Origin of the sequence: Caldimonas caldifontis, assembly GCF_002930615.1 — a bacterium.
GTDB lineage: Bacteria > Pseudomonadota > Gammaproteobacteria > Burkholderiales > Burkholderiaceae_C > Caldimonas > Caldimonas caldifontis.
Genome location: NZ_PSNX01000015.1, coordinates 112938 through 170245, shown reverse-complemented (window position 1 = coordinate 170245; position 57308 = coordinate 112938). Strand labels below are relative to the sequence as shown.

General features: G+C 68.3%; 49 protein-coding genes and 2 pseudogenes (1 of these 51 only partly in view). 34 read left to right on the top strand and 17 right to left on the bottom strand.

Annotated elements, in window-relative coordinates:
• The first annotated feature begins 43 nt into the window (after window positions 1-43).
• Complete coding sequence (locus C1704_RS15340) at window positions 44-1150, top strand: ABC transporter substrate-binding protein (protein ID WP_104303614.1); 1107 nt, start codon at window positions 44-46, stop codon at window positions 1148-1150.
• Window positions 1151-1374: 224 nt separating this feature from the next.
• Here the strand turns inward: C1704_RS15340 and C1704_RS15335 are convergent, their stop codons facing one another.
• Both C1704_RS15335 and C1704_RS15330 read right to left on the bottom strand, forming a co-directional pair.
• Window positions 1375-1821 (bottom strand): hypothetical protein, encoded by a 447-nt coding sequence (locus tag C1704_RS15335; RefSeq protein WP_104303613.1) that lies wholly within the window; start codon window positions 1819-1821, stop codon window positions 1375-1377.
• A 31-nt stretch (window positions 1822-1852) separates the two neighbouring features.
• On the bottom strand, window positions 1853-2275 hold the full coding sequence (locus C1704_RS15330) for a hypothetical protein (protein ID WP_104303612.1): 423 nt from the start codon (window positions 2273-2275) through the stop codon (window positions 1853-1855).
• 117 nt (window positions 2276-2392) lie between these two features.
• On the opposite strand from C1704_RS15330, the gene C1704_RS15325 reads away from it, so the two are divergent.
• The 6 genes and pseudogenes from C1704_RS15325 (at window position 2393) to C1704_RS15300 (ending at window position 9663) form a co-directional block, all read left to right on the top strand.
• Complete coding sequence (locus C1704_RS15325) at window positions 2393-3229, top strand: helix-turn-helix domain-containing protein (RefSeq protein WP_104303611.1); 837 nt, start codon at window positions 2393-2395, stop codon at window positions 3227-3229.
• Between the two features lie 81 nt (window positions 3230-3310).
• Window positions 3311-5122, top strand: a pseudogene (locus tag C1704_RS15320) (carboxyl transferase domain-containing protein); the annotation flags it as partial.
• A 35-nt stretch (window positions 5123-5157) separates the two neighbouring features.
• A complete protein-coding gene (locus tag C1704_RS15315) occupies window positions 5158-5466 on the top strand; it encodes an antibiotic biosynthesis monooxygenase family protein (RefSeq protein WP_104303609.1) in 309 nt (102 codons plus the stop codon).
• A 63-nt stretch (window positions 5467-5529) separates the two neighbouring features.
• Complete coding sequence (locus C1704_RS15310) at window positions 5530-7422, top strand: type IV pili methyl-accepting chemotaxis transducer N-terminal domain-containing protein (RefSeq protein ID WP_104303608.1); 1893 nt, start codon at window positions 5530-5532, stop codon at window positions 7420-7422.
• A 14-nt stretch (window positions 7423-7436) separates the two neighbouring features.
• Entirely contained in the window at window positions 7437-8120 is a 684-nt protein-coding gene (locus C1704_RS15305; protein ID WP_104303607.1) for a response regulator, read from the top strand.
• A gap of 55 nt (window positions 8121-8175) precedes the next feature.
• Window positions 8176-9663, top strand: coding sequence for a DUF294 nucleotidyltransferase-like domain-containing protein (locus C1704_RS15300; RefSeq protein WP_245876514.1), 1488 nt, complete (start codon window positions 8176-8178; stop codon window positions 9661-9663).
• A 19-nt stretch (window positions 9664-9682) separates the two neighbouring features.
• Here C1704_RS15300 and C1704_RS15295 read toward each other — a convergent pair.
• From C1704_RS15295 to C1704_RS15260, 8 genes and pseudogenes are all read right to left on the bottom strand, one after another.
• Window positions 9683-11331: pseudogene (locus C1704_RS15295) on the bottom strand (methyl-accepting chemotaxis protein).
• A 243-nt stretch (window positions 11332-11574) separates the two neighbouring features.
• Window positions 11575-13728, bottom strand: coding sequence for a 3'-5' exonuclease (locus tag C1704_RS15290; RefSeq protein WP_104303605.1), 2154 nt, complete (start codon window positions 13726-13728; stop codon window positions 11575-11577).
• Complete coding sequence (locus tag C1704_RS15285; RefSeq protein ID WP_104303604.1) at window positions 13725-14102, bottom strand: response regulator transcription factor; 378 nt, start codon at window positions 14100-14102, stop codon at window positions 13725-13727. The genes C1704_RS15290 and C1704_RS15285 overlap by 4 nt, the downstream gene beginning before the upstream one ends.
• Window positions 14071-16896 carry a sensor histidine kinase gene (locus C1704_RS15280; protein ID WP_104303603.1) on the bottom strand — a complete coding sequence of 942 codons (2826 nt, stop codon included), beginning with the start codon at window positions 16894-16896 and terminating at the stop codon, window positions 14071-14073. The genes C1704_RS15285 and C1704_RS15280 overlap by 32 nt, the downstream gene beginning before the upstream one ends.
• Window positions 16897-16900: 4 nt before the next feature.
• On the bottom strand, window positions 16901-17098 hold the full coding sequence (locus C1704_RS15275; protein WP_104303602.1) for a hypothetical protein: 198 nt from the start codon (window positions 17096-17098) through the stop codon (window positions 16901-16903).
• A 78-nt stretch (window positions 17099-17176) separates the two neighbouring features.
• Window positions 17177-17548, bottom strand: a complete 372-nt coding sequence (locus C1704_RS15270; RefSeq protein ID WP_104303601.1) for a hypothetical protein — start codon at window positions 17546-17548, stop codon at window positions 17177-17179.
• Between the two features lie 99 nt (window positions 17549-17647).
• On the bottom strand, window positions 17648-19501 hold the full coding sequence (locus tag C1704_RS15265; RefSeq protein ID WP_104303600.1) for a sodium:solute symporter family protein: 1854 nt from the start codon (window positions 19499-19501) through the stop codon (window positions 17648-17650).
• 13 nt (window positions 19502-19514) lie between these two features.
• Window positions 19515-19772, bottom strand: coding sequence for a DUF4212 domain-containing protein (locus C1704_RS15260; RefSeq protein WP_104303599.1), 258 nt, complete (start codon window positions 19770-19772; stop codon window positions 19515-19517).
• Window positions 19773-20148: 376 nt separating this feature from the next.
• Here C1704_RS15260 and C1704_RS15255 point away from each other — a divergent pair, with 376 nt between their 5' ends.
• The 12 genes from C1704_RS15255 (at window position 20149) to C1704_RS15200 (ending at window position 36151) form a co-directional block, all read left to right on the top strand.
• Window positions 20149-21444, top strand: a complete 1296-nt coding sequence (locus tag C1704_RS15255; RefSeq protein WP_104303598.1) for an MFS transporter — start codon at window positions 20149-20151, stop codon at window positions 21442-21444.
• Window positions 21445-21466: 22 nt separating this feature from the next.
• Window positions 21467-22918, top strand: coding sequence for a NarK family nitrate/nitrite MFS transporter (locus C1704_RS15250; protein WP_104303597.1), 1452 nt, complete (start codon window positions 21467-21469; stop codon window positions 22916-22918).
• Between the two features lie 23 nt (window positions 22919-22941).
• The gene (locus C1704_RS15245) at window positions 22942-26724 is read left to right on the top strand and encodes a nitrate reductase subunit alpha (RefSeq protein ID WP_104303692.1); all 3783 of its coding nucleotides are present in this window, start codon (window positions 22942-22944) and stop codon (window positions 26722-26724) included.
• 19 nt (window positions 26725-26743) lie between these two features.
• The gene (gene narH, locus C1704_RS15240) at window positions 26744-28267 is read left to right on the top strand and encodes a nitrate reductase subunit beta (RefSeq protein ID WP_104303596.1); all 1524 of its coding nucleotides are present in this window, start codon (window positions 26744-26746) and stop codon (window positions 28265-28267) included.
• 16 nt (window positions 28268-28283) lie between these two features.
• On the top strand, window positions 28284-28964 hold the full coding sequence (narJ, locus tag C1704_RS15235; RefSeq protein ID WP_104303595.1) for a nitrate reductase molybdenum cofactor assembly chaperone: 681 nt from the start codon (window positions 28284-28286) through the stop codon (window positions 28962-28964).
• The gene (gene narI, locus C1704_RS15230; RefSeq protein ID WP_104303594.1) at window positions 28961-29692 is read left to right on the top strand and encodes a respiratory nitrate reductase subunit gamma; all 732 of its coding nucleotides are present in this window, start codon (window positions 28961-28963) and stop codon (window positions 29690-29692) included. The genes narJ and narI overlap by 4 nt, the downstream gene beginning before the upstream one ends.
• Window positions 29693-29703: 11 nt before the next feature.
• Complete coding sequence (locus C1704_RS15225) at window positions 29704-30513, top strand: peptidylprolyl isomerase (RefSeq protein ID WP_104303593.1); 810 nt, start codon at window positions 29704-29706, stop codon at window positions 30511-30513.
• Window positions 30514-30531: 18 nt separating this feature from the next.
• Window positions 30532-31224 carry a carbonic anhydrase gene (locus tag C1704_RS15220; protein WP_104303592.1) on the top strand — a complete coding sequence of 231 codons (693 nt, stop codon included), beginning with the start codon at window positions 30532-30534 and terminating at the stop codon, window positions 31222-31224.
• A 91-nt stretch (window positions 31225-31315) separates the two neighbouring features.
• Complete coding sequence (locus C1704_RS15215; protein ID WP_104303591.1) at window positions 31316-31759, top strand: universal stress protein; 444 nt, start codon at window positions 31316-31318, stop codon at window positions 31757-31759.
• A 77-nt stretch (window positions 31760-31836) separates the two neighbouring features.
• Window positions 31837-33051 (top strand): NAD(P)H-dependent flavin oxidoreductase, encoded by a 1215-nt coding sequence (locus tag C1704_RS15210; protein WP_104303590.1) that lies wholly within the window; start codon window positions 31837-31839, stop codon window positions 33049-33051.
• A gap of 12 nt (window positions 33052-33063) precedes the next feature.
• The gene (locus tag C1704_RS15205; RefSeq protein ID WP_104303589.1) at window positions 33064-34365 is read left to right on the top strand and encodes an NnrS family protein; all 1302 of its coding nucleotides are present in this window, start codon (window positions 33064-33066) and stop codon (window positions 34363-34365) included.
• Between the two features lie 103 nt (window positions 34366-34468).
• Entirely contained in the window at window positions 34469-36151 is a 1683-nt protein-coding gene (locus tag C1704_RS15200; protein ID WP_104303588.1) for a L,D-transpeptidase family protein, read from the top strand.
• 11 nt (window positions 36152-36162) lie between these two features.
• Here C1704_RS15200 and mepK read toward each other — a convergent pair whose 3' ends face one another.
• Window positions 36163-36771 carry a peptidoglycan L,D-endopeptidase MepK gene (gene mepK, locus C1704_RS15195; protein ID WP_245876512.1) on the bottom strand — a complete coding sequence of 203 codons (609 nt, stop codon included), beginning with the start codon at window positions 36769-36771 and terminating at the stop codon, window positions 36163-36165.
• 130 nt (window positions 36772-36901) lie between these two features.
• Window positions 36902-37138, bottom strand: coding sequence for a hypothetical protein (locus C1704_RS15190; protein ID WP_104303586.1), 237 nt, complete (start codon window positions 37136-37138; stop codon window positions 36902-36904).
• Between the two features lie 191 nt (window positions 37139-37329).
• Here C1704_RS15190 and ubiU point away from each other — a divergent pair, with 191 nt between their 5' ends.
• Genes ubiU through ubiT form a run of 3 tightly spaced genes read left to right on the top strand, consistent with a single transcriptional unit; the run spans window position 37330 to window position 39697 of the window.
• Complete coding sequence (gene ubiU, locus C1704_RS15185) at window positions 37330-38346, top strand: ubiquinone anaerobic biosynthesis protein UbiU (protein WP_104303585.1); 1017 nt, start codon at window positions 37330-37332, stop codon at window positions 38344-38346.
• On the top strand, window positions 38343-39269 hold the full coding sequence (locus C1704_RS15180; RefSeq protein WP_104303584.1) for a U32 family peptidase: 927 nt from the start codon (window positions 38343-38345) through the stop codon (window positions 39267-39269). Before ubiU ends, C1704_RS15180 begins: the two co-directional genes overlap by 4 nt.
• The gene (gene ubiT, locus C1704_RS15175) at window positions 39266-39697 is read left to right on the top strand and encodes a ubiquinone anaerobic biosynthesis accessory factor UbiT (protein WP_104303583.1); all 432 of its coding nucleotides are present in this window, start codon (window positions 39266-39268) and stop codon (window positions 39695-39697) included. Before C1704_RS15180 ends, ubiT begins: the two co-directional genes overlap by 4 nt.
• Here the strand turns inward: ubiT and C1704_RS15170 are convergent, their stop codons facing one another.
• A complete protein-coding gene (locus tag C1704_RS15170) occupies window positions 39698-40030 on the bottom strand; it encodes a cupin domain-containing protein (protein WP_104303582.1) in 333 nt (110 codons plus the stop codon).
• Window positions 40031-40079: 49 nt separating this feature from the next.
• On the bottom strand, window positions 40080-40526 hold the full coding sequence (locus C1704_RS15165; RefSeq protein ID WP_104303691.1) for a putative zinc-binding protein: 447 nt from the start codon (window positions 40524-40526) through the stop codon (window positions 40080-40082).
• 254 nt (window positions 40527-40780) lie between these two features.
• Between C1704_RS15165 and C1704_RS15160 the strand changes: the two genes are divergently transcribed.
• Window positions 40781-43687, top strand: coding sequence for an adenosylcobalamin-dependent ribonucleoside-diphosphate reductase (locus C1704_RS15160; RefSeq protein WP_104303581.1), 2907 nt, complete (start codon window positions 40781-40783; stop codon window positions 43685-43687).
• Window positions 43688-43691: 4 nt separating this feature from the next.
• Here the strand turns inward: C1704_RS15160 and C1704_RS17510 are convergent, their stop codons facing one another.
• The 3 genes from C1704_RS17510 to C1704_RS15150 form a co-directional block, all read right to left on the bottom strand.
• Window positions 43692-43898 (bottom strand): hypothetical protein, encoded by a 207-nt coding sequence (locus C1704_RS17510; protein ID WP_146076098.1) that lies wholly within the window; start codon window positions 43896-43898, stop codon window positions 43692-43694.
• A gap of 244 nt (window positions 43899-44142) precedes the next feature.
• On the bottom strand, window positions 44143-45144 hold the full coding sequence (locus C1704_RS15155; protein ID WP_104303580.1) for an ABC transporter ATP-binding protein: 1002 nt from the start codon (window positions 45142-45144) through the stop codon (window positions 44143-44145).
• A 13-nt stretch (window positions 45145-45157) separates the two neighbouring features.
• On the bottom strand, window positions 45158-47356 hold the full coding sequence (locus C1704_RS15150) for a TonB-dependent receptor plug domain-containing protein (RefSeq protein ID WP_104303579.1): 2199 nt from the start codon (window positions 47354-47356) through the stop codon (window positions 45158-45160).
• A gap of 482 nt (window positions 47357-47838) precedes the next feature.
• Here C1704_RS15150 and C1704_RS15145 point away from each other — a divergent pair, with 482 nt between their 5' ends.
• The 11 genes from C1704_RS15145 to C1704_RS15095 form a co-directional block, all read left to right on the top strand.
• Entirely contained in the window at window positions 47839-48249 is a 411-nt protein-coding gene (locus C1704_RS15145; RefSeq protein ID WP_104303578.1) for a GreA/GreB family elongation factor, read from the top strand.
• 70 nt (window positions 48250-48319) lie between these two features.
• Window positions 48320-49108 (top strand): FadR/GntR family transcriptional regulator, encoded by a 789-nt coding sequence (locus C1704_RS15140; protein ID WP_170064717.1) that lies wholly within the window; start codon window positions 48320-48322, stop codon window positions 49106-49108.
• Window positions 49105-50004, top strand: coding sequence for an L-threonate dehydrogenase (ltnD, locus tag C1704_RS15135; protein ID WP_104303577.1), 900 nt, complete (start codon window positions 49105-49107; stop codon window positions 50002-50004). The genes C1704_RS15140 and ltnD overlap by 4 nt, the downstream gene beginning before the upstream one ends.
• Entirely contained in the window at window positions 50001-51260 is a 1260-nt protein-coding gene (gene otnK / locus C1704_RS15130) for a 3-oxo-tetronate kinase (protein ID WP_104303576.1), read from the top strand. The genes ltnD and otnK overlap by 4 nt, the downstream gene beginning before the upstream one ends.
• A complete protein-coding gene (locus C1704_RS15125; protein WP_104303575.1) occupies window positions 51260-51931 on the top strand; it encodes a class II aldolase/adducin family protein in 672 nt (223 codons plus the stop codon). The genes otnK and C1704_RS15125 overlap by 1 nt, the downstream gene beginning before the upstream one ends.
• A 12-nt stretch (window positions 51932-51943) precedes the next feature.
• Window positions 51944-52732: a 2-oxo-tetronate isomerase gene (gene otnI / locus C1704_RS15120; RefSeq protein ID WP_104303574.1), complete on the top strand. Its 789-nt coding sequence runs from the start codon at window positions 51944-51946 to the stop codon at window positions 52730-52732.
• The gene (denD, locus tag C1704_RS15115; protein ID WP_104303573.1) at window positions 52729-53745 is read left to right on the top strand and encodes a D-erythronate dehydrogenase; all 1017 of its coding nucleotides are present in this window, start codon (window positions 52729-52731) and stop codon (window positions 53743-53745) included. Before otnI ends, denD begins: the two co-directional genes overlap by 4 nt.
• 67 nt (window positions 53746-53812) lie before the next feature.
• A complete protein-coding gene (locus tag C1704_RS15110) occupies window positions 53813-54784 on the top strand; it encodes a TRAP transporter substrate-binding protein (protein ID WP_104303572.1) in 972 nt (323 codons plus the stop codon).
• A 1-nt stretch (window position 54785) separates the two neighbouring features.
• Window positions 54786-55277 (top strand): TRAP transporter small permease, encoded by a 492-nt coding sequence (locus tag C1704_RS15105; RefSeq protein ID WP_104303571.1) that lies wholly within the window; start codon window positions 54786-54788, stop codon window positions 55275-55277.
• 35 nt (window positions 55278-55312) lie between these two features.
• Window positions 55313-56635 (top strand): TRAP transporter large permease, encoded by a 1323-nt coding sequence (locus C1704_RS15100; RefSeq protein WP_104303570.1) that lies wholly within the window; start codon window positions 55313-55315, stop codon window positions 56633-56635.
• 19 nt (window positions 56636-56654) lie between these two features.
• Window positions 56655-57308, top strand: the 5' portion of a protein-coding gene (locus C1704_RS15095; RefSeq protein ID WP_104303569.1) for an aldehyde dehydrogenase family protein. It continues 789 nt past the right edge of the window; 654 of the gene's 1443 nt are visible here — the first part of the coding sequence; the start codon lies at window positions 56655-56657; the stop codon falls past the right edge of the window.

The window sequence follows — 57308 nt, the reverse complement described above, 5'->3', positions numbered from 1 at the left end:
CATCGTGTCGTGTCATCGCCCTGGGCGCCGTCGTTTTGCAGCGATGGCGCTTTCTTCCATCGCGGCCCTTGCCGTGCCCGCGGCCGTGTCGGCCCAGCGCAGACCTCCGACCAGGCCGGGCACTTCCAACCCTGTCCTGCTCCAATGCGTCGATACCTCGACGGACCAGCAGGAAATCTCCCGTGACTACAGCAGCGGCGTGCGGCTGGCGCTTCAGGCCTCCGCCACGCGCCTGAGCGACCTGCGGCCCTTCCCCATGGACGGCTCGGAGGCTTCGCTCAGGTCGCTGCTGGCCACCTTGCGATCCGACCCCGCCGTGGTGGGGCTCGTGGGGACGGCGGGAGAGCGGCTGGCCCTGCGCTGTGCCGAGGCCATCCGTGCCGAGGGCCTGCAGATCGCGCACCTGGGCCCCTGGATCGCCGATGCCCGCTTCGACGACGAGCCGGGCGTGGTCAAGCTCTTTGCCTCGCGGGAGGCGCAGATCCGTCATGCCCTGCGCAGCCTGGAGACCGTCGGTGTGCGCGAACTCGGGCTGGTGTATGCAACACCTGCCTTGCAGCAGCAGGTCCAGGCCGACGTGCAGTCGGCCGTGCGGCGCATCGGCGTGCAGCCCCGTGATTTCGTGGCGCCCGCGGGCAACGTCGAGCAGCTGGTTGCATCACTGCCCGCCAATCCGCCGGCGATCTTCCTGTTCGTCGGGGGCTCCATCGAACTCGCCCGCTTCGTGCGCGGCCTGGCCGAACGCAAGCTGCAGCGCTATGTCATCACGCTGGGCGAGACCGATCTCACCACCTTGACCGAACTGGGCGCCACCGGCACCGTGCCCGTGGTGCTGACGCAGGTGGTGCCCAACCCGCAGACCCACACCGCACCGTTCGCGCGTGAGTACCGGGCCGCGCTGAAGACCCTGTACGAGGAGACCCCCTCGCCCCTGAGCCTGGCCGGCTTTGTGGTGGGCCGCTACACGCAGGCGCTGCTGGCCGGCGCGGAGGCCTCGCCGATCACCCGCGCCAGTCTCTACGAGCTGGCCCGGCGCCGCCCCGGCCTCGAGCTCGGGGGGTACAGCATCGGGTTCGATGCGGCCTCCAACCGTGGCAGCCGCTACGTCACCCAGGTGCTGCTGGGGCGCGATGGGCGGCTGATCGGTTAGACCTTCGAGCGCGCGGTCATGCGTGAAGTCGATGGGGCTCGCAAGACCGACGGAGAACCCATCGGTGAGGTGGGTCGATGGCGTCGTGACGTCGCAGGTGCGGAAGTGGAAGTACGGACCGCTGCGCGGATGCCACCGCGCCGGTCGAGCGGTCTGGACTTCAGGCGGTCCAGGGCCGCGTGCCTCAGAGGGTACTTGGCCTCAGGTACCCCTGCAACCGCACCCTACAACTGCCCGCGCCAGTCTGCCGCGAACAACTTCCACTGGCTGCCCTCCAACCGCCAGTCGGTGTTCACCTCCCAGGCCTGGCCGGTCTCCGGCAGCACACCCTGACCGCCAGTGGCCAATACGGTCAGGCGCGCAGTGGCGGTGGTGCCGGTCACGCGCACTTCGTTCACGGTGACCACCAGCACGATGGTGGGGTAGCGCAGCACGAGGCCGGTGAAGAGCTGGCGCAGGCCGGCGCGGTCGAGGCCCTGGCCGGGGCGCTGGAAGTCGTCGGCGACATGCGACATGAAGTCGCCGTTGTTCCTGGCCTTGATGGCGGCCTCCATCTCGCCGAGGGCCGCGTGAATCTGGCGCTCGGGGTCGGGGCGGCTGCAGGCGGCGAGGAAGAAGGGCGAGAAGGGCGCGAGGGCCAGGGTGGTGAGGAGGATGCGGCGGCGGGGCATGCCGCGAATCTACACGCCCCGCGCCAGGGCGTCAGCGCCCCATCCGCCGCAGGCCGAGGTACTGCAGCGCCGTGAAGGCCGACACGCCCACCACGTTCACCGCCAGGAAGGCTTCGCCCCAGAGCGTGGGTTGCACCCAGCCGCTGGCCCACAGCACGGCGGTGTCGATCACCCACAGGGTGTTGACGACGAGCACGGTCCACACCATGCGGCGCGACGGCACGCGCTGGCGCGCGGCCCAGATCAGGAAGGCAGCCCACAGCAGCAGGAAGAAGCCGGCACCCATCAGCAGCATCTCGGGCAGACCGAACAGCCCGGACAGCCAGCCCGAGGCAAAGGCCAGCGGCGGCGCGAAGGCGACGGTGGCGGCCGCATCGAGGCCGAGGCCAAGGCGCAGCAGGCCGGCGCCAGAAGCGGGGGTGGAGGTGTGGGACGTGGCAGCAAGGGTCGACATGGCGAGGCTCCTGTGGGTGGATGAATCGGTGCCGTCATCCTCTGCCCGGTGAGGGCATGGCGTCGATGACCTCCGAGGTCATGTGCGGTGCACGCGAGGGCGGCTAAGCTTGCCGCCATGACACGCACCCCTGCCTCGCTGGGCGGCCAGCCCAAAGCCGCGCGCGCCGACGTGGGCGACCTGCTGCGCCACTGGCGCCAGCAGCGCCACCTGTCGCAGCTCGACCTGGCCACCCAGGCCGATATTTCCACGCGCCACCTGAGCTACATGGAAACCGGCCGGGCCCTGCCCAGCCGGGCCATGGTGCTGCGCCTGGCCGAGCGCCTGGCCGTGCCGCTGCGCGAGCGCAACGCGCTGCTGGTGGCGGCGGGCTATGCGCCGCTGTACCGCCAGCGCTCGCTCGACGATCCGGCCCTGGCGGCGGCGCGACAGGCGCTGGAGGCGGTGCTCAAGGGCCACGAGCCCTATCCGGCGCTGCTGGTGGACCGCTACTGGAACCTCGTGTCGTGCAACCGGGCCGTGCCCCTGTTCCTGCAGAGTCTGGGTCTGACGCTGGACGGCCCGGTGAACGTGCTGCGCCTGAGCCTGGACCCGCAGGGCCTGGCGCCGCACATCGTCAACCTGGGGGTGTGGCGCCACCACCTGCTCGAGCGCCTGCAGCGCCAGATCGAAGCCAGTGGCGACCCGGAGCTGGTGGCGCTGGCCGAGTCGCTGCACGCCCTGCCGGCGCCCGAGGCCCCGGTCACCGACGGGCCGCTGGCGCCCGAGGCCAGCGTGGTGGTGCCGTTTGAAGTGCAAAGTCCCTGGGGTCGCCTGTCCTTCATCAGCACCATCACCGTGTTCGGCACGCCGGTGGACATCACGCTGTCGGAGCTGGCCCTGGAAACCTTCTTCCCGGCCGACGAGGCCACGGCCACGGTGCTGCGCGAGGTGATGGCGGCGTCACCTGGGTGACGGACAAGGCCTGCGTCCGGGGGGATAAAGCAGGACCTGCCCCACGACGATCACGCCATGAGTGTCACCTCCTTCCTGCATGCCCCCACCAGTGCCACGCTGGTGGAATTCCTCGTCCGGCCCGGCGAGCCCGTGCGCGCCGGCCAGCCGCTGCTGGTGCTCGAAGCGATGAAGATGGAGCACGAGATCTGCGCGCCGGCCGACGCCGTGGTGCACGAGTGGCTCGTGACCGTGGGCGACCTCGTGGCCGAAGGCGATGCCCTGCTGCGGCTGGGACCGGTCGGTGACGGCGGCGCTGCATTGGCCGAAAGCGACGTGGCGACGGACGTGCCGGCCGCCCACACGGGCCCGCGCGCCGACCTCCAGGCCCTGTTCGATCGCCACTCGCTCACCGAGGACGCTGCCCGCCCCGAGGCCGTGGCCCGGCGCCATGCGCTGGGCCTGCGCACCGCGCGCGAGAACATCGCCGACCTGTGCGACCCAGGCAGCTTCGTGGAGTACGGCGCGTTGGCCATTGCCGCGCAGAGCAGCCGTCGCAGCCTCGACGACCTGCAGCGCCATACACCCGCCGACGGCATCGTCACCGGCATCGGCTCGGTCAACAGCGCGTGGTTCGGCGAAGAGGCGTCGCGCTGCGTGGTGATGGCCTACGACGCCACCGTGCTGGCCGGCACCCAGGGCGCGCGCAACCACCAGAAGACCGACCGCCTGCTGGGCGTGGCGCTCGAGCAGCGGCTGCCGGTGGTGCTGTTTGCCGAGGGCGGCGGTGGCCGCCCGGGTGACACCGACTGGCCGGTGGTGGCTGGGTTGCACCTGTCCACCTTCGCCAGCCACGCCCGGCTGTCGGGCCAGGTGCCGGTGGTGGGCATCGCCGCCGGACGCTGCTTTGCTGGCAACGCGGCCTTGCTGGGCTGCTGCGACGTGATCATCGCCACCCGCAGCAGCAACATCGGCATGGGGGGGCCCGCCATGATCGAAGGGGGTGGCCTGGGCGTCTACCGCCCCGAGGAGATCGGGCCGAGCGAGATCCAGTCGCGCAATGGCGTGATCGATGTGCTGGTCGAAGACGAGGCGGCCGCGGTGCACGCAGCGCGCCACTACCTGTCCTTCTTCCAGGGCCGGGTCAGCGAATGGGACTGGATCGACCCGCTGGCCCTGCGCGAGGCCGTGCCCGAGAGCCGCGTGCGGGCCTATGACGTGCGTGCCGTGATGCGCGGTGTGGCCGATGCCGGTTCGCTGCTGGAGTTGCGCGAGGGGTTTGGCCGCAGTGTGCTCACCGCCCTGGCCCGCATCGAAGGCCGCCCGGTCGGCCTCTTGGCCAGCAACCCAGGCCACCTGGGCGGCGCCATCGACGCTGACGCCGCCGACAAGGCCGCGCGCTTCGTGCAGCTGTGCGACGTGCACGGCCTGCCCATCGTCTCGCTCATCGACACCCCGGGCTTCCTGGTGGGCCCGCAGGCCGAAGCCCAGGCCCAGGTGCGCCACGTGAGCCGGCTCTTCCTGGCTGCGGCGCGCAAGCGCGTGCCCTGGCTGGCCGTGGTGCTGCGCAAGGCCTACGGCCTGGGGGCGATGGCCCTGGCCGGCGGCAGTCTGCATGCGCCCATGGCCACGGCCGCCTGGCCCACCGGCGAGTTCGGGGCCATGGGCCTGGAGGGTGCGGTGCGCCTGGGCTACCGCAAGGAGCTGGAGGCCCAGCCCGAAGGCCCGGCACGCGAGGCCCTCTTCGAGCGCCTGCTGGCCGAACAGGTGGCCCGTGGCGCGGCGCTGAACATCGCGCAGACGCTGGAGATCGACACGGTGATCGACCCGGCCGACACGCGCGACTGGCTGGCGCGGGGGCTGGCCTCGGCGAAGGTGGGCGAGCCGGGCGGTCGTTACGTGGACGCGTGGTGACCTAAGATGGGCGGCTTGTCACCCCGGAGCCCCGCATGATCCTCGAAGTCGCCGACATCCGCATCCATCCCGGCCAGCAGGCCGCTTTCGACGAGGCCATCCAGCGGGGGCTGGACACCGTGATCGCCCATTCGAAGGGCTTCCGCGGCTACAAGGTCAACAAGGGCATGGAGTCGCCCGAGCGCTACCTGCTGATGATCTTCTGGGACACGCTGGAGAACCACACGGTGGACTTCCGCCAGTCGGAGGCCTTTGCCCAGTGGCGGGCCATCGTGGGGCCCTTCTTCGCCTCGCCGCCCCAGGTGGAGCACTTCACCCTGCTGGGGAAATCGGGCTCCGCCTGACGAGGGCTTGACGGCTTGATCTGAGTCAAGCCATGCGGGTGCTGCCTTGCCTAGAGTGGCGCCATGAGACACCGCTCCTGGACCTTGTCCACCAAGCTCGTGCTGCTGTGCACGGGCTTCCTGCTGGCTGCGCTCACGTCCATTGGCCTGACGCTGTGGATCACCTGGCAGATCGAGGGCGGTGCTGCGGCCGTCAATGAGGCGGGGCGGCTGCGCATGAAGAGCTACCAGCTGGCGCTGGAGGTCGAGCGCCAGGTGCCGGCCGCCCAGATCGAGGCCCGGCTGCAGCGCTTCGACGAGGGGCTGGCGCTGCTGCGCACGGGCGATCCTTCGCGCCCGCTGTTCGTGCCCTGGAGCGAGGCCACGCGTGAGAGTTTCGAGTCCGTTCAGAGCCAGTGGATGCTCCTGCGCGAGCACTGGAGAACCGGGGTGCAGCCTTCCGGCAACACCGAGGAGGTGGATCGCTTCGTGGCTGCCATCGATGGATTGGTGGCCGGCATCGAGTACCAGCTCTCGCTGTGGACCGCCATCTTGCATGCCGTGCAGCTGGGCATTCTGGCCCTGGCGCTGGCGGTGGGCATTGCGATGCTGTATGCGGGCTACCTCCTGGTGCTCAACCCGGTGAACCGTCTGCAGCGCGGTCTGCAGCAGGTGCAGGCCCAGGATTTCGCCGTGCGCGTGGAGGAACGATCCAGCGCCGAGTTCGACCATCTGGCCCAAGGCTTCAACCGCATGGCCGAGACCCTGCAGGCCTTGTATGCCAACCTCGAGAACAAGGTGGCCGAGAAGACGGCGCGGTTGCAGCAGCAGCGCGAGCGCCTGGCCGCGTTGTACGAAACCAGCGCCATGATGGCTGAGGCCACCACGCTTGATGAACTGGCCCGGCGCTTCGCGCAGCAGGTGCGGCGCATCGCGCGGGCCGATGCGGTGGCTGTGCGCTGGTCGGATGAGGCCAACCAGCGCTACCTCCTGCTGGCGGGTGACTGCCTGCCTCACTTCATGACGGAACAGGAGCAGTGCGTTCAGACCGGGAGCTGCCATTGCGGCCAGGCCCTGGAAGGCGCGACGACTCGCGTGATTCCCATTCAGCTGCGTCCGGCCAACGTGGCGCAGCCGGTGCTCGATCATTGCGCCCAGGCGGGCTACCAGACCCTGGTGTCGGTGCCGGTGCGCCTGCAGCATCGCCTGCTGGGCGAAGTGGACCTCTTCTTCCGGGAAGAGACGGCCCTGGGCGCCGATGAACGATCCTTGCTGGAAGCCCTGGCGGCCCACCTGGCTGGCGCGATGGAGGGCCTGCGGGCCGAGGCGCTGGGCAAGGAGGCGGCCGTGGCCCAGGAACGCAGCCTGCTGGCGCAGGAACTGCATGACTCCATTGCCCAGTCGCTGGCCTTCCTGAAGATCCAGGTCCAGTTGCTGCGTGACGCCATGCGGCGCGGCGACGATCCTGGCGTCGAGCGGGTGCTGAGTGAGCTCGATGCCGGTGTGCGCGAGAGCTACAACGACGTGCGTGAACTGCTGCTGCATTTCCGCACCCGTGCCAATGGCGAAAGCATCGAGCCGGCCTTGCGCACCACCTTGCAGAAGTTCGAACACCAGAGCGGCCTGCGCGCTCACCTGGCGATGCACGGCCATGGCCTGCCCCTGGATGCCGATGTGCAGATCCAGGTGCTGCATGTGGTGCAGGAAGCCTTGTCCAATGTGCGCAAGCACGCGCATGCCCGTGAAGTGTGGGTGGACGTGGAGCAGGCGCCGGTCTGGCGCTTCACGGTGCGTGACGACGGCGTCGGCTTCGACGCGAACGGCCAGCACCTGGACGAGACCCATGTCGGCCTGCACATCATGCGCGAACGTGCGGCCCGCATCGGCGCCACTGTGGCGGTGCAGGCCGAGCCCGGACAGGGCACCCGCGTGACCCTGACGCTGCCCACGACATCGACACAGGCCCTGGCGGCCTGATGCACCCATTGCCCATGTCCGACAACACGTCTCCCATCCGCCTGCTGGTTGTTGATGACCACGTGCTCTTTCGTCGCGGGCTGGTGGCCTTGCTCGGTCTGGAGGACCGTCTGCGAGTCGTGGGCGAGGCCGGCGATGCCAGCGAGGCCCAGCGCCGTGCACGCGAACTTCAACCCGATCTCATCCTGCTCGACAACCACCTGCCGGGCGTGAAGGGTGTGGATGCCCTGGCCGGGCTGCGGGAGGTGGCCCCCGGGGCGCAGGTGCTGATGCTCACCGTGAGTGAAGACGAGCAGGACCTGTCGGCCGCGCTGAAGGCCGGGGCGCGGGGCTATGTGCTCAAGACCATCGACGGCCCCGACCTCGTGCGCGCCATCGAGCGCACGGTGGCGGGGGAGTCGGTCGTGAGCCCCGAACTCACGGCCAAGCTCGTGGCCGCCTTCCAGGCCCTACATGCCGCGCCTGCGGCCGCCCCGACGACGGCCGAGGTGCCGCCCGAGCCGCTGGACAGCCTCTCACCGCGCGAGCGCGAGATCCTGAGCCTCATCGCGCGAGGTGCCAGCAACAAGGAGATCGCCCGCGAGCTGGGCATCGCCGAGACCACGGTCAAGATCCACGTGCAGCACATCCTGCGCAAGCTGGGCCTCAGTTCGCGCGTTCAGGCGGCCGTGTATGCCAGCGAGCGCCAGCGAGCTTGATTTGGGTCACCCCGGGCACTGGCCGAAACGCTGCGCAGCGGCGATGATGGAGCCCATGCAAGCGCCATCGACCGACCTCGACGAGCTGGTGTCCGCCGCACCTGGCGGCCAGGAACAGCACCTCCACCTGCTGAGCGAGCCGCTCTCGGCCTTGCGCTGGCGCGATCCCGTGGCGGTATCCCCTTCGGCCAGCGTACGCGAGGCGGCCCAGCTGATGCAGGAGCGCCAGGTGTCTTCCGTGCTGGTGGTGGAGCAAGGCCGCCTGTTTGGCCTGGTCACCGACCGCGACCTGCGCAACCGGGTGGTGGCTGCCGGGCTGGACACCTCGCGCCCCGTGATGGACATCGCCACGCTCGCACCGCTCACCCTGGACGAGCGCAGGCCGGCCATCGAGGCACTGATGCTCATGGCGCGTCACAACGTGCACCATCTGCCCCTGACCGACGGCGAACGCGTCACGGGGCTCGTCACGGCGCGCGACCTCACCGAGCGCCACGGCACCTCGGCGGTCTATCTGGTGGGAGAGGTCTGCAAGCAGCCCGACCTCGAGGGCCTGGTGCGTGTGAGCCGGCGCCTGCCCGAACTGCAGCGCCACCTGGCGGCGGCCGATGCTTCGGCCCATGCGACCGGGCACCTGATCACCGCGGTCACCGATGCCTTCACCACCCGGCTCATCCAGCTGGCCGAGGCACGCCTGGGGCCGCCGCCGGTGGACTACGCCTGGGTGGCCGCCGGCTCCCAGGCCCGCTGCGAGCAGACCGCCAAGACCGACCAGGACAACTGCCTGGTGCTCGACGACACCTACGACGAGGCCCGCCACGGCGCCTACTTCGAGGCCTTGGCGCGATTCGTGTGTGATGGGCTGAACGCCTGCGGCTATGTGCACTGCCCGGGCGAGATGATGGCCATGACGCCGGCCTGGCGCCAACCCTGGAGCCGCTGGCGCCAGTACTTCCACCAGTGGATCGACGAGCCCGAGCCCAAGGCGCTGATGCTCACCTGCGTGTTCTTCGACCTGCGCCTGGTGCATGGGCAGGCCGCGCTGCTGAACAGCCTGCGCCGCGACATGCTCGAGCGCACGCGCGGCAACGGCATCTTCCTGGCCTACATGGTGGGCAACGCCCTGGCGCACCGGCCGCCGCGCGGGCTGTTCGGCGGCATCTCACCCATTCGCAGTGGCGAGCACCGGGGCGCCATCGACCTCAAGCACACCGGCATCGTGCCCATCGTGGATCTGGCCCGCATCTACGCGCTGGCCGGTGCGCTGGAAGAGGTGAACACCCAGGACCGCCTGCAGCGCGCCGCCGACAGCGGCGAGATCAGCGCCGACGGCGTGCGCGACCTGCGCCAGACGCTGGAGTTCCTGGCCGTGCTGCGCATCCGCCACCAGGCCCGCCAGATGACGCAAGGACAGCCTCCCGACAACTTCCTCGTGGTCGACAGCCTGTCCAACTTCGAACGCAGTCAGCTCAAGGACGCCTTCGGGGTCGTTCACACCCTGCAGAGCGTGCTGGAGCAGCGCTTCCAGGCCGGGCGGTTCTAGCACCCGGCTCAGCGGTGCATCAGTGCGCTCGCCAGCCGGCCTCGTCGCCTTCGGCGGCAGACGAGGAAGGCGAGGACGCGGTCGCCTCCAGGCTGGACGCCTGGGCCCGGGCGATGGCCTGGGCCGCCTCGTGTTCGCTCAGCTTGAACTGGGCCACGGCTTCCACCAGGCGCTGGGCCTGCTGGGCCAGGCTGTCGGCGGCCGCGGCCGATTCTTCCACCAGGGCGGCGTTCTGCTGCGTCACCTGGTCGAGCTGGCTGACCGCGTTGTTGATCTGGCCCAGGCCCGAGGTCTGCTCCGTGGTGGCCGCGCTGATCTCCTGGATCAGGTCGGTCACGCGCTTCACCTGGGCCACGATGTCGCTCATGGTCTGGCCCGCCTGGTCCACCAGGCCGCTGCCCGCTTCCACCTTTTCCACGCTCGCCTGGATCAGGCTCTTGATCTCCTTGGCGGCCTGGGCCGAGCGCTGGGCGAGGTTGCGCACCTCGCCGGCGACGACGGCGAAGCCACGGCCCTGTTCAGGGCGAGGATGTTGGTCTGGAAGGCGATGCCGTCGATGACGCCGATGATGTCGGCGATCTTCTTGGACGAGGCGTTGATCTCGCCCATGGTGTGCACCACCTCGCCCACCACGTGTCCGCCCTTGGCCGCCACGTCGCTGGCCACGCCGGCCAACTGGGCGGCCTGACGCGCGGTTTCGGCGTTGTGCTGCACGGTGCTGGCCAGCTGCTCGATCGACGCCGCGGTCTGCTGCAGGTTGCTGGCCTGTTCCTCGGTGCGCTGAGACAGGTCGGCGTTGCCGGTGGCGATCTGCGTGGAGCCGGTGGCGATGTGGTCACTGCCCATGCGCACGGTGCCCACCACCTTGCGCAGCGACTCCTGCATCGTGTGCATTGCGTACACGACGCTGCCACGCCCGGCACGCGAGATGTCGATCGCGCTGGTCAGATCACCGTGGGAGATGGCCGTGGCCACGGCGGCCACATCGGCCGGCTCACCCCCGAGCTGACGCGTCAGGCTGCGCGTGAGCCACACGCCCAGGCCGAGGCCGACCACCACCCCACCCAGCGTCAGGGCAATCATGGCGGAGCGCCCGCTGGCGAAAGCGGCCGAGGTGGCCTCGGCCAGATCGGCGGCATTCTCCTGCTTGCGAGCCTTCAGGGCTGTAAGCAACTTCTCGGCCGCATCGACGGCCGGGCGAAGCTCTGAGCGCAGCATGTCGGCGGCCGTCCAGGCCTCGCCGGGGGGTTCGCTCTCCAGGCGCGTGAGGGTTTCCGTCACAGCCAGACGTACGTTTTCCAATCCTTTGCGAGCCTCCTGCACCTGCTGGCGCCCCACCTCGGTCGAAAAGTAGCCTTCGGTGCGATCCAGCGAAGCCTGCGTCTGCTTGATCAGATCGGCGGCGGCGTCCATCTGGGTCTTGCGGTCGGACAGGGTGTCCGAGAATACGGCGTTGGACGTGGCGCGGTTGACCGACTGAAGCAGCAGCGCGGTTTCGGCGGCGGCGTTCAGACCCACCACCTGCTGGCTGTACATCTGCTGTGCAAAGTCGTTCATCTGCATCGACCGCCACAGGCCGACGGCGCCGATCAGGCCGCCGATCACGCTCACGATGACGAACCCGCCGATCAGCTGCGTGCCCACACGCAGCCCTTGTAGCTTCTTCATGGGGATCCACTCCTTGGAAACGAAAGCCTGGCCTGCCCGTCAGGGGGGCGAGGACAACACCATCGTGCTATCGGCTGTTCTGGACAGTTCTCAAGGGGCGTCTTCGCGAACCCGGCGCTGACGCGCCAAGATCGTGCGATGCATCACGATCGCGACGTGTCACACCGGCGTCATCGTGCGCTTATCGTCCGCATTCAGGCAGGCTGAAGCTTTGGGGGGCGGGAATGAGGGAAAACCTCACATTCAATAGCTGATCCGCGCGTAGAACGTCTTCTTGGCTGCCTCACGCGCCTGGCCGAGGGTGTGGATGCCCTGGGCGGCCAGCAGGGGGATGAGCTTGAGGAAGATCTCGGCCGTGACGATGGCGTCGCCCAGGGCGGTGTGGCGGCCGAAGACGGTCACCCCCAGACGCTCGGCGATGGCTTCGAGCTTGTGGGATTCCTGATGGGGGTGCACCAGGGCCGACAGCAGCAGGGTGTCGAGCACGGGCTGATCGAAACGCACCCCGGTGCGGGCTTCCTTGAGCTGCAGGAAGCGCATGTCGAAGGCGGCGTTGTGCGCCACGAGCACGGTGTCGCGTGCGTAGGCGTGGAAGGCCGGCAACACCGTGTCGATGGTGGGCTGGCCCAGCACCATCTCGGGCGTGATGCCGTGGATGGGGATGCTGGCGGCCGGAATGGAGCGCTGCGGGTCCACGAGCTGTTCGAAGCACTCCTGGCGCAGCAGCTTGCCGTTGACGATGCGCGCCGCGCCGATCTGGATGATCTCGTCGCCGGCCGAGGGCTCCAGGCCGGTGGTCTCGGTGTCGAAGACGGTGTAGACGAGGTCCACGAGCCTGCGATCGGCCAGTTCTTCGGTGGATTCGCTGCTCTGGAAGAGGTCGAAGTCGTAGTACTCGGGCCGGCTCTCTGTGAGTGCCAGGGGGGGCGCCGGCTGATCCTCGGGGGGCAGGGCCTGGGGCAGCAGGAAGCGGAAGAAGATCTGGTTGCGCGCGCGGTCGCGCTCGAACCAGAACTCGGCGTCGTGGCGGTCCAGCACCTCGCGCAGGGTCAGCGGTGAGGCGTCGGTGCCACTGCGCATGGGGTCGAGTTCCCAGCCCATCACGGTTTCGGTGCTCATGGCCTGGCCGGGCCAGATGAGGTCCAGGTGGGCGTGCGCGCCTGCCGGGGCCAGGCGCAGCTGCACATAGCGCACCTGGTATTCATCCACCAGCCGGCCGGCCAGGTAGCTCACGGCCTGCAGCAGCGAGAAGCTGTCCACCCGCAGCCACACGGCCCCGTCCACTTCGGACGGGCTCACACGCACCGAGTGCGCCGACTCGATGCGCTGCTGGGCCACGGCGACGAAATCGGCCCCCAGCATTTCTTCCAGCGGCCAGCGGGTCTTGCGCGACTCGGTGGTGCGGCTGGCCAGCAGCGCCAGGCGGCGCGTCATGCCCTCGGTCTCGTCGCGGATGACGCGCTGGAAGCGTTCACGCAGGGCGTTGTCCAGGGCCGGATCCTCGAGCACTTCCACGGCTGCCCGCAGGCTGGCCAGCGACGCCCGGCTGCCTTCGGTGAGGTCGTGCAGCAGGCGGTCGCGCTCGCTCTCGGCCTCGAAGTCTTCGGTGATGTTCTCCAGCATCAGCAGGAAGCCGCCCAGCCCGGTCTCCGAGCTGTCGCGCACGGGGGTCATCTGCACCCGCAGCAACTGTCCGGTGGGTGTGGCAGTGACGAACTGGGAGGACGGTTGCGGATGGTTGCGCGCCATGTGACGGCGCACGGTGTCCAGGGCGTGGGCCACCAGCCGCCGGTCGATGACGGTGTAGATGGAGCGGCCCAGGCCGATGAGTTCGGCACCGTCGGCCAGGGTGGGGTTGGAGGAGAGCGCGCGGAACTGGCTGCGCGCGCGGGCGTTGTAGAGCAGCACCCGGCCATCGAGGTTGCACACCACCACGGCCTGGGTGAGTTCGGCCATCAGGGCCGCCAGGCGCGAGCGCTCCTGCTCGATGCGTTCGCTGGCCTGGCGCACCTGCTGGGCCATGTCCTCCCGCAGGCGGGCGCGCTGGCGCACCAGTTCGTTGATGACGGTGGTGAGCGCGCGCAGCTCTGCGCTGCCGCGCGGAGTGATCTCGCGCATCACCCCGGTGCCGATCAGGGTCTGGGTGTCCTCAGCCAACCGGCCGGCGGCGGTGATCCAGCGCCGGTACACGGGGCGCAGCATCAGGACGACGGCCCCCAGCGTGACCAGGAAGGCCATTGCCACCAGCGGCGACCGCTCGATGAGCACGGTGCGCAGCAGCTCACGCTGTGCATCGTCCACGGTGGACAGGACCAGGGCCAGGCTCATGCCACCCCATGACAGCAGGGCCACGGCAAAGGCCAGGACGGCGACGACGAAACGGCGGTCGAACTTCACGAACCTTGGGCCTCCAGCATCTCGTGCACCTTGCTGACGAGCTCCTTGGTGGAGAAGGGTTTGGTCATGTAGGCGTCAGCGCCGAGGGCCAGGCCCTTGGCGACATCGGTGTCGCGCCCCTTGGCCGTGAGCATGAGGATGCGCACGCCCCGCAGCCCTTCGTCGGCCCGCACCTCCTGGCACACCTCGAAGCCGCTCTTGCGCGGCATCATGACGTCGAGCAGCACCAACGCAGGGGGCGCGGCCCGGATGGCGTCCAGGGCTTCCTGGCCGTCACGCGCCAGGCTCACCTCGTAGCCCTCGCGTTTCATCAGGTATTCGAGCGACAGCAGGATGTTGGGCTCATCGTCCGCGATGAGGATCTTCGCTGGCATGCTTGTCTCCGGTCGATGGTTCTTGTGAAATCGGTGCAAGCGCTTCGGCAGGGGGCGTCCAGGGCAGCCACAGGCAGAAGCAGGCCCCTGCGTCGAGGTCTTCGCGCAGCCACATGCGGCCGCCGAAATGCTCCACGATCTGGCGGCTGATGGGCAAGCCCAGGCCGGTGCCCTGGCGGCGGATGCTCTCGTCGCCGCCCTGGCGGAACTTCTCGAACACCGTGGCGCGCAGGTCTTCGGGCACCCCGGGGCCGTTGTCTTGCACCTCCACCTCCACACCCCGCGCATCGGGCCGCACGCGCACATCGACGCGTCCCTGGCCCTGGGGCACGAACTTCGCAGCATTGGTGAGGAGGTTCAGCATCACCTGGGTAAGCCGGTCACGGTCGGTGCGCAGCGGCGGCAGGCCGGCAGGCACGTCCAGGTGCACCTGGGCACCGCGCTCGTGGAACAGCTCGCGCGTGGTCTGCACGGCCTGCTCCAGCAGGGCGCTCAGATCGACGTCGCTGGGGTGCCATTCCGCATGGCCGGACTCGATCTTGGCCATGTCGAGCACCTGGTTCACCAGGCGGGTCAGGCGCTCGGTCTCGGTGACGATGATGCCCAGGAACTGCTGGCGCTGGGCGCGGTCCATGTCGGCGTCGTCCAGCATGAGCTCCGACAGCGCACGGATGGAGGTGAGCGGTGTGCGCAGTTCATGGGTCACGGAGGACATGAAGTCGTCCTTGAGCCGGTCCAGGCTCTTGAGCTGTTCGTTGGCCTCGCGCAGTTCGGCCGTGGCCCGCTCCAGTGAGCGGGACTTGTCTTCCAGCTCACGCGAATGCGCCCGCAGCTGCGAGGTTTCCTCCAGCATGCGCATCACGTCGTCCAGATCCAGGGTTTCTTCTTCCACCACCGAAGCCACCATCACCCGGGCCGAGGCGCTGCCGATGGCGCCGGCGAGCTGGGTTTCCACATACTGCACGAGGCGGGCATCGGCGGGCAGGTCTTCGATCCGTGTCACCCCCATCTGGCGCGCGTAGTCTTCGAACAGGCGCCGGGCATGGGCCGGGCCGAGGAAACGGGCCACGAGGGGCAGCAGGTCGGCCACCTGGGCGCGGCCGCGCCAGAACACCGGCCGCGTGGCCTGGGTGCGGTCGAAGACCTCCACAAAGAGCAGGGCCTGGCTGGTTTCATGGGCAGAGGGGCGTCGCCACAGGGAAACCGCCACATAGGCCCCGACATTGGCCAGCAGGCTCCAGAACAGCGAATGGGTGAGGTAGTCCAGCCCGCTCACCCCGAGCAGGGCCTCGGGCTTGAGCAGTTCCCAGCCGAAGGGCCCGCGTTCGAGCAGCGAGGTGTCCAGCCAGCCCGATTTGACGAAAGAAGGCAGCAGCAGGGTGTACACCCACAACGAAAAGCCCAGCGCCAGGCCCGCCATCGCCCCTTCCCGGGTGCCGCCCTTCCAGTACATGCCCCCCAGCATGGCCGGGGCGAACTGTGCCACGGCGGCAAAGCTGATCAGCCCGATGCTCACCAGGGCGTAGGCTTCGCCCGCGAGGTGGAAATAGAGATAGCCCAGCAGCAGGATGGCCACGATGGCCGAGCGCCGGATGCCCAGCAGCACGCCCGTGAGGTCGCCGCCCGAGCGCGCCCGGAACCGGCGCAGACGCAGCAGCCAGGGCATGATGAGGTCGTTGCACACCATGGTGGACACGGCGATCGCCTCCACGATGACCATGCCCGTGGCCGCCGACAGGCCCCCGATGAAGGCCAGCAGGGCCAGGGCCTGCTGGCCCTGGGTGAGCGGCAGCGAGATCAGGAAGCCCTCGGGGTTCATGCTGCCGCGCTCGAAGAGCATGAGCCCGCCCAGGGCGATGGGCAGCACGAAAAGGTTGATGAGCAGCATGTAGGCCGGAAAGGCCCAGGCCGCGCGCTTGAGGTGGTTTTCATCCACGTTCTCGACCACCATCACCTGGAACTGGCGCGGCAGGAAGATGACCGACAGCATGGACAGCAGCGTGAGGGCGAACCACGACCCGTAGGCAAACCCCGTGCCCTGAGCGGCGCCTTGCGAAGGACTGAGCAGCGGCGCGAGTTCGGGGTCGGCGAGTGCCCGGCCGAAGAGGTCGCCCAGGCCGTCGTACAGGCCCCAGGTGACAAAGGCCCCCACGGCCAGGAAGGCCAGCAGCTTGACCACCGACTCGAAGGCGATGGCTGCCACCATGCCTTCGTGGCGCTCGGTGCTGTCAAGGTGGCGTGCGCCGAAGACGATGGTGAAACCCGCCAGCACGAGGGCCACATAGAGGGCTGTGTCCCGCCACCAGGGTTGGCCGGCCACCGAAGGGGGCCCCAGCGGCGAGACCAGCGGCTGGGTCAGCAGCCCGTAGCCCACCGAGATGGCCTTGAGCTGCAAGGCGATGTAGGGGACGATGCCCACCACGGTGATCAGCGTCACCATGCCGGCCAGTGTGGGGCTCTTGCCGTAGCGGCTGGCGATGAAGTCGGCGATGGAGGTGATGCGGTAGGTCTTGGCGATGCGGATCATCTTGCGCACCACCATCCAGGCCAGCACCATGGCCAGCGTGGGCCCGAGGTAGATGGGCAGGAACCACACCCCCGAGCCGGCGGCGCGGCCCACACTGCCGAAATACGTCCAGGCCGTGCAGTACACCGCCAGCGACAGGGTGTAGATCCAGGCATTGCCGATGATGGAGCGGCCCTCCGCAGCCCGGCGGTCGCCGTGATAGGCCACCGCAAACAGCAGCAGCAGGTAGGCAAAGGCTGCAACGATGACCAGCGGGGCGCTGAGCACGGCGTCAGTCGTCCATGCGCTCGACCAGCCAGGCCGTGGCCGCGATGAGCACGGCCCACACCAGGAACAGGGCCACCGGGAACAGCGGCACACCCAGCACCGTGGCCTCGCGGTCCCACAGCGCCATCAGGGGAAAGTTCAGCGACAGCCAGCCGGCGAAGAACAGGAACACCAGCCGTTGCGCCCCCAGGCTCTTGAACATCGGTGTCTCCTCGGGCGGTGGGCCGCTACTGGGTGCAGGCCTTTCGGGACTATTGTGCCCCGTCCTCTGACCCGCGCCTTACGGGGTTCCGCCGGGCTTGGTCTTGGGCTTGCGGGCCGGGCCCAGGCCATGGGCCTGGCGGCTCAGGGCAAACGAGGCAAACAGCTTGATCCACAGGGTCGAGCCGGCGATGGCGATCCAGTCCTCGTGGGCCAGGGCCTGAAAGCCGAGCACGGCCACCAGCACGGCCACCAGCACCCCCCCGCCCAGCAGGTTGATGATCATTTCGTAGGGCGCATAGCGTTCGGCGTCGGGCGGCGGCAGACCCTTCTTGAGGGCGACTTCCGAAAAATCCCGGCGCACCCCGATGCGCCAGGCGCGCCGCAGCCAGAAGAAGGCCACCGGGATCAGCGCCAGCAGGAAGATCCAGTTGATGATGAAGATGCTCATGGCTCAGGTCTACGCGCTGATTGTCTCAACAAAAAACCCCGCCGGACAGCCGGCGGGGTCGATGCCTGGGCGGTGAGGGCCGCCCGCAGGTTCTGAGGCTCAGTGGCCGGTGGCTGCGCCGGCACCCTTGGGCGTGCGCACCGCGTCCACCATCGCAGCGATGTGCGCAGGCACGGGGGCCGACATCTTGCTGACCAGGAAGGCCACGGCGAAGTTCACGATCGCGCCCACGGTGCCGAAGGCCTCGGGGGTGATGGTGAAGAAGCTGTTGGCGCCGCCGATCAGGCCCAGGTAGTCCGTGCCGGGGATGAAGAAGATGCCCTTGTGCGCGAACACATAGAACAGGGTCACGGCCAGGCCCGCGAGCATGCCGGCGCTAGCACCCTTGTCGGTCACCGTCTTGCTGAAGATCCCCATCATCAGGGCCGGGAAGATCGTCGAGGCGGCGATGCCGAAGGCCAGCGCCACCGTGCCGGCCGCGAAGCCAGGCGGGTTCAGACCCAGGTAGCCGGCCACGAAGATGGCACCGGCCATGGCGATCTTGCCCGCCAGCAGTTCACCCTTCTCGCTGATGTCGGGCTTGATGGCCCCCTTGATCAGGTCATGCGAGATGGCCGAGGAGATGGCCAGCAGCAGGCCGGCAGCCGTGGACAGCGCAGCGGCCAGGCCCCCGGCGGCGACCAGCGCGATCACCCAGTTGGGCAGCTGCGCGATCTCGGGGTTGGCCAGCACGATGATGTCGGCGTTCACCGTCAGCTCGTTGCCCTTCCACCCGGCGGCTTCGGCCTTGGCCAGCACCTCGGGGTTCTTGGTGGCGCTGTTGTAGAACTGGATGCGGCCGTCGCCGTTCTTGTCCTCCCACTTCAGCAGGCCGGTCTTCTCCCAGCGCTTCATCCATTCCGGGCGTTGCTCATAGACCAGGCTGGATTCGGCGGCGAAGAGGTCCGGATTGGCCTTCACCACGTCGGCGTTCACGACCAGCTGCCCGGACTCGTTCTGGGTGATGCCCACGGCCGTGTTGGTGGTGCCGAAGAGGTTCAGGCGGGCCATCGCACCCACGGCGGGGGCCGTGGTGTACAGCAGCGCGATGAACACCAGGGCCCAGCCGGCCGACGAACGAGCGTCGGCCACCTTGGGCACGGTGAAGAAGCGCACGATCACGTGGGGCAGACCGGCCGTGCCGATCATCAGCGAGATCGTGTAGAACAGCATGTTGATGGTGCTGCCGGCGGCGGTGGTCGTGTACTGGCCGAAGCCGAGGTCCGTCACCACCTGGTCGAGCTTGGCCAGCAGCGACACGTCGGTGCCTGCCAGGTTCGAGCCCAGACCCAGCTGCGGCAGGAAGTTGCCGGTGAGGTTCAGCGAGATGAAGAAGGCCGGCACCAGGTAAGCCAGGATCAGCACGATGTACTGTGCCACCTGGGTGTAGGTGATGCCCTTCATGCCGCCGAACACCGCGTAGGCGAACACGATGGCCATGCCGATGTAGATGCCCTGGTCGCTCGTCACGCCCAGGAAGCGCGCGAAGGTCACGCCCACGCCGGTCATCTGGCCGATGATGTAGGTGATCGAGGCCACCAGCAGGCAGATCACGGCCACGTTGCGGGCCAGTTGCGAGTAGTAGCGGTCACCGATGAATTCGGGCACCGTGAACTTGCCGAACTTGCGCAGGTACGGTGCCAGCAGGCAGGCCAGCAGCACGTAGCCGCCCGTCCAGCCCATCAGGAACACCGCGCCGCCGTAGCCCATGTTGGAGATCAGGCCGGCCATCGAGATGAAGGAGGCGGCCGACATCCAGTCGGCGGCCGTGGCCATGCCGTTGGTGACAGGGTGCACGCCCCCGCCGGCCACGTAGAAGTCCTTGGTGCTGCCGGCACGTGCCCAGATGGCAATGCCGATGTAGATCGCGAAGCTCAGCCCCACGATCAGGTAGGTCATCGTTTGAAGATCCATGGTCCGTCCCCGATCAGTCTTCTTGCATGCCGAACTTGCGGTCGATGTCCTTCATCTTCTTCGCGTACCAGAAGATCAGCGCGATGAAGATGTAGATGGACCCTTGCTGGGCGAACCAGAAACCCAGGGGATAGCCCCCCAGATGAATGGCATTGAGGGCCGGGGCGAACAGGATGCCGGCGCCGTAGGACACGACGGCCCAGATCACCAGCACCTTGGTCAGCAACCCGAGCGTTGCCGACCAGTAGGCCTTTGCGTTGTTGTCTTCCATCGAGCGTCTCCTCTCGAAACGTGAAAAGGGATCCCGGGCGGTGATGGCGCCGCCCTCCGAATCGCGCTGCAGCTCTTGACCTGCACCGTTGCGACGCAATGTGGTGGCCCAGGCTTACGGCCACCTTATGCCGCGGGTAAGTCCCAGGGTCGGCGTGCGTGCACCTGTGGCGATGCCGCATGTGCGACGTGGGATGTCAGGCTGGTGTCAACTTCAACCGCCTGCGTTGAGGTGCAAGGTCAATAGTTCGGAAGAACTATGGGCGCCTCAAACGCCTCGTTCTTCCGGACAGCCGCAGGCGCCTTGCAGAAGGATGGGCAAGGCCCGGCCCGGTTCCTACAGTGGCTGCCATGGAGAAGAGCAAGGAGTGATCCCCATGGCGGCCCCCCAAGCAGGATCGGCGACGGTCCCCCCCATTCCGGCCAAGGCCTGGTCGGTGCTGATCGTCAGCACGCTGGCCTTCACCGTGTGCTTCATGGTGTGGATGATGTTCGGTGTCATCGGCATCCCGCTGAAGAAGGCGCTGGACCTCAACGCCACGCAGTTCGGCCTGCTGATGGCCACGCCGGTGCTCACGGGCTCGCTGGTGCGGGTGCCTCTCGGTATCTGGACCGACCGCTACGGCGGGCGCATCGTGATGACCGTCCTGATGGCCTGCACCGTGCCGGCCATCTGGCTGATGGCCTATGCCACGCAGTTCTGGCACTTCATCGTGATCGGTCTGTTCGTCGGCCTGGCGGGGGGCTCGTTCTCGGTGGGCACGCCCTACGTGGCGCGCTGGTTCCCCAAGCAGCGCCAGGGCTTTGCGATGGGCGTGTACGGCGCGGGCAACTCCGGGGCGGCCGTCAACAAGTTCGTGGCCCCGGTGATCCTGGTGGCCTTCGGCTGGACCATGGTGCCCCAGGTGTATGCGGCCATCATGCTGGGCACGGTGGTGCTGTTCTGGATCTTCAGCCACAGCGACCCCAGCCACCTCGTGCCGAGCAACGTCAAGTTCACCGACCAGCTCAAGGCGCTGAAGGATCCGCGCGTGCTGAAGTACTGCCAGTACTACAGCATCGTATTCGGCGGTTATGTGGCGCTGAGTCTGTGGATGGTGCAGTACTACGTGGGCGAATACGGCCTGGACATCCGCGTGGCGGCGCTGCTGGCGGCCTGCTTCTCGCTGCCCGGCGGCGTGCTGCGCGCCATTGGCGGCTGGCTGTCGGACAAGTACGGCGCCCACAGCGTCACCTGGTGGGTGATGTGGGTGAGCTGGATCTGCCTCTTCCTGTTGAGCTATCCCCAGACGGAGTTCACGGTCCTCACGGTGGACGGCGCGCGCAGCTTCACCATCGGGCTGAATGTGTACGCCTTCACCGCCCTGATGTTCATCCTGGGCATCGCCTGGGCCTTCGGCAAGGCCAGCGTCTTCAAGTACATCAGCGACGACTACCCCAAGAACATCGGCGCCATCTCGGGCATCGTCGGGCTGGCGGGCGGCCTGGGCGGTTTCATCCTGCCCATCATGTTCGGCGCCCTGCTCGACCTCACCGGCATCCGCTCCAGCGCCTTCATGCTGCTCTACGGCGTGGTGTGGGTGTCCCTCATCTGGATGTACTTCACCGAGGTGCGTCGCACCGAGCTCATGGGCCCTCACGGTGCCCAGGGCGCCAACCCTGCGCGGGCCTGAGCGGCCCGACTTGGAGGATCGAATGAACACCACTTCCGGCAACGCGCCGCGGGCCTCGCGTCCGGGCCGGGTGCTGACCGTCTGGACCCCGGAAGACAAGGCCTTCTGGGAACGCGAGGGCGAGGCCATCGCCAAGCTCAACCTGTGGATCTCTGTGCCTGCGCTGTTCCTGGCCTTTGCGATCTGGCAGCTTTGGAGTGTGGTGGCGGTGAACCTCCCAGCCCTGGGCTTCAAGTACTCGACCAACCAGCTCTTCTGGCTCGCAGCCGCACCGGCCTTGTCTGGGGCGACGCTGCGCATCTTCTACTCGTTCATGGTGCCCCTCGTGGGAGGGCGTCGCTGGACGGCGATCTCGACGGCCTCGCTGCTGATCCCGGCCATCGGTATCGGCTATGCGGTGCAGGACCCGACCACCAGCTATCCGACGATGCTGACGCTGGCGCTGCTGTGTGGCCTCGGGGGTGGGAACTTCAGCTCCAGCATGGCCAACATCAGCTTTTTCTTTCCGAAGGAGCGCAAGGGCTCGGCGCTGGGTGTCAATGCCGGCCTGGGCAACCTGGGGGTGTCCGTGGTGCAGTTCCTTACACCACTGGTCATCACGGTGGGGGTGTTCGGTGTGCTCGCTGGCGAGCCTCAGACCATGATCAACAAGGCGGGCGACACGGTGCAGGTGTGGATGCAGAACGCCGCCTTCGTGTGGGTCCCCTGGATTGCAATTGCTGCCGTGCTCGCGTGGTTCTTCATGAACGACATCGCCGACGCCAAGGCCTCTTTCGCCGCCCAGGCCGCCATCTTCACACGCAAGCACAACTGGTTGATGTGCGTGCTCTACCTGGGCACTTTCGGTTCCTTCATCGGTTTCGCGGCGGGTTTCCCGCTGCTCATCAAGAGCCAGTTCCCCGACGTCAATCCGCTGGCCTATGCCTGGCTGGGGCCCCTGGTGGGAGCGTTGATCCGGCCGGTGGGTGGTTGGTTGTCCGACAAGCTCGGCGGCGCCACTGTCACCCTTTGGAACTTCTTGGTGATGGCTCTGGCTGTCATCGGGGTGCTGTACTTCCTGCCCAAGGGAACTGGGGGCTTCGTCCTGCCGTTCGGCCCCATCGACGGCAACTTCACCGGCTTCTTCCTGATGTTCCTGGTCCTGTTCCTGACCACAGGCATCGGCAACGGTTCGACCTTCCGGATGATCCCGGTGATCTTCCTGAATCAGAAGCTGCGTGAACTCAAGAGCGACGACGAGGCGGCGCGTGCACAGGCCCTCAAGGAAGGCAATACCGAAGGTGCGGCCGCGCTGGGCTTTGCCGGGGCCTTGGGCGCCTATGGCGGCTTCTTCATTCCCAAGAGCTATGGCAGCTCGATTGCCGCCACCGGCGGACCTGAAGCCGCGCTGTGGATCTTTGCCGTCTTCTATGCCGTGTGCATCGTGATCACCTGGTGGTACTACGCCCGCAAGCACGCCGAAATGCCTTGCTGAACGAACAGAACAAGGAGCCCCTGATGAGCCATTTCCTCGACCGACTGACCTACTTCAACCAGCCCAAGGAACATTTCTCCGATGGTCACGGCGTGACCACCGGCGAAGACCGCACCTGGGAGGACGCCTACCGCGCGCGCTGGGCCCACGACAAGATCGTGCGTTCCACCCACGGCACCAACTGCACCGGCTCGTGCTCGTGGAAGATCTATGTCAAGGGCGGCATCGTCACCTGGGAAACCCAGCAGACCGACTACCCGCGCACCCGGCCCGACCTGCCCAACCACGAGCCGCGCGGCTGCGCACGGGGGGCCAGCTATTCGTGGTACCTGTACAGCGCCAACCGGGTGAAGTACCCCATGGTGCGGGGCCGATTGCTCAAGCACTGGCGTGCCGCCAAGGCCGTCGCCAGGAGCCCGGTCGATGCCTGGGCCAGCATCATGGAGAACGACAGCCAGCGGCGCGACTACCAGCAGCAGCGCGGACTCGGCGGCTTCGTGCGTTCCACCTGGGATGAGGTCAACGAGATCATTGCCGCGGCCAATGTCTACACGATCAAGAAGTACGGTCCTGACCGTGTCATCGGCTTTTCCCCGATCCCGGCGATGTCGATGATCTCGTATGCCGCCGGCAGCCGCTACCTCTCGCTGATCGGCGGCGTGTGCATGAGCTTCTACGACTGGTACTGCGACCTGCCGCCGTCCAGCCCCCAGACCTGGGGCGAGCAGACCGACGTGCCCGAGAGCGCCGACTGGTACAACTCCACCTTCCTGATCGCCTGGGGTTCCAACGTGCCCCAGACGCGCACCCCCGACGCGCACTTCTTCACCGAGGTGCGCTACAAGGGCGCCAAGGTCGTGGCCATCACGCCCGACTACGCCGAGGTCTCCAAACTGGCCGACCTGTGGATGCACCCCAAGCAGGGCACGGACGCCGCGCTGGCCATGGCCATGGGGCATGTGATCCTGAAGGAGTTCTACTTCGACAGGCGATCCAGCTACTTCGACGATTACGCACGTCGCTACACCGATCTGCCGCTGCTGGTGCAGCTCAAGGAACACACGCTGCCCGACGGCAGCAAAACGCTGGTACCTGACCGCTATGTGCGCGCCAGCGACTTCAACGGCAAGCTTGGCCAGACCAACCACCCCGAGTGGAAGACCGTGGCCTTCGACGACATGGGCAAGGTGGTGCTGCCCCATGGCTCCATCGGCTTCCGCTGGGGACCCGACGGCCGGCCCGATGCGGGGCGCTGGAACCTCGAGAACAAGGAGGCCCGCCATGGCCACGACGTGAAGCTCAAGCTGTCGGTGCTGGAAGAGGGCGCGCAGGCCCATGAAGTGGTGGACGTGGCCTTCCCCTACTTCGGGGGCATCGACACCCCGCACTTCAACGCCAACAAGGCCACGGGCGACGTGATGCGCCGCAAGGTGCCGGCCGTGCGCATCGCCCTGGGCAAGGCGGGCGAACCCCGCGAAGCCCTGGTGGCCACGGTGTTCGACCTGCTGGCAGCGAACTACGGCGTCTCGCGTGGCCTGCCTGGCGAGAACGCAGCGCTCTCTTACGACGACAACGTGCCCTACACCCCGGCGTGGCAGGAGAAGATCACCGGGGTCAAGCGCGACCAGGTGATCGCCGTGGCGCGCCAGTTTGCCGACAACGCCGACAAGACGCACGGCAAGTCCATGGTGATCATCGGCGCGGCGATGAACCACTGGTACCACAGCGACATGAACTACCGCGGCATCATCAACATGCTGATGCTGTGCGGCTGCGTGGGCCAGAGTGGCGGGGGCTGGGCGCACTACGTGGGCCAGGAGAAGCTGCGCCCGCAAACCGGCTGGACCGCCCTGGCCTTTGCGCTCGACTGGATCCGCCCACCGCGCCAGCAGAACTCCACCAGCTTCTTCTATGCCCACACCGATCAGTGGCGCTACGAAAAGCTGGGGGTGGAAGAGGTGCTCTCGCCGCTGGCCGACAAGGCCCAGTTCCAGGGCAGCCTGATCGACTACAACGTGCGTGCCGAGCGCATGGGCTGGCTGCCCAGCGCACCCCAGCTGCAGACCAACCCGCTGCAGGTGGTGCGGGACGCGCAGGCCGCAGGCCAGGACACCAAGGACTACGTGGTGGGCTCGCTCAAGAGCGGCGCGCTCAAGATGAGCTGCGAGGATCCAGATCATCCCAACAACTGGCCGCGCAATCTCTTCGTGTGGCGCTCCAATCTCCTGGGCTCCTCGGGCAAGGGCCATGAATACTTCCTCAAGCACCTGCTGGGCACCGCCCACGGTGTGCAGGGCAAGGATCTGGGCCCCGGCGATGCCAAACCGAAGGAAGTGGCCTGGCACGCGCAGGCGCCCGAAGGCAAGCTCGATCTGCTGGTCACGCTCGACTTCCGCATGAGCACGACCTGCCTGTACTCCGACATCGTGCTGCCCACGGCGACCTGGTACGAGAAGAACGATCTCAACACCAGCGACATGCACCCCTTCATCCACCCGCTGTCCACGGCGGTGGACCCGGCCTGGCAGGCCCGCTCCGACTGGGAGATCTACAAGGGTTTCGCAAGCAAGTTCAGCGAGGTTTGCGTGGGCCACCTGGGGGTGGAGAAGGAAGTGGTGCTCACCCCGCTGATGCACGACACGCCGGCCGAGCTGGCCCAGCCCTTCGATGTGCAGGAATGGAAGAAGGGTCAGTGCGACCTCATCCCGGGCAAGACCGCGCCACAGATCACGGTGGTCGAGCGTGACTACCCCAACACCTACAAGCGTTTCACGGCCCTGGGCCCGCTGATGGAGAAGGTGGGCAACGGCGGCAAGGGCATCGCCTGGAACACGGCCGAGGAAGTGCGCCAGCTTGCCGAACTGAACGGCAAGGTGCACGAGGAGGGCGTGACCAAGGGCATGCCGAAGATCGAGACCGATATCGATGCCACCGAGGTGGTGATGATGCTGGCGCCCGAGACCAACGGCCACGTCGCCGTGAAGGCCTGGGAGGCGCTCTCCAAGATCACCGGACGCGAACACACCCACCTGGCCCTGCATCGCGAGGACGAGAAGATCCGCTTCCGCGACATCCAGGCCCAGCCGCGCAAGATCATCAGCTCGCCCACCTGGTCGGGCCTGGAGAGCGAGAAGGTCAGCTACAACGCCGGCTACACCAACGTGCACGAGCTGATCCCCTGGCGCACCCTCACGGGCCGCCAGCAGTTCTACCAGGACCACCCCTGGATGATCGCCTTCGGCGAGGGCTTCACCAGCTACCGCCCGCCGGTGGACCTGAAGACGGTGGACGAGGTGATGAACCGCAAGCCCAACGGCAACCCGGAGATCACGCTCAACTTCATCACGCCGCACCAGAAGTGGGGCATCCATTCCACCTACAGCGACAACCTCGTGATGCTCACGCTAAACCGGGGCGGCCCGGTCATCTGGCTGAGCGAGGACGACGCGAAACGCGCCGGCATCGTCGACAACGACTGGGTCGAGCTCTTCAACGCCAACGGCGCCATCGCGGCCCGGGCCGTGGTGAGCCAGCGCGTCAACCCCGGCATGGTGATGATGTACCACGCGCAGGAAAAAACCATCAACACCCCGGGCAGCGAGATCACCGGGCAGCGCGGCGGCATCCACAACTCGGTGACCCGCATCGTCACCAAGCCCACGCACATGATCGGCGGCTACGCCCAGTACAGCTACGGCTTCAACTACTACGGGACCATCGGCACCAACCGTGACGAGTTCGTGGTGGTGCGCAAGATGAAGCGCATCGACTGGCTCGATGACGAGACCCCGGCGACCGCTGCCTGAAAAAAAGGAGATACCTGCGATGAAAGTCCGCGCACAGATCGGCATGGTCCTCAACCTGGACAAGTGCATCGGTTGCCACACCTGCTCCGTCACCTGCAAGAACGTCTGGACCAACCGGCCGGGCATGGAGTACGCCTGGTTCAACAACGTCGAGACCAAACCCGGCATCGGCTACCCCAAGGAATGGGAGAACCAGGACAGGTGGCATGGCGGCTGGGTCCGCAAGAGCAACGGCAGCATCGAACCGCGCCAGGGCGGCAAGTGGAAGCTGCTCATGCGCATCTTCGCCAACCCCCACCTGCCCGAGATCGACGACTACTACGAGCCCTTCACCTTCGACTACGACCATCTCCAGTCCGCCCCGGAAACCAAGGCGGCGCCGGTGGCGCGCCCCCGCAGCCTCATCACCGGCCAGCGCATGGAAAAGATCGAATGGGGCCCGAACTGGGAGGAGATCCTCGGCGGCGAATTCGCCAAGCGCTCGAAGGACAAGAACTTCGACGAGGTGCAGAAGGACATCTACGGCCAGTTCGAGAACACCTTCATGATGTACCTGCCGCGCCTGTGCGAGCACTGCCTCAACCCGGCGTGCGTGGCCTCCTGCCCCTCGGGCTCGATCTACAAGCGCGAGGAGGACGGCATCGTCCTGATCGACCAGGACAAGTGCCGCGGCTGGCGCATGTGCGTCTCGGGTTGCCCCTACAAGAAGATCTACTACAACTGGCAGACCGGCAAGGCCGAGAAGTGCATCTTCTGCTACCCCCGCATCGAGGCAGGCCAGCCCACGGTGTGCTCGGAAACCTGCGTGGGCCGCATCCGCTACCTGGGGGTGCTGCTGTATGACGCCGATCGCATCGAGCAGGCGGCCAGCGTCGAGCACGACCGCGACCTCTACCAGGCCCAGCTCGACATCTTCCTCGATCCGAACGATCCCAAAGTGATCGAGCAGGCCCGCGCCGACGGCATTCCCGAGGCCTGGCTGGAGGCGGCGCGCACCAGCCCCGTCTACAAGATGGCGGTGGACTGGAAGGTGGCGCTGCCGCTGCACCCCGAATACCGCACGCTGCCGATGGTGTGGTACGTGCCGCCCCTGTCGCCCATCACCGCTGCGGCCAACGCCGGCGACATCGGCATCAACGGCGAGATCCCCGACGTCAACCAGCTGCGCATCCCCGTGCGCTACCTCGCCAACATGCTGACCGCCGGTGAGACGGCACCCGTGGTGCGCGCGCTTGAACGCATGCTGGCCATGCGCGCCTACCAGCGCGAGAAGCACGTGGAAGGGCGCATCAACACCGCCGCGCTGGAGCAGGTGGGCATCGACCAGGCCACGGTGGAAGACATGTACCACGTGATGGCGATTGCCAACTACGAAGACCGCTTCGTCATTCCGACCACGCACCGCGAGTACGCCGAGAACGCCTTCGATGTGCGCGGCGGCTGCGGCTTCTCCTTCGGCAACGGCTGCTCCGATGGCAGCACCGAGACCAGCCTTTTCGGCGGCAAGAAGAAGCGCACCATCCCCATCAAGGCCACCGTCTGAGCGCAGGAGACCCACGATGAAACGTTTTCCTTCCCGAAGCTGCCGCGCGGTGGCCTGCCTGCTGGGTTACCCCGATGACGCGCTGCGCGCCGCCCTCGATGAGATCGAGGCCGTGGTGGTCGAGGAGTCTGCGCTCAGCAAGGACGCCCGCGCCGGTCTGCAGGCGCTGATCCGGCAACTGCGCCGTGGGGAGTCTTTCGAGGTCGAGGCCCGGTACGTGGACACGTTCGACCGGGGCCGCGCCACTTCTCTGCATCTGTTCGAGCACGTGCACGGTGACTCGCGTGACCGCGGCCCGGCGATGGTGGACCTGCTGCAGACCTACGAGCAGGCGGGCCTCTACCTTGCTCCGGGTGAACTGCCCGACTACCTGCCCGTGGCCCTGGAGTTCGCCGCCACCCAGGAGGCGGCTGTGGCGCGCGACTTCCTCGGCGAGATGGCGCACATCCTGAACGCCTTGCACACCGCCCTCGTGCAACGGCAAAGCCCCTATGCGGCAGCCATCGCTGCCGTGCTGGAAATGGCGGGCGAGCGGGTCCAGCACGTGGCCCTGCCGCCCGAAGAAGGTCTGGATGACGCCTGGGCCGAGCCCCCGGCCTTTGATGGCTGCGCCACCAAGGGCCAGAACCGACCGGAACACCCCCAGCCCATTCACATCGTCCGCAAGCCGGCACCTTCCCAAGGAGCACGCGCATGAAAGCCACCGTCGATTTCTTCTTCTTTGGCCTCTACCCCTACATCTGCCTCGGGGTGTTCTTCGTCGGCAGCCTGCTGCGCTTCGATCGTGACCAGTACACCTGGAAAAGCGATTCCTCGCAGCTGCTGCGTACCGGCCAGCTGCGCTGGGGCAGCAACCTCTTTCACGCGGGGGTGCTCTTCCTGTTCTTCGGCCACTTCGTGGGCATGCTCACGCCGCACTTCCTGTACGAGCCCTTCATGAGCCCGGGCACCAAGCAAGTGCTGGCCATGACGGCGGGTGGCATTGCCGGCGTGCTGGCGCTGATCGGCGTGAGCCTGCTCTTGCACCGCCGCCTGTCGGACCCGCGCATTCGCGCCACGTCCAAGACCAGCGACATCTTTCTGCTGTGGCTGCTGTGGGTGCAGCTGGTGCTGGGACTGGCCACCGTGCCGCTGTCGGCCCAGCACCTGGACGGCAGCGTGATGCTGGTCCTGGCCGAGTGGGCGCAGCGCATCGTCACCTTCCGACCCGGCGCGGCCGAGCTGATGGCTGATATCTCCTGGGTCTTCCGGGCCCACATGGTCCTGGGCATGACGATGTTCCTGGTCTTCCCCTTCACCCGCCTGGTGCACGTGTGGAGCGGCTTCGGTTCCTTGTCTTATCTGGTGCGCCCCTACCAGGTGGTGCGTTCGCGTCGGCTGAATCTGCCGGCGGACCACAACCGCTCGCGCCGCCCCGTCGCCTGAAGGAGAGCCTCATGAGCACCGACACCCTGAGCCTCGTGGCCCGCGTCAACGGGCAGGCCCTGCACGCGCCCGGCGAGTCCCTGCCGGAGGAAGCCCTGCGCCAACGCGCCTGCACCGAGCTGCTGCGCCAGGCGGCGCAGGCTGCCGGCCTGCTGCAGGCCACCGATGTGCCCGGCACCGATGGCGTGATCAGCGAAGCAGCCAGCGCGGCGATCGAAGCCTTGCTCGAGCGCGAGCTGGACCTGCCCGAGCCCTCCGAGGAGGCCCTGCGTCGCCACCACGCGGCCCATGCCGCCCAGTACAGCGAAGGTGAGCGGGTGCGCGCCCGTCACGTCCTCTTTGCCGTCACCCCCGGTGTGGACGTGAAGGCCTTGCGCCTGAAGGCCGAGAGCGTGCTGCTGGAACTGCGCTGCCATGACGAAGGCCAGACCGAGGCCGACCAGGACCAGCGTTTTGCGCAGGCTGCACAGGCTTGGTCGAACTGCCCCAGCAGTGCGCACGGCGGCGCCATCGGTGACGACGAAGGCTGGTTGCGTGCGAGCGACTGCGCCCCGGAGTTCGCGCGCGAAATCTTCGGTCACCCGGAAGTGGGCGTGCTGCCCCGCCTCGTGCACAGCCGCTTCGGCCTGCATGTGGTGGAGGTGCTGGAGCGCCAGGCCGGTCAGGCCCAGCCCTTCGAGGCGGTGCGGGGCGCTGTGCGACTGGCCCTGCAGCAGCAGGCCTATGTGACTGCCCTGCGTCAGTACCTGCGTGTGCTCGCAGGTCAGGCCACACTGGAGGGGGTGGCGCTCGACGCGGCGGAATCGCCCCTGGTGCAGTAGCGCAGGGGAGGAAGGGCCATGCCTGATGAGCTGATCGCCCGCCTGCGCCGTTTCCACGACGACTACTTCCCGCAGCACCAGGCACGTTTCCGCGACCTGGTCGACCACGGGCAGCACCCCACGACGCTGTTCATCGGCTGCTCCGACTCCCGCCTCGTGCCCTACCTGCTCACGGGAACCGGTCCCGGAGAACTGTTCATCGTGCGCAACGTGGGCGCGCTGGTGCCGCCCTATGACGGCAGCCATGGCCACCACGGCACGACGGCAGCCATCGAGTTTGCGGTGCTCAACCTGAAAGTCACGCGCATCGTCGTGTGCGGCCACAGCCATTGCGGGGCGATGAAGGCGCTGTACGAGGAGATCTCGCCCGAAGCGCCCAACCTGGCCCGCTGGCTGGACCTGGCGCGGGAAGCCGCCCTGCCGGTGCAGGTGAGCCCCGAGGCATTGCGCCGCACCGAGCAGCGCGCCGTGGTGCTGCAACTCGAGCGCCTGATGGACTACCCCATGGTGCGTTCTCGGGTCGAGGCCGGCCAGATCACGCTGCATGGTTGGTACTATGTGATCGAGGACGGCGAGGTGCACGTCTTCGATGTGCGCAACGGCGGCTTCGTCCCCGCATCCCGTTCGGAACACAGCGGGACCGGCCCCTACGCCCCCGCCGATTCCGAAGCCTGCTTCAACGAGATCGACACACGGCTGCATCCCGGTTGATTTCCCTGCTCTTGACGTGGAACAAGGCCTGGCCGCAGCGGCAGCGTAGAGTCATTGCGAGGGTCAACGGTGACCCGATGGGGAGACTCACATGTTCAACCACCTGCTCGTGCCCGTTGATGGCAGCGACCTCAGCGACAAGGCCATGACCTCGGGGCTGGCCCTGGCCCAGCGCCTGGGTGCGCGCGTCACGGGCTTCATCGTCGAACCCTTTGCGCCCCCACCGGCCAGCATCGGCGAAGGCTATGTCTACGGCCGCATCACCAAGGCGCATGACGAAACCGTGCGGGCCCATGCCGACGAGGTGCTGGGGCGCTTCGAGCGCCTCGCAGCCGAGGCGGGCGTGGCCTTCCAGCGCGTGAGCGTGCAGGCCAGCAACATCGAGGATGCCATCGTCGATGCCGCGCGCGATCACCAGTGCGACCTCGTGGTCATGGTCACCCACGGCCGCGGCGTGTTCGGCGAACTGATGTGGGGGTCACACACGAAGAACCTCATGTCGCGCACGAAACTGCCGGTGCTCGTGCTGCATTGACGGTCTTCCATTGAGCAGGGTCAAGGCCCTGCCGGCGGCGTCCGCGTACCTTCACACCTCCATCACGAGGTGTGTCCATGGCTGAAGTTTCGTCTCCCGTTGAACCCGCGCTCCTGGGCCTGCTCGAGCGCAGCGGCCTGTCGGCGCTGATGCTCAGGGGCGCTCGCCTGCTGCCCATCGTGCAAGGTGGCATGGGGGTTGGCGTCTCCGGCCATCGCCTGGCGGGCAGCGTGGCGGCACTGGGCGGTGTGGGCACACTGAGCAGCGTGGACCTGCGCCGCCATCACCCCGACCTGATGGAGCGTACCCGCGGCCTGGGCATGGGCGAAGCCGCCAAGCAGGCCATCGACGCCGCCAACCTCGAAGCCATCGACCGTGAAGTGGCGGCCGCGCGTGAGCGCAGCGGCGGCCGGGGCCTCGTGGCGATGAACGTGATGCGGGCCGTGAGCGAGTACGCGGCCAGCGTGAAGCGTGCGCTCGAAGCGGGCATCGACGCCATCGTGGTGGGTGCCGGCCTGCCGCTGGACCTGCCCGACCTGGCGCAGGATCACCCCGACGCGCTGCTCATTCCCATCCTCTCCGACAGCCGCGGCGTGCAGCTCATCGTGAAGAAGTGGGAGCGCAAGAAGCGCCTGCCCGACGCCATCGTGATCGAGCACCCCCGCCTGGCCGGCGGCCACCTGGGGGCCGCGAAGATCGCCGACCTGAACGACCCGCGCTTCGACTTCGAGCGCGTCCTGCCCGAGACCCGCGAGTTCCTGCGCAAGGCGGGCATCGAGCGCGAGATCCCGCTCATCGCCGCCGGCGGCATCCGCACCCATGCCGACATCGCCCGTGTGCAGTCGCTGGGCGCCCATGCCGTGCAGCTGGGCACCCCGTTCGCCGTGACCGAAGAGGGCGATGCCCACCCGGAGTTCAAGCGCGTGCTGGCGCAAGCCCGCGAGGAGGACATGGTCGAGTTCACCAGCGTGGCCGGCCTGCCGGCGCGCGCGGTGGCCACGCCCTGGCTCAAGGCCTACCTCAAGATCGAGGAGAAGCTGCAGGCCGTGGCGCACGTGAAGAGCCGCTGCACCAAGGCCTTCGACTGCCTGGCCCAGTGCGGCCTGCGCGACGGCCTGCCCGGCTGGGGCCAGTTCTGCATCGACCACCAGCTGGCGGCCGCCCTGCGCGGTGACGTGAAGAAGGGCCTCTTCTTCCGTGGCGTGGGGGCCTTGCCCTTTGGTGACCAGATCCGCAGCGTGCGCGAACTGGTCGAGCGCCTGCTGACACCGGCACCTCCTGCCGCGGCCTGACGAGGAACCGGCATGCGTTCCATTCCCATCCAGCCTCTGACAGCGAGCCCCCATCCCTCACCGCGGGACCGCCTGCATTCGCCTTCGCGTTGGCAATGGTCCTGGCTGCTGGCTTCCCCCCACCGCCTGGGCTTTTTCGCCGGCGCCTTGATGCTATCGGTCAGCGCGCTGTGGTGGCTGCTGGTGCTGGCGGCGCGCTGGGGCCATGCGCCGGCGCTGCCGTGGGCCCTGTCGCCAAGCCTCGCACACGCGCTGATCATGGGCTTCGGCTTCATGCCGCTCTTCTTCACGGGCTTCCTCTTCACGGCCGGGCCGAAGTGGCTCGGCCTGCCACCGGTCGAGGCGCGGAGCATGCTCTCGCCCCTGCTGGCCAGCCTCAGTGGTTGGGCCGTCTTCCTGATGGGCGTGCACACCCTGGCGCCGCTGGCCGCCATCGGCCTGGGCGCAGTAGCCTGGGGTTGGACGGGCTTCACCTGGCAGTTCGCGGGTCTGGTGCGCGCGAGCCGCGTGCCCGACCGCACGCACGCGCGGGTGGTGCTGGGCGCCAGCATCATCGGGGTGGCCAGCCTGTGGGCCGCCGTGGCAGGGTTGGCGATGGACGAACCCGGCTGGAGCCTCGCGGCCCTGGGCGTGGGGCTGTGGTGGTTCATCGCGCCGGTGTATGCCGCCGTGCTGCACCGCATGATTCCCTTCTTCACGGCCGCGGCCCTGCCGGTGCTCGATGCCTGGCGGCCGATGTGGCTGCTGTGGACCTGGCTGGCCGCGCTTGGCGCGCAGCCCTTGCTCGGGCCCTGGGCGCGCGTCTCGGACGTGGGCACGGCGTTTGCGGTGGGCTTCAACCTGTGCGCGGCCGCAGGCGCATTGTGGCTGGCCGTACGCTGGGGTCTGGTGCAAAGCCTGCGGGTGCGCCTGCTGGCCATGCTGCACCTGGGCTTCGTCTGGCTGGGCATCGCCTTCGGGCTGCAAGCCGTTGCGGCCCTCGTCTGGTGGGTCAGCGCTCGCAGCGTCGACCTCAGTCTCGCCCCGCTGCATGCCCTCACGCTCGGCTTCCTGGGCTCCATCCTCCTGGCGATGGCCACGCGGGTGTCCTGCGGCCATGGCGGCCGCACGCTCGCAGCCGACAACATCGCCTGGGGTCTGTTCTGGGGTTTGCAGGCGGCCGTGGTGCTGCGCCTGCTGGGGGCCACCCACTGGACCGGCTCGACCGGCCTGGTGGGTCTGGCGGCGGGCCTCTGGGCTGCCGTTGCCGTGGCCTGGAGCCTGCGCTATGGCCGCTGGTATGGCCGGCCGCGGGCTGACGGCCGCCCAGGCTGACGCGGCCCGCTTCCCCCCCCCCTCCCCCCCCCCGCAATCGGGGTCGGACTTCGCCGATTCGGGGGATGTGGCGCGGCGCCCCGGCTGCTAACGTAGCGCTCCTATGCCCAACTTCCGATCCTTCACGGCCGCCCTGGCGGCTTGCGCGTGCGCCTTCCTTCCCGGCGGACTGCTGGCTTCGACCGGGGCGCCGGCGGCGGCGCCCTGGCTTGAGCGTCCTGCCGCTTTGGGCGAACCCCTGAGCGCGGGCGACATCGACGCGCTGCGCCGCCTGTACGCGCGGGGCGAGCCCACCTTGCGCTGGTTCGATGCCGCAGGCCGGGCGCTGCCCGTCACGGCCGAGGCCCTGGCCCTGCTCGCCGGTGCTGCGGACGAAGGCTTGCGCCCCACGGATTACCGGGCCGAGACCCTGACCCGCGCCATCGAGGAAGTGGCCACTCTGGCGGGCGCCGATGTGCCCGCCACACCCGACCGGGCGGCTGCCCTGGGGGCGCTCGATGTCCGACTGAGCCTGGCCATGGTGCGCTATCTGCGCGACCTGCACCTGGGCCGGGTCGATCCCCGCCAGCATGGCTGGAAGCGTCGCCCCGCCCGTGCGGCCTTCGACGAGGCGATGGCCTTGCATGAAGCCCTGGTGGCGCAGCGCCTGGCCCCGGCCGTGCAGGCGCTGCGGCCGACCTGGCCGGCCTACGAGCGTCTGCGCGCCGCCTTGCCGGCCTTGCGGGCGCAGGCGGCGCAGGAGCGCCTCACCCTGCTGCCGGGCTTCAAGCCCAGCCTGCGCCCGGGCGAGGCCCACCCCGGGGCTGCCCTCCTGCACGAGCGCCTGCGTTTCCTGGGCGACCTGGCGGCCGATGCGCCCGCGCCGTCCGAGCCCGCGGTCTATGACCCCGCCTGGGAGCCGGCCGTGCGCCGCTTCCAGGCCCGCCATGGCCTCAATGACGACGGCGTGATCGGCCCCTCCACGGTGGCAGCGCTGAACGTGCCCCTCGCGCAGCGCGTGCGCCAGGTCGAACTGGCCCTCGAGCGCCTGCGCTGGATGCCCCACACGGCCGGTCAGTCCCTCATCCTGGTCAACCTGCCGATGTTCCGCCTGTGGGCCTATGCCGACTCCGCCCAGGCTTCGGTGATGGACATGCGGGTGGTGGTGGGGCGCCATGGCAAGGACGCCACGCCCTCGATGATGGAAGACCTGCGCTACCTCGTCTTCCGTCCCTACTGGAACGTGCCACCCAACATCCTGCGCAACGAGGAGTTGCCCAAGATCGAGGCCGACCCGGCCTATGTGCTGCGCCAGAACAAAGAGGTGGTGGCCGGGCCGGCCGATCGTTCGCCGGTGGTGGCGTTCGGCCCCGAGGCCCTGGCCGGCCTGCGCGACGGCAGCCTGCGCCTGCGCCAGAAGCCGGGCCCGGGGAACGCGCTGGGGGCGGTCAAGTTCATGATGCCCAACGACGAGGCCATCTACCTGCACGACACGCCCTCGCGCAGCCTGTTCCTGCGCGAGCGGCGCGACTTCAGCCATGGCTGCGTGCGCGTGCACGAGCCGGCCGCCCTCGCCACCTGGGTCTTGCGCGACAAGCCGGGCTGGGGCCCCGAACGTGTGGCCGCGGCCATGAAGGACGATGCGCCCCCATCGCAGCACGTGATGCTGGACCGGCCGGTGCCGGTGGCCCTGGTGTATCTGACGGCCTGGGTGGAAGGCCCCGGCATGGGCCTGCGCTTCGCGTCGGACGTGTACCAGCAGGACGCGCCGCTGGCACGTGCGCTGGAGCGACGCCGCCCGGGCTGACGCCGCCCGGCTTACCAGCTGCGCACGCGGCCGGTGTCCACGTGCACGAAATTCGACTTGGCGTAGTAGCCCACGCCGCCGGCCTGCAGCGACAAGGCGGCGTCGCGCAGGTCGGTCAGCGCCACATCGCCCAGGCGGATGTCCATCGCCTGCCCGCGCATGTGCAGGCTGGTGGTGGCCACGCCACTGCGTGCGTTGCGCCCGCGCAGCATCTCGTTCGTCTGGGGCGAGCGATAGGCCGAGATGATCTGAAAGGGCTGCTGGCTGCCGGTGGTCTCGTGCAGACGATGCAAAAGATCGAGCAGTCCGGGGTCCATCTCGGCCACGTCCCCGGTGCGGAAGTCCCGCAGCAGATGGTTCACGGCCTGCAGCGCGTCCGGCACATACTGGCCGGCGCTGAAGTACTCCACCTTCAGACGCTCGCCGGTGTGCAGGTGCAGGAATTCGAGGGCGCGGAAACCGCCCGAAGGTTGTGCCTTGCCGGCCCGGGCCAGGCCGGGGAGGGCGAGTGCCAGGGGGGCAGCCGCCAGGGCGCCCAGCAGGCGGCGGCGTGCGGGCAGGATCAGGCCAGAGGCGGGCTCATGCCGCTCGGGTGTCGATGGAATACAGCTATCGCACACGGTGCCTCCTCGCTCAGGAGGCGCCATGTTAACAGCCACTCACCGGCACACGGCCAGCCGACGCCTTCACGATCGTGACAGATCGTGAATATGCCGCGCAGATCGGTGCAGATCGGCGGCAGTTCGTGACTCAGTGCCGCATCAGCGTCAGGCCGGAGGCCACCACGCGCATGCGGCCGTCCGGTCGCACATCGACCAGCTCGCCGCTGTCCAGGCGCAACTCGGTCACGCCCAGCGGTTCCCAGTGCTCCTGCCCGTCCACGATGGACGGGTCGCGCACCAGCTGCTCATAGGCCTTGACCTTGTAGAGGCGTCCGTCGGCGCCCTGGGCGGAGAACGTGTCCAGCAGATGCAGTTTGCGATCCATGCCAGCCTCCTGAGGAATCGGGCGGCCGTGGCGGCGGCCCGTCGGTCTATTGCATTGGTCTATTGTCCGCACGGCGGGCGGGACGGCAAGCCCCCGACCACGCCTGCAAGCACGCCTTTGACCGCCGACAAAACCCCACCGTCCGGGGCTGCCTAGAGTCGGCCCGTCTCCTGAACCGTCTGGCTTCGCGCATGTCTGCTCCCTCCGACAAACCCCAGCTCGTCTGCCCAGCCGGCTCGCTGCGGGCCCTCACGCTCGCCGTCGATGCCGGCGCCGACGCCGTCTACCTGGGCCTGAAGGATGCGACCAATGCGCGCAACTTCGCCGGCCTGAACTTCGACCTGGCCCAGGCGCGCGAGGGCATCGCCCACGCTCACCGGCGGGGCGTCCAGGTGCTGATGGCCCTGAACACCTATGCCGATGCGCGCGAGCCCGAGCGCTGGTACCGGGCCGTGGACGTGGCCGCCGAGCTGGGCGCCGATGCGCTGATCTGCGCCGACGTGGCGGTGCTGGCCTACGCGCGCGACCATCAGCCCTCGCTGCGCCTGCACCTGTCGGTGCAGGCCTCGGCCACCACCTACGAGGCCATCGAGTTCTATCGCGAGCGCTACGGCATCCAGCGTGCCGTGCTCCCGCGCGTGCTCACCTTGTCGCAGGTGGGCCATGTGGCGCGCCACACCCGGGCCGAGGTCGAGGTCTTCGGCTTCGGCAGCCTGTGCGTGATGGTCGAGGGCCGCTGCGCGCTGTCGTCGTATGCCACCGGCCAGTCGCCCAACACCGCGGGCGTGTGTTCGCCGCCGTCGGCCGTGAGATGGGCCGATGGCCCACAGGGCGTGCAGGCCCGGCTGAACGACGTGCTGATCGACGTGTACGCGCCGGATGAACCGCGCGGCTATCCCACGCTGTGCAAGGGCCGCTTCCACGTCGAGGGCGTGCGTGACTATGCGCTGGAGGAGCCCACCAGCCTCAACACCCTGGCCGTGCTGCCCCAGTTGATGGAGATGGGCGTGGCCGCCATCAAGATCGAAGGCCGCCAGCGCAGCCCCGCCTATGTCGAGCAGGTCACGCGCGTGTGGCGCCAGGCCATCGACCACTGCGCCGCGCAGCCGGCGCGCTACACCGTCCAGCCCCAGTGGGTGGCCGACCTGGGCCGCTGGGCCGAAGGCCAGCAGCACACCCTCGGCGCGTACAACAGGCCCTGGCAATGAGCAACGATCGCATCGCCTTCACCGTCGGCCCGGTGCTGTACTACTGGCCGCGCAAGACCCTCATCGAGTTCTACGCCGGGATCGCCGACTCCCCCGCCGACACCGTGGTGCTGGGGGAGGTGGTGTGCTCGCGCCGCCACGAGATGAAGCTCGACGACTGGCGCGACCTGGCGCGCGATCTGGCGGCTGCGGGCAAGGAAGTGGTGCTGGCCAGCCAGGCGCTGATCGAATCGGAAGCCGAGCTGCGCAGCCTGCGCCGCATCGCCGAGCAGGGCGATTTCCTGGTGGAAGCCGGCGACGCCTCGGCCCTGCGCAACCTGGCGGGCCGGCCCTTCGTGCTGGGCCCGCACGTGAACGTCTACAGCCGCCCCGCGCTGGCCGAGCATGCCCGCCTGGGCGCCGTGCGCTGGGTGGCGCCGCTGGAGCTGCCGCTTGACGCCATCGCGCGCATCAACCCGCCGGAGCAACCGGTGTGCACGTCGCGCAACGTCCCGCTGGTCACCGAGGTGTTCGGCTTCGGGCGCTTGCCGCTGGCGTTTTCGGCGCGTTGCTTCACAGCCCGTCACTTCCACCTGCCCAAGGACGAATGCGGCTTCCGTTGCCTGGAGCATCCCGATGGCCTGCTGCTGTCCACCACCGAAGGCGAGCCCTTCCTGGCGCTCAACGGCATCCAGACGCAGTCGGCTGCACAGCATTGCCTGATCGGCGAAGCCCAGGCCCTGCGCGCCGCGGGGGTGCGTCGAGTGCGCCTGTCGCCGTGCAGCCAGCGCTTCACCGAGGTGCTGCAGTGGTTCGACCGGGTCTATCACCAGGGCACACGGGTGGATGAGGCCCGCATCGCCCTCGATGCCCTGAGCCTGCCCGGTGGGCTCGTCAACGGCTTCGCCCACCGGCAGGCCGGATTGCAGCAGGTGTTTGCATGAACGCGACTTCGGTTCCAGCCCGTTGGCCGGCTCCTCCACAGGCCCTGCGCTCACTGGTGCAGCGTCTGCCCATCCGCCCGCCATCGCAGGTGCTGGCACTGGCGCTCAACCGGCTGCTGCGGCACCGTCTGGATGAACCGCAGCGCGCCTTGCTGTCACACCGCGTCGTCGAGATTGCCGTGTGGGACCTGGGGCTGCGCTGCCGGCTGCGCCTGGATGAGCGCGGCTTCCACCCGGCGAGCGACGGCGGCGACGTGACGCTGCGCATCGCCGCTGATGCGGCCAGCTACCTGCGCCTGATGCGCGGGCAGGAGGACGCCGATCGCCTCTTTTTCGAGCGTGCCCTGGTGATGGAAGGCGACACCGAGTACGGCCTCATCCTGAAGAACACGCTCGATGCGCTGGGCCCACTGTGGCCACCGCGCTGATCAGGGGCCGCCCAGCCGCACGGTGACCAGCAGCGAGCAATCGGTGCGCGCGTGCACGGCGTGCGGCTCGCCGCCAGGCAGCAGCACGAGCTGCTGTGCCTTCAGCACCCGCTCGCCCTCGGTGGTGGTCACCACCGCTTCGCCTTCCAGCCCCTGGATGGTGATCTCACCCGGCACCTGGTGCTCGGGCAGCGACTGACCGGCGCGCAGCACCACCCGCATCAGCTGCAGCCGCGCCGTCTTGATGAGGCTGGTGCTGGGGGTCTGCGCGACGGCTGCGCCCAGGGGCTGCAGGTCGATCACGTCGCGGGCCTGGGCATGGGGCAGGGCCATCGTGCACTCCTGGAAGCGAGGCCCATGATGGACCGGGCCGTGCAACAGTTCAAGCCCCCGCGCAGCGGCAGGCCCCGGTGCCGCCGCATCCCGACGGGTCGGGCGCCACGAGGGCGTTCATGGCCTGCACGCGTTCGCGCACCTCGGCATAGGCCACCTCGGCCTGGCTGGCGTCGAAGTCCGCGTGATAGGTCTTGCGCACCCCCTGTTCGCCCAGCTGCACATGCGCCGTGGGGGCAATGCCGTGGCGCGCCAGGCTGTGGCGCACGCAGGCCAGCGCGCAGCCGTCGATGGCGAGGATGGGGCGCCCTGTCTGCGCTGCCTCTTTCAACGTGCGCACCAGCGGTGGCACGTCACCGCCCACGCCGGCGATGCATGACATCTCTGCAAGGCCTTCGTGGTCCAGGCGCAGCGCGAGGTGGTTGGCCATCTGCGCCACGCTGGAGCAGCCGGAGCAGGAATACACGAGGGTGAGCGCATCGGTGGGGCGGGCCATGGCCATGTGTCTTTCACGCGAGAGGGACGGGTCTCCAAGCTAACGGCCCGAGGCCAGCAGGGGATTGCCCTGCGTCAAGCCCCGAAGCTTCCCGTGCCCGACACGGGCCCTTGTGACGCACATCAACCGATGGCCGTGCCCCCCGGCGTACCGTGCGCAGCGCGGTGCCCACCCTCCCGCCGATACGGCTGCCCCTCGACAGCCGCTCGCAAACCGAATTCAATGTCACCAAGGCCCGCCCAGGAGACCCTTCCATGCAAGACACCCCGTCCCAAGCCCGTGCCCTTGTCGCCAGCCTGCCCGCCCAGGCGATCAGCGAGGAAGTGCTGATCGAGAAGTACGCCAAGGGGGACGAGCGCACCCTCGACGAGGTGCGCGCCCGCGTCGCCCAGGCCCTGGCCGAGGTCGAGGCGCCCGAGCAGCGTGCGCTGTGGTCACAGCGCTTCCTCGACGCCCAGCGCCAGGGCTTCATCCCGGCCGGGCGCATCCTCTCGGCCGCGGGCACCGAGTTGACGGCCACGCTCATCAACTGCTTCGTGCAGCCGGTGGGCGACTCGATCTCGCACCTGGACGAAGGACATCCCGGCATCTACACGGCGCTGACCGAAGCGGCCGAAACCATGCGTCGCGGCGGCGGCGTCGGCTACGACTTCTCGCGCATCCGCCCGCGCGGGGCCTGGGTGGGCAGCACGCAGTCCAACGCCTCCGGGCCGGTGAGCTACATGCGCGTGTTCGACCGCTCCTGCGAGACGGTGGAATCCGCCGGCGCCCGCCGTGGCGCCCAGATGGGCGTGCTGCGCTGCGACCACCCCGACGTGGAGGAGTTCATCCACGCCAAGGACAGCGGGGACCTGCGCAACTTCAACATCTCGGTGGCCGTGACCGACGCCTTCATGCAGGCCATGGAGGCCGGTGCCGAGGTGGAACTGGTGCACCGGGCCGAGCCCGGCCCAGCCCAGAAGGCGGCCGGCGCCCACCAGCGTGCCGATGGCCTGTGGGTCTACCGCCGCGTGGCCGCGCGCGATCTGTGGGACCAGATCATGCGCTCCACCTACGACCATGCCGAGCCGGGCGTGCTCTTCATCGACCACATCAACGACGACAACAACCTGGGCTATTGCGAGACGATCGCAAGCACGAATCCGTGCGCTGAGCAACCTCTGCCCCCCTATGGCTGCTGCTGCCTGGGTTCCATCGACCTCACGCGCTTCGTGCGCGAGCCCTTCGAGCCCGGGGCCCGTTTCGACGAGGCGGCTTTTGCCGATCTGTGCCGCGTGGCCGTGCGCATGCTCGACAACGTGCTCGACGTGACCTACTGGCCGCTGCCCCAGCAGCAGGAAGAGGCCCGCCACAAGCGCCGCGTGGGCCTGGGCTTCACCGGCCTGGGCGATGCGCTGGTGATGCTGGGCCAGCGCTACGACACGCCCGAGGCGCGCGCCACCGCACGCCGCATCAGTGAGGTGATGCGCGACGCGGCCTACGAGGCCTCGGTGGCGCTGGCGCAGGAACGCGGTCCCTTCCCGCTGTTCAACGCTGATCTTTACCTTTCACGCGGTGCCTTCGCCTCGCGCCTGCCTCAGCCGCTGAAGGACCGCATCCGCGCCCACGGCATCCGCAACTCGCACCTGCTGTCCATCGCGCCCACCGGCACCATCAGCCTGGCCTTCGCCGACAACGCCAGCAACGGCATCGAGCCCGCCTTCAGCTGGACGTATTCGCGCAAGAAGCGCATGCCCGACGGCACCTTCAAGGAATACGCCGTCGAAGACCATGCCTGGCGCCTGTACCGCCACCTGAAAGGCGAGGACGCGCCGCTCACCGACGCCTTCGTCACGGCGCTGGAAATGAGCGCCAGCGCCCACCAGGAGATGGTGGCCGCGGTGGCGCCGTACATCGACACGGCCATCTCCAAGACCGTGAACGTGCCGGCCGACTACCCCTATGCCGACTTCCAGGACCTGTACCTGCGCGCCTGGAAGTCCGGCCTCAAGGGCCTGGCCACCTACCGGCCCAATGCCGTGCTGGGCTCGGTGCTGAGTGTGACGCCCAGCACCCCGCAACCCCAGGCCCTCGTGTCCAGCGATGCCAACCGGCGCATGGCGCTCGACCGCCTGCCCGCCCCCGTGCTGGCCTCGCTGCGCTGGCCGGGCCGTCCGGAGCTGCCGGCAGGCAACCCGGCCTGGACCTTCATGATCAGCCACCCCTTCGGCGAGTTTGCGCTTTTCGTGGGCGAACTCCCGGGCGAAGGTGCTCAGGCGGGGCGCTCCTTGCCCTTCGAAGTGTGGGTGAACGGCGCCGAGCAGCCGCGGGGCCTGGGCGCCATGGCCAAGACCCTGTCGATGGACCTGCGCGCCAATGACAGCGCCTGGCTGCAACTCAAGCTCGACGCCCTGGCCACCGTGGCCGAGGAACGGGCCTTCGACATGCCTTTCCCGCCCCACGGCGAGCCGCGCCGTTTCCCCGGCGTGGTGGCCGCCACGGCCGCCGTCATCCGCTGGCGCTGCGAGCAGCTGGGCGTGTGGAAGGACAGCGCCCTGGAGCGCGCCACCCCGGTGCTGGATGCCATGTTCAGCCGCGACGAACCGCGCACCGGCACCTCGGGCACGCTGGCCTGGTCGGTGGACATCGACAACCCCGCCACCGGCGAATCCTTCACGCTCACGCTCAAGGAGGTGACCCTGCCCGGCCCCGACGGTGCGCCCGTCACGCGGCCCTGCGCCATGGGCCTGTCAGGCAACTACCCACGCGCCATGGACGGCCTGGCCCGTGTGCTCTCGCTCGACATGCGCGTGATCGACCCGGCCTGGATCGGCATGAAGCTGCGCAAGCTGCTCAACTATGCCGAACCCCTGGGCCACTTCATGGCCTTTGTGCCCGGCCTGCCCCACGGTGAACGCCGCCAGCAGACCTGGCCCTCCACCGTGGCCTACATGGCCCGCCTCATCATCCACCGCTACGCGATGCTGGGCGTGCTGGACGAAGACGGCTTCCCCGTGCGCGAGATGGGCATTCTCCAGGCGCCCCATGCCGAGGGCTCGCCGCCCAAAGCCACCACCCCCATGGCCGGCAGCCGCTGCCCCGAGTGCGGCAACATGACGGTCATCCACAAGGACGGGTGCGACTTCTGCACGGCCTGCGGGTACACGGGGACGTGCGGGTGAGGTCTCAGTGGCGATGTGCACCCAGTTCGATCTTGGTCTTGTCGATGTCCAGCGTCGCGGCGCCCGCCAGTTCACCGATCACGGCCTTCATGCGCACGCTGGCCTGGGCCAGGGCATCGTCATGCCCGCGGGCCTCGACGAAGGTTTCGAACTCCAGCTTGTCGCCGTTATCCAGCATATGGGCCAACTTGGCTTTGTAAGTCTGCTTCATCAAGGTCCTCTGTGTGTTGAAACGTTGGGGGATGCGACGGGAAGCGTCGCGGTGCTCTGTGCGGGCGCCTCTGCGGGACGCAGTGCAGCCAGCACACTTCTGACCATCGGGATGCAGTTGTTGCACTTGGGCAGGCAACCGATGGCGCGGAAGCAGGTCTTGACGTTGTGGGCGCCGTTGCACACGGCAGCACGGAACGTCTCGATGGGGATGTCGTGGCAGGTACAGCTGGTGCGGCCCATGATCACGGCGCAACCTCCGGTATGGCGGGTTCGTGAGGGCGCAGCACGCGGCGCACCGAGGGCCACGATTCCCGGATCTTGTTGTGCATCTTGGTGAAGGCGGTGAGCGGCTTGGTCAGCAGTTTCAGATTGACCAGAAACGCACCGATCTCGGCCGCGGTGAGCTGGTCGGGCAGCAGCTTCCAGAGGCCCGACCATGCGAGCAAAAGCACCAGCACCAGCGACACCCAGAACGCGAACTCGGAGATCACTTCGCTGAGCTGCTTGGTGATTTCGAAGCGCACGCGGTTGCGATAGAGCCTTTCCTGCTCGGCGTGAAGACGTTGCTTGTCACCTTGGGCCACGGCTGAGCTCACCCGCGCCACCAGCACCACCCCCCGGTGACTCAGCCGCTGAATGATGTGACCGAACACCAATGAGGCGATGAAGGGGATGAACGCCGTCACGACCAGTGCGGGCAGCAACTGTGGCGACAGGTGGATCTGCCACAGCAGCACGGAGGGCACCCCGATGAGGATGACCCAGATCTCCTTCTGCGCGAGGTCGAACAGCTTGACGACGTTCTTGCAGTCGTTGGTGGCCTTGGCCACGTGCTCGCCTGCACAGCCGGCGCCACGGATCTCGAACCAGCGGCGCTGGGTGTCGATCAGCAGGCGGTCGTCGTACATGCGGTTGAACACCTTCTCCAGGATCACCAGCACCGCCAGGCCCAGGAACACCGCGATGGCATAGGGCACGTAGGCCAACAGATCACCGAGGGAAAAGGCACGAGACCCCTTGGCGACCTCGGCAAGCACTTCACCGGCCAGCCAGGCCTGCACGGGAGCCACCGCCTGCGACACGACGTTGGGGGCGATCGTGAGCGCCAGCAACCACGGGTGCGCCAGCATCATCGAGGCCATCTCGCGCAGCAGTGTCGACACTGGCGTGCGCACGGCTGATGCCGCCTGTCCACCGCTGTCGTGTGGATGGGCGTGGGCGAGCAGGTCGGGGTGCCGGGTCATGGTGCTTTCGCCCTCAGAAGCGGGCCTCATAGGTGACCAGCACCGTGGGACGGGACCGCTCCACCTTGCTTTCGGCGTTGGCCAAGCTGCCGTCGGGGCGGTACTGCGTGGTGGTTTCGGATTTCTTGTCCGACAGCACGTTCTTGGCCACCATCCTGACCTCGGCGTGGGGACCGAACACCTTGGTCACATACAGGTCCAACAACGCGGACTCGGCCCGCGACTTCACCTCCAGGTTGCCGTTGTCGCCCAGGCTGCGTCGGGTGAAAGATGGCTGCACGGTGACGCTGGCCCCGGCAGACCAGCGCGTCGGGCGGTGCGTCCAGTCCAGGCCGAGCGTGGTGATGCGTGGCGGCATGTCGCGCACATCCGTGCGCATGCCCGCGGCGCTGACGATCCGTCCCCGCAGCTCGGTGTGGCTCCCGATGATGTCGAGAGCGTGGACCCCCTTATGGGCCAGCGGCACTCGCCAGTCAAACTCTGCGCCCCAGAATTCGGCCTCGGCGACGTTGCGAGGGCGCTGGACGTAGCGGGTGCCTTCGAGTGCGGTGTACCGCTCGATGAAATCAGTCACATCGCGGCGGTAAAGGTTGACGCCGAATACACCTCGTTGAGCGCCCAAGAAGCGTTCCAGCCCAAGTTCGATGCCACGCGATCGCTCTGGCTTGAGGGCTGCGTTGCCGGCGATGTCCGGATCGGCGAGGGAGCCAGCGCGCGCGGTGACCAGTGGGTTGACTTGGTCGAACCGGGGCAGGCGGGTGGAGGCCGCCCAGCTGGCACGCAAGACGGTGTTCTCGCGCCACTCCCAACGGTAGTGCAACGAAGGGTTGGCATGGCTTGTGTCGCTGGTGGCCGTTGCTCCGGCACCGTCCCGTGCTCTGCGGCCCACCGACTCCGCGCGCACTCCGGCTGTGACCCAATGCTTGTCGGCGATGCGCCATTCATCTTCGAGCCAAGCGATCCATCGTGACTCGTCGATGTCATAGCGGTCGGCAGCGGCGGAGCGGTCTGCCCCGTTCTCGGTTCGGGTCTTGACGGTATCGAAACTGGCGTCGCGCCACTCCAGGCCGCTGGCCATGCGGTGACGCTGCGCCCAGGACCACGACGCCCCCAGGCCCGCGTAGGCCGCCTTGTCCACCACCCGCTCGTCTTCCAGCACGAGACGGGCCCGGGTGCCAGTGCCGTTGAACTCGTCGGTGCGGGATGCCTTGTCAATGCGGGCCTGCTGCACCCCGACCTTGGCGAACCAGCGCCCCCAGTCTCGCTCTGCATCGTAGCGGGTGCCCAGGCGCCAGACGGTGTCATCCTTGTCCTCGACCTTGGTGGTGCTCTTGGAGAGGACACCGGCCGCGTTGCGCACCACCGAGGATTCCTCTTTGTCCTCGGTGCCGATCGAGGCAAAGCTATCCAGCGAGAGGCGATCGGCGCCGATGCGCCAGGTCCATCGGGGTGCCAACAGCGTTTCACCCTTCTTTGTCGGCCGAGCCTTGGCTTCGACTTCCGTCAAGGCGCCGCTCGCATTGAATTTCTGCTTGTTCTCCGAGATGTCCTCGGCCCCCTGGGTGTGAGACAGCGCCAGGACCATGTCCACCTGCTCGGTGCTGCGGCCGAACTGAGCCACCACGTCACCAACCTCCAGGTCGCCATTGCGGCCGGCGGCTGCGCGCAGCCGGGTGAGGTTGTTTGCGGTCTGCTTGAGAACGATGTTGATCGCGCCGCCGATGCCGTCAGCATCCATCGATGCGCTCGGGCTGCGCACGATCTCGATGCGCTCGATCATGTCGGCCGGCAACCGGTCCACCTGGAACTGGCGTTCTTTGGTGGCGGCCGGTACCGGCTGACCGTTGATGAGGAACAGCGTGTTGCCCTTGTCCAGGCCACGCAGGCGAATGTCTTTGACCACCCCGGCGGGTCCGGTGAAGGTCATGCCGGGCAGTCGCCGCAGCACGTCGCCCACCGTGGCATCGCCGAAGCGCTCGACCTGCGTCTCGTCGTACACCAACGTGGCCACGGGAGCCCGTTGGCGCTCCATCTGCGCTGCCCGTACGGTTTCGCCGGACACGACGATCGCGGGCAAGGTGCCGACGAAGGCACCATCCGCCGCCGTGCCACCCGCCTGGGACGGGAGCACAGAGGCACTGGCAAACGAAATGAGTGTTGAGACTGCAGCACGCGAAGGTAAAGCCGGCATGACGACCTTGGGGTGGGTCATGCACTGGCTGGCTCACGCGGGCTGGTGCGGGTGGGGTGAAAGCTGAGCGGTGGAGATCCGCAAAGGCGATATCTTAAATGCAAACGAGAAGCGTTTGCAATCGAATGGGCATTCGATGTCTGCCGCGGCCATTCTTCGCTCTGGAAGGATTCGCTTGCTCAGAGGGCGCCCCCGTGGGCGCCAGGTGGTGGGGGTATCGGCAACGCAAGTCTGGGGGCAGACCTTAGAATTAGAGGCATGTCTTTGCCTTGCACCCACGCAACCCGCCTGCTGTGCGCCCAGAAACGGGCCGGTGGGCTTGCGCCTGCGCGGGCGGCTCAGGCGTCGGCCGTGCGACGCACCCCGGCCGCACTTTCCTGAGCCCGGCGAGACACCCCCACCCCTTCCATTGCGCACACCAGTCATCGCCGGGCCTCTTCACAGCGCCTGACCCGACCTGCGCCGTCTTCCACGGCCGGGTCGCCCGATGACTGGAGCGTCCGATGACTTCCCTTTCCACCTCTGCCCGCCACGAGCGGCTGCTGTCCGAGCTTGACCACGTGCGCCTGCAGCGCCTGGGGGCCGCTTCCTGGCCCGAGGCTTTGCAGGATGTGATGGAAGCGCCTGAACTGGTGGCGCCACGCGAGGTGCCGTCGGACGTGGTCACCATGTACTCGATGGTCACGCTGACCGACCTGGACGGCAGCGACGAGCGCCAACTGACCCTGACCTACCCGCAGGATGCCGAGCCGGCACGGGGCTTCGTGTCGGTGCTCTCCCCCGTGGGGGCGGGCCTGCTGGGCCTGCGCGTGGGCGATGTGGCCCGCTGGCGCACGCCGGATGGCCGTGAACACGCGGCGAGGGTGGCGGCCCTGCTGTTCCAGCCCGAGGCGAGCGGCGACTACACCACCTGAGCGCGAGGCGCAGGGGGCTGCGGGTTGTTCCGGATAGGAGCCAGGCAGGTCGAATTTGTATGATGACCTGATGAAACGACAGCCTGCCCCCGCCGAGACGCTGCTGGCGCCCGACCGCCTGTCCGACCGGCTGGCCGACCTGTTGCAAGCCCGCATCGAGAGCGGCGAGCTGCAACCGCAGGATCGCCTGCCCACCGAGCAGGAGCTCGCCGAACGGCATGGCGTCTCGCGCACCGTCGTGCGCGAGGCCGTGAGCCGGCTCAAGTCCATGGGGCTGCTGGTGTCGCGCCAAGGCTCCGGCGTTTTCGTGGCGCCGGTGTCGCGCGCCAAGGCGCTGGCCTTCGATCCGGCCGTGCTGCATTCGCTGGAAGCGGTGGTGCAGATCGTCGAGGTGCGCCGGGCGCTGGAGGGCGAAGTGGCGGCCCTGGCGGCCCAGCGTGCCGACGACGTCGCGGTGGAGCGCATCCTGTCGGCGCTTGCCGCCATCGATGCGGCCGTGGCGGCCGGGGGCGATGGTGTCGAGGAAGACCTGCATTTCCATCGCACCGTGGCCGCGGCCACCGGCAACCCGCAGTTCACCCGGCTGCTGGGCTTCCTGGAGCAGTACCAGCGCGATGCGATGACCGTCACGCGGGCCAATGAGGCCATGCGCGAGGATTTCATGGAGCAGGTGCGCGGCGAGCACCGCGAGATCGCCCATGCCATCGCGGCCCACGACCCCGAGCGGGCCCGGCAGGCCGCCACCACCCACATGCTGCGCGCGGCCCGCCGCATCGAGGAGGCCGATGCGTCGGTGCGCGCGGCCCTGAGCGATGCCCTGGTGCCGCGTCGTCACGACTCGAAAGGATCTGCCCCATGACTTCCAAGACCCTGGGCGTGATCGGCCTGGGCTCCATGGGCCTGGGCGCCGCCCTCTCGGCCCACCGCAAGGGCGTGCCCACCTGGGGCTGCGACCCGCGCGCCGAGGCCCGTGAGGCCTTTGCGAAAGAAGGCGGCCGCGTGGCGGCCACCCCGGCCGAGCTGGCCGCCCAGTGCGACGTGGTGCTCATCCTGGTGGTGAATGCGGCGCAGACCGAGGACGTGCTTTTTGGCGCCGGCGCCGTGGCCCAGCATCTCAAGCCGGGTTCGGTGGTGGTGGCCTCGGCGACGGTCGACCCGTCGCTGCCGCCGCAATGGGAATCGCGCCTGCGCGAGCGCGGCCTGTGGCTGATCGACGGGCCGGTCTCGGGCGGTGCGGCCAAGGCGGCGCAGGGCCAGATGACGGTGATGGCTTCGGGCCGCCCGGAAGCCTTCGAGGCCGCCGGTGGCGTGCTCGAGGCACTGGCCGGCAAGGTGTACCGCCTGGGCGATGCCGCGGGCATCGGCTCCACGGTGAAGATGGTGAACCAGCACCTGGCGGGGGTGCACATCGCGGCGGCTGCCGAGGCCATGGCCCTGGGGATGCGCGCCGGGGCCGACCCGGCCCAGCTCTACGAGGTGATCTGCAACTCGGCCGGCATGAGCTGGATGTTCCAGAACCGCGTGCCCCACATCCTGGCGGGCGACTACCGGCCACTGTCGGCCGTGAACATCTTCGTGAAGGACCTGGGCATCGTGCTCGATGCCGCGCGCAAGTTCACGATGCCGCTGCCGCTGGCGGCGTCTGCCCACCAGATGTACCTGCAGGCGGCGGCCGCCGGCCACGGGGGCGAGGACGACAGCGCGGTGATCAAGATCTTCCCGGGCATCGACCTGCCGAAGGGCGCGCAGGCATGACCGTGCTGGGCGTCATTGCCGACGACTTCACCGGCGCCACCGATGTGGCCAGCATGCTGGTGCGCGCGGGCATGCGCACGGTGCAGGTGATCGGGGTGCCGCACGGGCCACCGCCCAAGGCCGACGCCGTGGTGGTGGCGCTGAAATCGCGCACCACGCCGGCTGCCCAGGCCGTGGCCGATTCGATCGCCGCGTTGCGCTGGCTCCAGGCCGCTGGCGCGAAGCAGTTCTACTTCAAGTACTGCTCCACCTTCGACTCCACGCCCGCGGGCAACATCGGCCCGGTGGCCGAAGCCCTGCTCGAGGCGCTGGACAGCGACTTCACCATCGCCTGCCCCGCGTTCCCGGAAAACGGTCGCACGGTGTTCCGCGGGCACCTCTTCGTGGGCGACCAGCTGTTGAGCGACTCGGGCATGCGCCACCACCCGCTCACGCCGATGACGGATGCGAACCTGGTCGCTGTGCTGCAGGCGCAGTCGCGTGGCCGCGTGGGCTTGCTGCGGTACGACACGGTCGGGCAGGGCGTGGAGGCGGTGCGCGCGCGCTTGGCCCAATTGCGCGCCGAGGGCGTGCGCCTGGCGGTGGCCGACGCCATCGACAACGACGACCTGCGCACCCTGGCTGCGGCCTGCGCCGAACTGCCGCTCATCACCGCAGGGTCGGGCGTGGCCCTGGGCCTGCCCGCGGTCTATGAGGCCCGCGGCTGGATCCAGCCCGATGCACAGGCCGCAGTCCTGCCCGCCGTGGGCGGTGCGGCGGCGGTGCTGTCGGGCTCGTGTTCGGTCGCCACCAACGCACAGGTGCAGCACTGGATCGACGCGGGCCGGCCGGCCCTGCGGATCGACGCGCGCGAGCTCGCGCAAGGCCGCCCCGTGGCCGCCGAGGCCCTGGCCTGGGCGCGCGATCGGGTGGCCGATGAGCCGGTGCTGGTCTATGCCACGGCGCGGCCCGAGGCGGTGCAGGCCATCCAGTCCGAACTGGGCGCCGAGCGGGCGGGCGCTCTGGTGGAGCAGTGCCTCGCCACGGTCGCGCAAGGGCTGGTCGAGTCCGGTGTGCGCCGCCTGGTGGTGGCTGGCGGTGAAACCTCCGGTGCCGTGGTGCAGGCCCTGGGCGTGCAGCAACTGCGCATCGGCGCGCCCATCGACCCGGGCGTGCCGTGGACGCAGGCCGAGGGCCGGCCGCTGCTGCTGGCGCTCAAGTCGGGCAACTTCGGCAGCACCGACTTCTTCAGCAAGGCCTTGGGCCAGGTGGCGTGATGACCGACCAAGACGTTCAGCGCCTGGAGATCTGCCGCATCGGCCGCTCGCTCTTCGAGCGGGGCTACGTGCATGCCACGGCGGGCAACATCAGCGTGCGGCTCGACGAGGCGCAAGGCGGTGGCTTCCTGATCACGCCCACCGAGGCCTGCCTGGGTTTCCTGGACCCCCGGCAACTGGCCTGGGTGGATGCCAGCGGCGAGCAGCGCAGCGGCGAGCGCGCCAGCAAGACGCTGGCCTTGCATCGGCGCATCTACGATGCCGCGCCCGAGGCGCGCTGTGTCATCCACACCCACTCCACCCACCTCGTGGCCCTCACGCTGCAAGGCGTGTGGAGCCCGGATGACATCGTGCCGCCCCTCACGCCCTACTACGTGATGAAGGTGGGCCATGTACCGCTGATTCCCTACCACCGCCCCGGTGATGGGGCCGCGGCCGAGCGGGTGGCGCAAGCCATCACGGCGGCCGCGCAGCGGGGCACGCCGCTGCGCGCCGTGATGCTCGACCGCCTGGGCCCCAATGTGTGGGGCGAGAGCCTCGCGCAGGCCATGGCCACCCTGGAGGAACTGGAAGAAACCGCCCGGCTGTGGCTGATGTGCCACCCCAGGCCGGCCCCCCTGAACGACGCCCAGATCGATGAACTGCGCCGCCACTTCGGCGCGCGCTGGTGAGAAGACCCGACCATGCCCCGCTTCGCTGCCAACCTCTCGATGATGTACACGGAGCACGACTTCCTGGACCGTTTCGCCGCCGCAGCGGCCGATGGCTTCAAGGCGGTCGAGTTCCTCTTTCCCTACGAGCACGCACCTTCTGACATTGCGCAGCGCCTGCGCGACCACGGCCTCACGCAGGCCCTGTTCAACCTGCCACCGGGCGACTGGGCCGGCGGCGAGCGGGGCATGGCGGCGCTGCCGGGCCGCGAGGCGGAGTTCGCCGCGAGCGTGCAGCAGGCCCTGATGTATGCCCAGGCCACGGGCTGTCGCCGCCTGCATGTGATGGCTGGCATGACGCCCGCGGGCGCCGACCGCGATGCGATGCGACGCACCTACGTGGCCAACCTGCGGCATGCCGCGGCGCAGTTCGCGCCGCATGGCATCACCGCCCTGATCGAGCCCATCAACACCCGCGACATGCCGGGCTACTTCCTGAATTTCCAGCAGCAGGCCCACGACGTGGTGGCCGAAGTCGGCGCCTCCAACCTGAAGGTGCAGATGGACCTCTACCACTGCCAGATCATGGAAGGCGACCTCCTGATGCGGCTGAAGCGCCACCTGGCCGGCGTGGGCCACCTTCAGATCGCCGGTGTGCCGCAGCGCCATGAACCCGACACCGGCGAAGTCCACTACCGCTGGCTCTTCGACGAGATCGACGCCCTGGGCTACGAGGGCTACATCGGCTGCGAATACCGTCCGCGCGAGGGTACGTCGGCAGGACTGGGCTGGTTCGCACCCTACAAGGAACGGCAATCATGAAGGTGCTGATCACCGGCGGGGCCGGCTTCCTGGGCGCGCGTCTGGCGCGTGAACTGTTGCATCGCGGCCACCTGCGAGGCCAGCGCATCGAGCGCCTGGTGCTGGCCGACCGGGCCGAGACCGGCGATGCCGCGCTGCGCGACGACGCTCGTGTGCAGACGCACATGGGTGATCTGCTCGCCCAGATCCCTGCGCTGATGGCCCAGCCCTACGATGCGGTCTTCCACCTGGCCTCGGCCGTGTCGGCCGAATGCGAGACCGACTTCGACCTGGGGCTGCGCTCCAACCTCGACACCACGCGTGCGCTGCTCGATGCCTGCCGCGCCCAGGCGGCTCGGGGCGGGCCCGTGCCACTCTTCGTCTTCTCCAGCTCGGTGGCGGTGTACGGCTCCGACCCGGCCCTGCCGCTGCCGGCCGTGGTGGATGACCGCACGCTGCCCACGCCGCAGTCGAGCTACGGCATCCACAAGTTCATCTGCGAGCAACTCGTGGCCGACTACACCCGCAAGGGCCACATCGACGGCCGGGCGGCCCGCCTGATGACGGTGTCGGTGCGACCCGGTCGGCCCAATGGTGCCGCGTCCTCGTTTCTTTCGGGCATCGTGCGCGAGCCGCTGGCCGGCGTGGAGGCCGTCTGCCCGGTGGCACCCGACACAGCCGTGGCCCTGGCCTCGCCGGCCAGCACCATCGCCGGTCTGATCGCGGTGGCCGAAGCCACGCGCGAGGCCTTCGGCGGCCGCACGGCGCTGAACCTGCCGGCCCTCACCGTCACCGTGCAGCAGATGCTCGAGGCGTTGCGCGAGGTGGGTGGCGAGGAGGCCGTGCGGCTCGTGCGTTTCGAGCCGGACGCCACCGTGGCACGCATCGTGGGCGGCTGGCCGTCGCGATTCGACAGCCCGCGAGCGCGCGCCCTCGGGCTTTTCCCCGATCGTGATTTCCACACTGTCGTGCAGCAATACGTGCGCGACCATCGAGACGCGGTGCGCAACACCCAGGCACTGGCGTCAGCCTGAATTCCAGTTGAAAACCACAAGAAGACCGACCTTCCCCCTTCGTTCGTTCACCACAGGAGACAGACCCATGAAACTCAAGCAACTCGTCGCTCTCATCACCACCGGCGTGGGCCTCATGGCCGCGGCCCAGGCACAGACCGTGCTGAAGATCGGCTACGCCACGTCGCCGCAATCCCACTATGGCGTGGGTTCCACCGTCTTCTGCGACGAGGTGGAAAAGGGCACGCAAGGCCGCTACAAGTGCCAGCACTTCCCCAGCTCGGCCCTGGGCGGCGAGCGCGAGATGATCGAAGCCGTGCAACTGGGCACGCAGGACATCGTCAACACCTCCACCGGCCCGCTGGGCAACTTCGTGCCCGAGGTGCGCATCGTCGACATCCCCTTCCTCTTCCGCGACTACGACCACGCCCGCAAGGTGATGGACGGCCCCATCGGTCAGGACCTGCTGCAGAAGATGGCCGCACGGGGCCTGATCGGCCTGGCCTGGACGGAAAACGGCTTCCGTCACATGACCAACTCCAAGCGTCCCATCGTGCAGGCCAACGACGCTTCGGGCCTGAAGATGCGCACCATGGAGAACAAGGTGCACATGGACGGCTACAAGACCTTCGGCATCCTGCCCACGCCCATGCCCTTCCCGGAGCTGTTCACCGCGCTGCAGCAGGGCACCGTGGACGGGCAGGAGAACCCGATTCCCGTGATCCTCGCCTCGAAGTTCTCGCAGGTGCAGCGCCACCTCTCGCTGACCGGCCACGTCTATTCGCCCGCGGTGATCATCCTGTCGCCGGCCGTGTGGAACAAGCTGTCGGCGGCGGACAAGCAGGTCTTCGTCGAGGCGGCCAAGAAGGGCGCCGTGGCCCAGCGCAAGAAGGTGAATGACGACGAGAACAACGGCATCGCCCAGCTCAAGAGCGAAGGCATGCAGGTCGTCGAGAAGGTCGATGGCGAAAGCTTCCGCAAGGCCGTGGCGCCGGCCTACGCGCAGTTCGCCCGCGAGTTCGGAGCGGACAAGATTGCGGCGATCCAGGCAGTCCGCTGACATGAGAGCTGTGCTGCGGTCGGTCGACCGGGCGGTGGCGTCGGGGGCCTTGTATGCCGCCTGCGCCCTGCTGGCCACGATCGCCTGCCTGGGGCTGTGGCAGGTGGTGTCGCGCTTCGTGCTGTCACAGCCCTCCACCTTCACGGAAGAGGCCATGCGCCGGCTGCTGATCTGGATGGTGATGCTCGGCATCGTGGCAGCCTTCCGCGAGGGCGCGCTGGTGTGTGTGGACCTGATGCTCAGGCTGTCCCGCGGCTGGTGGCGCACGGCAGTGCGCAGCCTCATCACGGTGAGCACGCTGGCCTTCCTGGCGGTGATCGCCTGGTATGGCGTGGACCTGGCCTGGCGCGTGCGCTTCCAGACCTTCGCCAGCCTGGATCTGTCCATGGCCTGGGCCTATGCGGCCTTGCCGGTGGGGGCCGTGCTGGCGATGGTCAGCGTGGTGGCCTATCACTTCGATCCGCGCGAGCGCGGCGTGGATGCCGAGGTCTGAGACCCGGCTTCGATTCACCCCAGGGAACCGTCCCGATGTCCTTCACCCTCCTCGTCACGATGCTGCTGGGCTTTGCCTTCAGCGTCTCGATCGCCGTGTCCATCGGCGGCTCGGCCATCCTGGGCATGGCCTTCTATGAGGCCGACAAGCTCATCCTGGCGCCCAAGGAGATGTTCACCGCCATCGACAAGTTTCCGCTGGCGGCCATCCCCTTCTTCATCCTGGCGGGCAACCTGATGGAGAGCGGCGGCATCTCGCGCCGCCTGGTCGAATTCGCCAAATCCCTTGTCGGTGGCGTGCAGGGCGGCCTGCCCATGACCTGCGTGCTCACCTGCATGATCTTCGCGGCCGTGTCCGGCTCGTCGGTGGCCACCACCTTCGCCATCGGCGCGATCCTGGTGCCTGCGCTCATCAAGCACGGCTACCCCAAGAGTTATGCCGCCTCGTTGCAGGCCACCTCGGCCGAACTGGGCGTGGTGATCCCGCCGTCCATCCCGATGATCCTCTTCGGCGTGTCGGCCGAGGTGTCGATCGGTGAACTCTTCATCGCCGGCATCGGCCCGGGCCTGCTCATCGGCGGCACGCTGATGCTGTTCGTGCACCTGTACTGCCGCTGGAAGGGCTGGGGCAAGCAGGATGGCGACGGCCGCCAGCCGGTGCTTTCCGCCACGGCGCATGCCGGCTGGGCGCTGCTGATGCCGGTCATCATCCTGGGCGGCATCTATGGCGGCATCTTCACGCCCACCGAGGCCTCGGTGGTGGCGGTCTTCTATGCGCTGATCGTCGGCTTCGTGATCCACCGCGAACTCAAGCTCAAGGACCTGTTCCCCGTGCTGCGCAAGTCGGTCATCTCCAGCGCGGTGATCATGTTCATCATCGCCAACGCCGGCCTGTTCGCCTACCTCATCACCCGCGCCGGCATCCCCGATGCGCTGGGCCAATGGCTCACCGAGGTCCTGCGTTCGCCGGCCTGGTTCCTGCTCGGCGTGAACGCGGCATTGTTCGTGATCGGCATGTTCATCGAGACCTCGGCGGCCATCATCGTGCTGGCGCCCATCCTGGTGCCGGTGGCGGCCCACTTCGGTGTCGACCCGGTGCACTTCGGCATCATCATGGTGGTCAACCTCGCGATGGGCATGATCACGCCGCCGTTCGGGGTCAACCTGTTTGCCGCCTGCACGGTGGCGAGGATCTCGCTGGACCAGATCATCCGGCACCTGCTGCCCTTCGTGCTGGTGATCCTCGCTTGCCTGATGGTCCTCACCTACGTGCCCTGGATCTCCCTGGCGCTGCGCGACCTGGTGTTCGCTGCGCCGGCCGTGGGCCCCTCCATCGGCCCGGTCATCGGGCCGCAGTGACAGCTTCCAGGAGATCGCCATGACGTCCGTTCACCTGCACTTCATCGACAACCGCCGCGTGCCCTCGGCCAGCGGCGAGACCCTGCCCGTGGTCGACCCTTCCGATGGCCAGGTCTTTGCCGAGATCGCCCGTGGCGGTGCGGCCGAGATCGACCAGGCGGTGGCGGCGGCCCGGCGCGCGGCCGAGGGCCCCTGGGGGCGCATGCCCGGGGTCGAGCGTGGGCGCATCCTGGCGCGCGCCTGCGCCCTCATCCAGCAGCACGCCGACGAACTGATGCAGCTCGAATCGCGCGACTGCGGCAAACCGCTCACCCAGGCGCGCAACGACGTCACCGCCGTGGCGCGCTACTTCGAGTTCTATGCCGGCGCCGCCGACAAGGTGGGCGGCCAGGTGCTGCCCTATCTTGCCGGCTACACCGTGCTGGCCGACCGCGAGCCGCATGGCGTGACGGGCCACATCATTCCCTGGAACTACCCGCTGCAGATCTTCGGCCGCTCGGTGGGGGCCGCGCTGGCGGCCGGCAATGCCTGCGTGGTCAAGCCGGCCGAGGATGCCTGCCTGTCGCTGCTGCGCCTGGCCGAACTGCTGGCCCAGGCAGGCCTGCCGGCCGGGGCTCTCAACATCGTCACCGGCCTGGGCACCGAGGCCGGATCGGCCCTGTCGGCCCACCCG

Excerpts from the sequence above, each read along its gene's own strand:
- otnI (WP_104303574.1), top strand. The coding sequence starts at position 51,944 with ATGCCCCGCTTCGCTGCCAACCTCTCGATGATGTACACGGAGCACGAC.
- C1704_RS15340 (WP_104303614.1), top strand. The coding sequence starts at position 44 with ATGGCGCTTTCTTCCATCGCGGCCCTTGCCGTGCCCGCGGCCGTGTCG.
- narJ (WP_104303595.1), top strand. The coding sequence starts at position 28,284 with ATGAAACGTTTTCCTTCCCGAAGCTGCCGCGCGGTGGCCTGCCTGCTG.
- denD (WP_104303573.1), top strand. The coding sequence starts at position 52,729 with ATGAAGGTGCTGATCACCGGCGGGGCCGGCTTCCTGGGCGCGCGTCTG.
- C1704_RS15265 (WP_104303600.1), bottom strand. The coding sequence starts at position 19,501 with ATGGATCTTCAAACGATGACCTACCTGATCGTGGGGCTGAGCTTCGCG.
- C1704_RS15215 (WP_104303591.1), top strand. The coding sequence starts at position 31,316 with ATGTTCAACCACCTGCTCGTGCCCGTTGATGGCAGCGACCTCAGCGAC.
- C1704_RS15160 (WP_104303581.1), top strand. The coding sequence starts at position 40,781 with ATGCAAGACACCCCGTCCCAAGCCCGTGCCCTTGTCGCCAGCCTGCCC.
- C1704_RS15125 (WP_104303575.1), top strand. The coding sequence starts at position 51,260 with ATGACCGACCAAGACGTTCAGCGCCTGGAGATCTGCCGCATCGGCCGC.
- C1704_RS15330 (WP_104303612.1), bottom strand. The coding sequence starts at position 2,275 with ATGTCGACCCTTGCTGCCACGTCCCACACCTCCACCCCCGCTTCTGGC.
- C1704_RS15260 (WP_104303599.1), bottom strand. The coding sequence starts at position 19,772 with ATGGAAGACAACAACGCAAAGGCCTACTGGTCGGCAACGCTCGGGTTG.
- C1704_RS15220 (WP_104303592.1), top strand. The coding sequence starts at position 30,532 with ATGCCTGATGAGCTGATCGCCCGCCTGCGCCGTTTCCACGACGACTAC.
- C1704_RS15255 (WP_104303598.1), top strand. The coding sequence starts at position 20,149 with ATGGCGGCCCCCCAAGCAGGATCGGCGACGGTCCCCCCCATTCCGGCC.
- C1704_RS17510 (WP_146076098.1), bottom strand. The coding sequence starts at position 43,898 with ATGAAGCAGACTTACAAAGCCAAGTTGGCCCATATGCTGGATAACGGC.
- C1704_RS15145 (WP_104303578.1), top strand. The coding sequence starts at position 47,839 with ATGACTTCCCTTTCCACCTCTGCCCGCCACGAGCGGCTGCTGTCCGAG.
- C1704_RS15270 (WP_104303601.1), bottom strand. The coding sequence starts at position 17,548 with ATGAGCATCTTCATCATCAACTGGATCTTCCTGCTGGCGCTGATCCCG.
- otnK (WP_104303576.1), top strand. The coding sequence starts at position 50,001 with ATGACCGTGCTGGGCGTCATTGCCGACGACTTCACCGGCGCCACCGAT.
- C1704_RS15205 (WP_104303589.1), top strand. The coding sequence starts at position 33,064 with ATGCGTTCCATTCCCATCCAGCCTCTGACAGCGAGCCCCCATCCCTCA.
- C1704_RS15180 (WP_104303584.1), top strand. The coding sequence starts at position 38,343 with ATGAGCAACGATCGCATCGCCTTCACCGTCGGCCCGGTGCTGTACTAC.
- C1704_RS15200 (WP_104303588.1), top strand. The coding sequence starts at position 34,469 with ATGCCCAACTTCCGATCCTTCACGGCCGCCCTGGCGGCTTGCGCGTGC.
- C1704_RS15325 (WP_104303611.1), top strand. The coding sequence starts at position 2,393 with ATGACACGCACCCCTGCCTCGCTGGGCGGCCAGCCCAAAGCCGCGCGC.
- C1704_RS15155 (WP_104303580.1), bottom strand. The coding sequence starts at position 45,144 with ATGACCCGGCACCCCGACCTGCTCGCCCACGCCCATCCACACGACAGC.
- C1704_RS15170 (WP_104303582.1), bottom strand. The coding sequence starts at position 40,030 with ATGGCCCTGCCCCATGCCCAGGCCCGCGACGTGATCGACCTGCAGCCC.
- C1704_RS15100 (WP_104303570.1), top strand. The coding sequence starts at position 55,313 with ATGTCCTTCACCCTCCTCGTCACGATGCTGCTGGGCTTTGCCTTCAGC.
- C1704_RS15335 (WP_104303613.1), bottom strand. The coding sequence starts at position 1,821 with ATGCCCCGCCGCCGCATCCTCCTCACCACCCTGGCCCTCGCGCCCTTC.
- C1704_RS15190 (WP_104303586.1), bottom strand. The coding sequence starts at position 37,138 with ATGGATCGCAAACTGCATCTGCTGGACACGTTCTCCGCCCAGGGCGCC.
- narH (WP_104303596.1), top strand. The coding sequence starts at position 26,744 with ATGAAAGTCCGCGCACAGATCGGCATGGTCCTCAACCTGGACAAGTGC.
- C1704_RS15210 (WP_104303590.1), top strand. The coding sequence starts at position 31,837 with ATGGCTGAAGTTTCGTCTCCCGTTGAACCCGCGCTCCTGGGCCTGCTC.
- ubiT (WP_104303583.1), top strand. The coding sequence starts at position 39,266 with ATGAACGCGACTTCGGTTCCAGCCCGTTGGCCGGCTCCTCCACAGGCC.
- C1704_RS15305 (WP_104303607.1), top strand. The coding sequence starts at position 7,437 with ATGTCCGACAACACGTCTCCCATCCGCCTGCTGGTTGTTGATGACCAC.
- C1704_RS15300 (WP_245876514.1), top strand. The coding sequence starts at position 8,176 with ATGCAAGCGCCATCGACCGACCTCGACGAGCTGGTGTCCGCCGCACCT.
- C1704_RS15150 (WP_104303579.1), bottom strand. The coding sequence starts at position 47,356 with ATGACCCACCCCAAGGTCGTCATGCCGGCTTTACCTTCGCGTGCTGCA.
- C1704_RS15140 (WP_170064717.1), top strand. The coding sequence starts at position 48,320 with ATGAAACGACAGCCTGCCCCCGCCGAGACGCTGCTGGCGCCCGACCGC.
- C1704_RS15310 (WP_104303608.1), top strand. The coding sequence starts at position 5,530 with ATGAGACACCGCTCCTGGACCTTGTCCACCAAGCTCGTGCTGCTGTGC.
- C1704_RS15110 (WP_104303572.1), top strand. The coding sequence starts at position 53,813 with ATGAAACTCAAGCAACTCGTCGCTCTCATCACCACCGGCGTGGGCCTC.
- C1704_RS15245 (WP_104303692.1), top strand. The coding sequence starts at position 22,942 with ATGAGCCATTTCCTCGACCGACTGACCTACTTCAACCAGCCCAAGGAA.
- ltnD (WP_104303577.1), top strand. The coding sequence starts at position 49,105 with ATGACTTCCAAGACCCTGGGCGTGATCGGCCTGGGCTCCATGGGCCTG.
- C1704_RS15225 (WP_104303593.1), top strand. The coding sequence starts at position 29,704 with ATGAGCACCGACACCCTGAGCCTCGTGGCCCGCGTCAACGGGCAGGCC.
- C1704_RS15165 (WP_104303691.1), bottom strand. The coding sequence starts at position 40,526 with ATGGCCCGCCCCACCGATGCGCTCACCCTCGTGTATTCCTGCTCCGGC.
- C1704_RS15275 (WP_104303602.1), bottom strand. The coding sequence starts at position 17,098 with ATGTTCAAGAGCCTGGGGGCGCAACGGCTGGTGTTCCTGTTCTTCGCC.
- C1704_RS15250 (WP_104303597.1), top strand. The coding sequence starts at position 21,467 with ATGAACACCACTTCCGGCAACGCGCCGCGGGCCTCGCGTCCGGGCCGG.
- C1704_RS15285 (WP_104303604.1), bottom strand. The coding sequence starts at position 14,102 with ATGCCAGCGAAGATCCTCATCGCGGACGATGAGCCCAACATCCTGCTG.
- C1704_RS15105 (WP_104303571.1), top strand. The coding sequence starts at position 54,786 with ATGAGAGCTGTGCTGCGGTCGGTCGACCGGGCGGTGGCGTCGGGGGCC.
- narI (WP_104303594.1), top strand. The coding sequence starts at position 28,961 with ATGAAAGCCACCGTCGATTTCTTCTTCTTTGGCCTCTACCCCTACATC.
- ubiU (WP_104303585.1), top strand. The coding sequence starts at position 37,330 with ATGTCTGCTCCCTCCGACAAACCCCAGCTCGTCTGCCCAGCCGGCTCG.
- C1704_RS15315 (WP_104303609.1), top strand. The coding sequence starts at position 5,158 with ATGATCCTCGAAGTCGCCGACATCCGCATCCATCCCGGCCAGCAGGCC.